Annotated in this window: 50 protein-coding genes, 4 tRNA genes and 1 other RNA gene (2 of these 55 cut by a window edge); 23 read left to right on the forward strand and 32 right to left on the reverse strand. The window is 33.7% G+C overall.

Annotated features, from left to right (window positions below):
• The 13 genes from JC605_RS12250 to JC605_RS12310 all read right to left on the reverse strand — a co-directional run.
• Positions 1–3,505, reverse strand: partial view of a DUF4132 domain-containing protein gene (locus JC605_RS12250; RefSeq protein WP_198856464.1) — the 5' portion only. 1,562 nt of this gene lie to the left of the window's left edge; the window shows 3,505 of its 5,067 coding nt (coding positions 1–3,505); its start codon is at positions 3,503–3,505; its stop codon lies beyond the left edge, outside the window.
• A 160-nt stretch (positions 3,506–3,665) separates the two neighbouring features.
• A complete protein-coding gene (locus JC605_RS12255) occupies positions 3,666–4,100 on the reverse strand; it encodes a hypothetical protein (protein ID WP_198856465.1) in 435 nt (144 codons plus the stop codon).
• A gap of 417 nt (positions 4,101–4,517) precedes the next feature.
• Positions 4,518–4,799 carry a hypothetical protein gene (locus JC605_RS12260; protein ID WP_198856466.1) on the reverse strand — a complete coding sequence of 94 codons (282 nt, stop codon included), beginning with the start codon at positions 4,797–4,799 and terminating at the stop codon, positions 4,518–4,520.
• A 328-nt stretch (positions 4,800–5,127) separates the two neighbouring features.
• Positions 5,128–5,199, reverse strand: a tRNA-Gly gene (locus JC605_RS12265).
• A gap of 76 nt (positions 5,200–5,275) precedes the next feature.
• Positions 5,276–5,349 (reverse strand) — tRNA-Ser (locus tag JC605_RS12270).
• Position 5,350: 1 nt separating this feature from the next.
• Positions 5,351–5,421 (reverse strand) — tRNA-Trp (locus JC605_RS12275).
• A gap of 5 nt (positions 5,422–5,426) precedes the next feature.
• Positions 5,427–6,797 (reverse strand): SDR family NAD(P)-dependent oxidoreductase, encoded by a 1,371-nt coding sequence (locus JC605_RS12280; protein WP_198856467.1) that lies wholly within the window; start codon positions 6,795–6,797, stop codon positions 5,427–5,429.
• Between the two features lie 3 nt (positions 6,798–6,800).
• Positions 6,801–7,487 carry a hypothetical protein gene (locus JC605_RS12285; RefSeq protein ID WP_233074094.1) on the reverse strand — a complete coding sequence of 229 codons (687 nt, stop codon included), beginning with the start codon at positions 7,485–7,487 and terminating at the stop codon, positions 6,801–6,803.
• Between the two features lies 1 nt (position 7,488).
• Positions 7,489–8,205 (reverse strand): DUF434 domain-containing protein, encoded by a 717-nt coding sequence (locus tag JC605_RS12290; RefSeq protein WP_198856468.1) that lies wholly within the window; start codon positions 8,203–8,205, stop codon positions 7,489–7,491.
• 59 nt (positions 8,206–8,264) lie between these two features.
• The gene (locus JC605_RS12295; RefSeq protein ID WP_198856469.1) at positions 8,265–9,062 is read right to left on the reverse strand and encodes a TatD family hydrolase; all 798 of its coding nucleotides are present in this window, start codon (positions 9,060–9,062) and stop codon (positions 8,265–8,267) included.
• A 269-nt stretch (positions 9,063–9,331) separates the two neighbouring features.
• Positions 9,332–10,753 (reverse strand): RtcB family protein, encoded by a 1,422-nt coding sequence (locus JC605_RS12300; RefSeq protein ID WP_198856470.1) that lies wholly within the window; start codon positions 10,751–10,753, stop codon positions 9,332–9,334.
• Between the two features lie 204 nt (positions 10,754–10,957).
• The gene (locus JC605_RS12305; protein ID WP_198856471.1) at positions 10,958–13,198 is read right to left on the reverse strand and encodes a hypothetical protein; all 2,241 of its coding nucleotides are present in this window, start codon (positions 13,196–13,198) and stop codon (positions 10,958–10,960) included.
• 252 nt (positions 13,199–13,450) lie between these two features.
• Positions 13,451–13,568, reverse strand: a tRNA-OTHER gene (locus JC605_RS12310).
• 289 nt (positions 13,569–13,857) lie between these two features.
• Between JC605_RS12310 and JC605_RS12315 the strand changes: the two genes are divergently transcribed.
• The 7 genes from JC605_RS12315 to JC605_RS12345 all read left to right on the forward strand — a co-directional run bounded on the left by JC605_RS12315 (position 13,858) and on the right by JC605_RS12345 (position 23,474).
• Entirely contained in the window at positions 13,858–14,472 is a 615-nt protein-coding gene (locus tag JC605_RS12315) for a hypothetical protein (protein WP_198856472.1), read from the forward strand.
• A 361-nt stretch (positions 14,473–14,833) separates the two neighbouring features.
• A complete protein-coding gene (locus JC605_RS12320) occupies positions 14,834–15,871 on the forward strand; it encodes a YafY family protein (RefSeq protein WP_198856473.1) in 1,038 nt (345 codons plus the stop codon).
• 221 nt (positions 15,872–16,092) lie between these two features.
• The gene (locus JC605_RS12325) at positions 16,093–16,551 is read left to right on the forward strand and encodes a MarR family winged helix-turn-helix transcriptional regulator (RefSeq protein WP_111288579.1); all 459 of its coding nucleotides are present in this window, start codon (positions 16,093–16,095) and stop codon (positions 16,549–16,551) included.
• 36 nt (positions 16,552–16,587) lie between these two features.
• Complete coding sequence (locus JC605_RS12330) at positions 16,588–18,978, forward strand: 3-hydroxyacyl-CoA dehydrogenase/enoyl-CoA hydratase family protein (RefSeq protein ID WP_198856474.1); 2,391 nt, start codon at positions 16,588–16,590, stop codon at positions 18,976–18,978.
• Between the two features lie 4 nt (positions 18,979–18,982).
• Positions 18,983–20,164, forward strand: a complete 1,182-nt coding sequence (locus JC605_RS12335; protein ID WP_198856475.1) for an acetyl-CoA C-acyltransferase — start codon at positions 18,983–18,985, stop codon at positions 20,162–20,164.
• Positions 20,165–20,343: 179 nt separating this feature from the next.
• Positions 20,344–22,149: an acyl-CoA dehydrogenase family protein gene (locus JC605_RS12340; protein ID WP_198856476.1), complete on the forward strand. Its 1,806-nt coding sequence runs from the start codon at positions 20,344–20,346 to the stop codon at positions 22,147–22,149.
• A gap of 308 nt (positions 22,150–22,457) precedes the next feature.
• Positions 22,458–23,474, forward strand: coding sequence for a glycoside hydrolase family 18 protein (locus JC605_RS12345; protein ID WP_233074095.1), 1,017 nt, complete (start codon positions 22,458–22,460; stop codon positions 23,472–23,474).
• A gap of 50 nt (positions 23,475–23,524) precedes the next feature.
• Here JC605_RS12345 and JC605_RS12350 read toward each other — a convergent pair whose 3' ends face one another.
• The 4 genes from JC605_RS12350 to JC605_RS12365 all read right to left on the reverse strand — a co-directional run bounded on the left by JC605_RS12350 (position 23,525) and on the right by JC605_RS12365 (position 26,004).
• On the reverse strand, positions 23,525–24,016 hold the full coding sequence (locus JC605_RS12350; RefSeq protein WP_198856478.1) for a hypothetical protein: 492 nt from the start codon (positions 24,014–24,016) through the stop codon (positions 23,525–23,527).
• A gap of 83 nt (positions 24,017–24,099) precedes the next feature.
• Entirely contained in the window at positions 24,100–25,014 is a 915-nt protein-coding gene (locus JC605_RS12355; RefSeq protein WP_198856479.1) for a transporter, read from the reverse strand.
• Positions 25,015–25,055: 41 nt separating this feature from the next.
• Positions 25,056–25,571, reverse strand: a complete 516-nt coding sequence (locus JC605_RS12360; RefSeq protein ID WP_198856480.1) for a DUF4251 domain-containing protein — start codon at positions 25,569–25,571, stop codon at positions 25,056–25,058.
• A gap of 4 nt (positions 25,572–25,575) precedes the next feature.
• Positions 25,576–26,004, reverse strand: a complete 429-nt coding sequence (locus tag JC605_RS12365; RefSeq protein ID WP_198856481.1) for an META domain-containing protein — start codon at positions 26,002–26,004, stop codon at positions 25,576–25,578.
• Positions 26,005–26,217: 213 nt separating this feature from the next.
• Between JC605_RS12365 and JC605_RS12370 the strand changes: the two genes are divergently transcribed.
• Together JC605_RS12370 and JC605_RS12375 are read left to right on the forward strand one after the other, a co-directional pair.
• Entirely contained in the window at positions 26,218–26,745 is a 528-nt protein-coding gene (locus tag JC605_RS12370; protein ID WP_111289248.1) for a superoxide dismutase family protein, read from the forward strand.
• Positions 26,746–26,855: 110 nt separating this feature from the next.
• Positions 26,856–28,058: an LETM1-related biofilm-associated protein gene (locus JC605_RS12375; RefSeq protein WP_198856482.1), complete on the forward strand. Its 1,203-nt coding sequence runs from the start codon at positions 26,856–26,858 to the stop codon at positions 28,056–28,058.
• Positions 28,059–28,096: 38 nt separating this feature from the next.
• Here JC605_RS12375 and can read toward each other — a convergent pair whose 3' ends face one another.
• The 4 genes from can to JC605_RS12395 form a co-directional block, all read right to left on the reverse strand.
• The gene (gene can, locus JC605_RS12380; protein WP_198856483.1) at positions 28,097–28,732 is read right to left on the reverse strand and encodes a carbonate dehydratase; all 636 of its coding nucleotides are present in this window, start codon (positions 28,730–28,732) and stop codon (positions 28,097–28,099) included.
• A gap of 114 nt (positions 28,733–28,846) precedes the next feature.
• On the reverse strand, positions 28,847–30,493 hold the full coding sequence (locus JC605_RS12385) for a SulP family inorganic anion transporter (RefSeq protein WP_198856484.1): 1,647 nt from the start codon (positions 30,491–30,493) through the stop codon (positions 28,847–28,849).
• 83 nt (positions 30,494–30,576) lie between these two features.
• Positions 30,577–30,858: a hypothetical protein gene (locus tag JC605_RS12390; protein ID WP_233074096.1), complete on the reverse strand. Its 282-nt coding sequence runs from the start codon at positions 30,856–30,858 to the stop codon at positions 30,577–30,579.
• A gap of 122 nt (positions 30,859–30,980) precedes the next feature.
• Entirely contained in the window at positions 30,981–31,460 is a 480-nt protein-coding gene (locus JC605_RS12395; protein ID WP_198856486.1) for a Dps family protein, read from the reverse strand.
• Between the two features lie 107 nt (positions 31,461–31,567).
• On the opposite strand from JC605_RS12395, the gene JC605_RS12400 reads away from it, so the two are divergent.
• The gene (locus tag JC605_RS12400) at positions 31,568–32,515 is read left to right on the forward strand and encodes a LysR substrate-binding domain-containing protein (RefSeq protein WP_198856487.1); all 948 of its coding nucleotides are present in this window, start codon (positions 31,568–31,570) and stop codon (positions 32,513–32,515) included.
• Between the two features lie 28 nt (positions 32,516–32,543).
• Here JC605_RS12400 and JC605_RS23710 read toward each other — a convergent pair whose 3' ends face one another.
• Both JC605_RS23710 and mnmD read right to left on the reverse strand, forming a co-directional pair.
• A complete protein-coding gene (locus tag JC605_RS23710) occupies positions 32,544–32,741 on the reverse strand; it encodes a hypothetical protein (protein ID WP_202003427.1) in 198 nt (65 codons plus the stop codon).
• Between the two features lie 166 nt (positions 32,742–32,907).
• On the reverse strand, positions 32,908–33,570 hold the full coding sequence (mnmD, locus tag JC605_RS12405) for a tRNA (5-methylaminomethyl-2-thiouridine)(34)-methyltransferase MnmD (RefSeq protein ID WP_198856488.1): 663 nt from the start codon (positions 33,568–33,570) through the stop codon (positions 32,908–32,910).
• Positions 33,571–33,879: 309 nt separating this feature from the next.
• Here mnmD and JC605_RS12410 point away from each other — a divergent pair, with 309 nt between their 5' ends.
• Complete coding sequence (locus JC605_RS12410) at positions 33,880–34,950, forward strand: branched-chain amino acid aminotransferase (protein ID WP_198856489.1); 1,071 nt, start codon at positions 33,880–33,882, stop codon at positions 34,948–34,950.
• A gap of 57 nt (positions 34,951–35,007) precedes the next feature.
• Here JC605_RS12410 and JC605_RS12415 read toward each other — a convergent pair whose 3' ends face one another.
• Positions 35,008–35,388 (reverse strand): nucleoside triphosphate pyrophosphohydrolase family protein, encoded by a 381-nt coding sequence (locus tag JC605_RS12415; protein WP_198856490.1) that lies wholly within the window; start codon positions 35,386–35,388, stop codon positions 35,008–35,010.
• A gap of 416 nt (positions 35,389–35,804) precedes the next feature.
• On the opposite strand from JC605_RS12415, the gene JC605_RS12420 reads away from it, so the two are divergent.
• The 4 genes from JC605_RS12420 to JC605_RS12435 all read left to right on the forward strand — a co-directional run bounded on the left by JC605_RS12420 (position 35,805) and on the right by JC605_RS12435 (position 38,557).
• The gene (locus tag JC605_RS12420; RefSeq protein ID WP_198856491.1) at positions 35,805–36,992 is read left to right on the forward strand and encodes an SRPBCC family protein; all 1,188 of its coding nucleotides are present in this window, start codon (positions 35,805–35,807) and stop codon (positions 36,990–36,992) included.
• A gap of 79 nt (positions 36,993–37,071) precedes the next feature.
• Positions 37,072–37,614 (forward strand): RNA polymerase sigma factor, encoded by a 543-nt coding sequence (locus JC605_RS12425; RefSeq protein WP_198856492.1) that lies wholly within the window; start codon positions 37,072–37,074, stop codon positions 37,612–37,614.
• 33 nt (positions 37,615–37,647) lie between these two features.
• Entirely contained in the window at positions 37,648–38,067 is a 420-nt protein-coding gene (locus JC605_RS12430; protein WP_198856493.1) for a hypothetical protein, read from the forward strand.
• Between the two features lie 31 nt (positions 38,068–38,098).
• Positions 38,099–38,557, forward strand: a complete 459-nt coding sequence (locus tag JC605_RS12435) for a sensor of ECF-type sigma factor (RefSeq protein WP_198856494.1) — start codon at positions 38,099–38,101, stop codon at positions 38,555–38,557.
• A 71-nt stretch (positions 38,558–38,628) separates the two neighbouring features.
• Here the strand turns inward: JC605_RS12435 and JC605_RS12440 are convergent, their stop codons facing one another.
• The gene (locus tag JC605_RS12440; protein WP_198856495.1) at positions 38,629–39,690 is read right to left on the reverse strand and encodes an oxidoreductase; all 1,062 of its coding nucleotides are present in this window, start codon (positions 39,688–39,690) and stop codon (positions 38,629–38,631) included.
• A gap of 250 nt (positions 39,691–39,940) precedes the next feature.
• Here JC605_RS12440 and JC605_RS12445 point away from each other — a divergent pair, with 250 nt between their 5' ends.
• The 3 genes from JC605_RS12445 to JC605_RS12455 all read left to right on the forward strand — a co-directional run bounded on the left by JC605_RS12445 (position 39,941) and on the right by JC605_RS12455 (position 44,699).
• Positions 39,941–41,233: a hypothetical protein gene (locus JC605_RS12445; RefSeq protein ID WP_198856496.1), complete on the forward strand. Its 1,293-nt coding sequence runs from the start codon at positions 39,941–39,943 to the stop codon at positions 41,231–41,233.
• Positions 41,234–41,364: 131 nt separating this feature from the next.
• Entirely contained in the window at positions 41,365–43,344 is a 1,980-nt protein-coding gene (locus JC605_RS12450) for a KUP/HAK/KT family potassium transporter (protein WP_198856497.1), read from the forward strand.
• A gap of 140 nt (positions 43,345–43,484) precedes the next feature.
• Positions 43,485–44,699, forward strand: coding sequence for an RsmB/NOP family class I SAM-dependent RNA methyltransferase (locus JC605_RS12455; RefSeq protein ID WP_198856498.1), 1,215 nt, complete (start codon positions 43,485–43,487; stop codon positions 44,697–44,699).
• A gap of 229 nt (positions 44,700–44,928) precedes the next feature.
• On the opposite strand, the gene JC605_RS12460 is transcribed toward JC605_RS12455, so the two are convergent.
• Positions 44,929–45,972, reverse strand: a complete 1,044-nt coding sequence (locus JC605_RS12460) for an AMP-binding protein (RefSeq protein ID WP_198856499.1) — start codon at positions 45,970–45,972, stop codon at positions 44,929–44,931.
• A gap of 4 nt (positions 45,973–45,976) precedes the next feature.
• Entirely contained in the window at positions 45,977–46,909 is a 933-nt protein-coding gene (locus tag JC605_RS12465) for a CPBP family intramembrane glutamic endopeptidase (RefSeq protein ID WP_198856500.1), read from the reverse strand.
• Positions 46,910–47,025: 116 nt separating this feature from the next.
• Between JC605_RS12465 and arsC the strand changes: the two genes are divergently transcribed.
• Entirely contained in the window at positions 47,026–47,370 is a 345-nt protein-coding gene (gene arsC, locus JC605_RS12470; protein ID WP_198856501.1) for an arsenate reductase (glutaredoxin), read from the forward strand.
• A gap of 92 nt (positions 47,371–47,462) precedes the next feature.
• Positions 47,463–49,961, forward strand: coding sequence for an outer membrane beta-barrel family protein (locus JC605_RS12475; RefSeq protein WP_198856502.1), 2,499 nt, complete (start codon positions 47,463–47,465; stop codon positions 49,959–49,961).
• A 176-nt stretch (positions 49,962–50,137) separates the two neighbouring features.
• Here the strand turns inward: JC605_RS12475 and JC605_RS12480 are convergent, their stop codons facing one another.
• Positions 50,138–50,311, reverse strand: coding sequence for a hypothetical protein (locus JC605_RS12480; RefSeq protein ID WP_111288649.1), 174 nt, complete (start codon positions 50,309–50,311; stop codon positions 50,138–50,140).
• Between the two features lie 127 nt (positions 50,312–50,438).
• Complete coding sequence (locus JC605_RS12485) at positions 50,439–50,603, reverse strand: hypothetical protein (protein ID WP_198856503.1); 165 nt, start codon at positions 50,601–50,603, stop codon at positions 50,439–50,441.
• 70 nt (positions 50,604–50,673) lie between these two features.
• Here JC605_RS12485 and fumC point away from each other — a divergent pair, with 70 nt between their 5' ends.
• Positions 50,674–52,059 carry a class II fumarate hydratase gene (gene fumC, locus JC605_RS12490; RefSeq protein ID WP_198856504.1) on the forward strand — a complete coding sequence of 462 codons (1,386 nt, stop codon included), beginning with the start codon at positions 50,674–50,676 and terminating at the stop codon, positions 52,057–52,059.
• Positions 52,060–52,235: 176 nt separating this feature from the next.
• Here the strand turns inward: fumC and JC605_RS12495 are convergent, their stop codons facing one another.
• Positions 52,236–53,444, reverse strand: a complete 1,209-nt coding sequence (locus tag JC605_RS12495) for an NAD(P)-dependent oxidoreductase (protein ID WP_198856505.1) — start codon at positions 53,442–53,444, stop codon at positions 52,236–52,238.
• Positions 53,445–53,684: 240 nt separating this feature from the next.
• On the opposite strand from JC605_RS12495, the gene JC605_RS12500 reads away from it, so the two are divergent.
• Both JC605_RS12500 and ssrA read left to right on the forward strand, forming a co-directional pair.
• Entirely contained in the window at positions 53,685–54,887 is a 1,203-nt protein-coding gene (locus JC605_RS12500; RefSeq protein WP_198856506.1) for a serine hydrolase, read from the forward strand.
• Between the two features lie 155 nt (positions 54,888–55,042).
• Positions 55,043–55,440, forward strand: a transfer-messenger RNA (tmRNA) gene (gene ssrA / locus JC605_RS12505).
• Positions 55,441–55,517: 77 nt separating this feature from the next.
• Here the strand turns inward: ssrA and JC605_RS12510 are convergent.
• Positions 55,518–56,708 carry a porin gene (locus tag JC605_RS12510; RefSeq protein ID WP_198856507.1) on the reverse strand — a complete coding sequence of 397 codons (1,191 nt, stop codon included), beginning with the start codon at positions 56,706–56,708 and terminating at the stop codon, positions 55,518–55,520.
• 49 nt (positions 56,709–56,757) lie between these two features.
• On the reverse strand, positions 56,758–57,671 hold the 3' portion of the coding sequence (locus JC605_RS12515; RefSeq protein ID WP_198856508.1) for a type II asparaginase. 136 nt of this gene lie beyond the right edge of the window; 914 of the gene's 1,050 nt are visible here — the last part of the coding sequence; its start codon lies off the right edge, out of view — the gene reads right to left on this strand; the stop codon is at positions 56,758–56,760.

Consider the following 57,671-nt stretch of genomic DNA (forward strand, 5'->3'; position numbering starts at 1 on the left):
TGGCAGATTCGTATAAAAGTTCCCATTTGGCTTTTCCTAATTTCTTGTAGGCCGATGTAAACCAATCTTTATCTACAGCACCATCTTTAAAATCTTGCAAATCTAAAGTCGAAAATCTCGCCGCCTCACTTTCTAATTCTGAATTTGTCGCGCTATAAGACGCTGTTTTGGTATGCGCATGAAACCACCAAATTCCTTCATCCAGACCATTCCAATCCAAATAAGTGCTGATAAACTTTTGCCATTGAGGCGCATAAATAGCTGTCTGAATCAGTCTTTCTTCAGAGATTTTAGCTTTTTTAATTAAAGCATTAAAACTTTCCTGCGTATCAGTTTCTAACGGATAACATCTTTTCAATAAGAAACTAAATAATTTCTGTTTCGTTAAATCGGTGTAACTCCATGAATAAATATACCCTTTGTACAAACTTGCTTTTCCAAGCGCAGTAATCAATTCGACTAAGCGGTTGGCTCCAAAAATCTTCTGGAAACTCTGAACTAAATGTGTTACCGCAGTATTAGAATCGCCTCTTTTAACCTCAACATCCAAAAATGTTTCACGAATTTTATCTATCATCGAAACTAAGAATGGAAATCTAACCAATAAGTCTTCGCTTCCTTGATTTCTGTAATTTCTATTTCCGCCTGTTAAAAATGAAATTCTTTCTGGATCCAAAATACCTTCATACAATTCACCTTCGGTAATTAACTTTTGTTCAAATGCAGCGCTATATAACTGAACAAAAGGTTTGCAGTACGAAATATTTTTTTCCAGTCCATTTAACTGTCTCCATCTGTACAGATTCCATATCTTAATTTCTTGTTCTGCAGTTACGTTTCCTAAGTCAATTCTGTTTAGATAAACATCAAAAAAGTTCTGATTTTGCCAGCCGTTTCCCTTATTGTTATTGTAATAATATTCATTTTTACCAGGCACATATTCAAACTCTTTTACAGATTCTGGAAGATCTGCATACAAAATGGCACAAGCGTCAATTAAGAAATCTGTTTTTTCTTCAAAAGCATATTTTACTTGCAGCGCATTCAAAATATTCAGAATCGCATTGTCCCAATCGTAACCTCTTTTGTTTGGATGAGGCAGTAATTCTTTATAATAAAAAACATGTTTTTCGAGGAAATCACGCCAAATTTTACGGTCACAATTGCTTACAAATGTCAGTAAAAACAAATCTCGTTCTACTAAACCTGAATTTTTAAACCATTCTTCCCAAACTCCATACAACGGATAATTGGTTGCTGCCAATTCGGAATTCTTTTCGTCTTTTAGATTTTTTAATGGTCTAAAAGAATTCCCCAATAAAACCGTCGATTTGCTATTATCGTAGTTTTCAATTTCGTATTCGTAATTTCTGTTTTCTTCAAACAATTTATAAAGCTTCGCTATTTCGTCTTTAATATGCGACATCGATTTGGAGAAACCGTACTGATGTTCTTTTACCGCTTTTGCATACAAAGAATCTGCTCCTACCTTAGGAAGTTCATAAGTAGAAATTTCGTTTGGCGTAAAAAATCCGTAACCGTTTTCTGCGCTTAAAAGATCTTGTTTTTTTGAAGGTTCTAACTGCTCAATAAATTTGGTTTCTTTCTCGGTAATTTTTGGTCTTTGAAGATAGTCTTTTACCCAATCGTTAACCTTATCCGTCAGTTTATTGTTTTTCTGAAGCTGAAGCATAACGTCTAGCATAGACATACGTTGTTCTAAATCTCCTTTTTCTACGGTCTGATCTACAAAATTGATTACTTTTTGATCATCTTGTTTAATCAGAATCGACGTTAGATTTTTCTTTAAGTTAGAATTTTTACGTTTAAATAATTCCTGAAAAATAGCTAATTCATCTTCTGTTAAACTCAAATCTTTTAAAACATTAACCGCCGAAGCCACAAGAGATTCTCCTCTGTCTTTTAAAATTCGTAGGGCAAAATTTCTTTGAAATTCAGTTGGTTCTGTTTTGGTTTGATTGTTTTGATTGTTATAGTAAGAATAGCTGTAAAAACTTCCCAATAAATTTCTCGTCAGTTTCTCCCTTAAGTTGATCGAGAAGCCTTCAAAATGTTGTAAAACCGCTTCTAATCTTTCGTTGTTATCGCCAACCAAATTAATCGCCGCGGCATAAAGCGTATCTCTTTCAAACTTTACATTTAACCACGAAAACACTTTCCCTTCAAAAGTTTTTTCTTTTTCAGTAATACTTTGTGCAAGATTGTAAACTTTATCAAAAAAGTTCGGATAATCTGCATTTTCGATATAGAATTTCGATTTTGTATTGGCTTCCAACAAAGCATTCATTCTCGGAACTGCAAAGGCTAAAATCTGCAGATTTTCATCTTCTAACGCTTTAAAATAAAGAGGCATTTCGATATAAGGATCGTTGGTTTCTCCAGCAAATTTTAATGCCAGCGATTTCTTTTCGACCGAACCTTTTTCTAATAATTCGTGCAGGTACGGAACCGTTTTCTCGACATCCAAAACACCTTGAACCCAAAGCGCCATATAGACTTCATTATTATTTTTGCTTTTTACGCCAGTCGGAATCGTTTCTGGTTTGGTAAAATAACCTGAAGCCAACTCGATAATATTTCGAACCGTAGTTTCTTTTTCAGAATCCCAACCCAAACCTGTCCACGTATCGATGGCTCTTACAACCGATGAAAAACGAGTCAGTTTATTATCAATAAGCACTTTGATCATGTATTGCAAAGCGCCGATACTCGTTTCGTCTAAAGCCTCCAGAATCGTCTGGCGCAAACCTTCCTGACGCTGAGCCGCCAAAAGCAGTTTTTCTACCAACTCCCAATGCTGTTGTTTTTCGCTATTTAAAAGAGCTTTGATGATATTTCTCGAAACTTTTCCGTGTGTATCTTTATTAAAAATAATGTCTTCAAACAATTGAAAAAGTCCTTCTTTGCCAGCATCCAGTGCCGAAGACCACACCATAAATTTATTGATAGAATTTGAAATCTCGGTATCGTGACGAATTTCATCTTCAATACTCAAATCATAATAAAAAGTACTGCTGTCCTGATAATTGTATTTGTAAGGTCCGTTTAACAAAGAACGCAGAAAATTGATCTGATTGACCAACAGATAACTTTTATGATTTGGTGCTCTAAAAGCTCTTCGCGTATACCCGTTCTGATACATTTTTTGAGGCAATCTGTTCCAAGCTTCTTTTACGTATGCGGCTTTTTCTTCACCAAAAAAGTAAAGCAGCAAGTCGTAATAGTTTTTATCTTCCCAGATATTCTCTTTTACCAAAGTGGCAAACTTTTCGGCTTCTTTAGAACCAAGAGAAATATAATTGCTGTAATAATTGTCCTGAAGTTTCAAGAGTTCCAGACCAAACTCCGCCGCTTCTTTTTTCAGTTTTTTTCCAGAAAGTAATTTAGAAAGCAGATTACTGTTTACAATTTCTTCCAATTCTTTTTTAAATCTCTTAATTGGATTTTCAATTACTTTACTTTTTAAAAGATCTTCTATCGTCATGATTATTTTAGATTTTAGATTGCAGATTTTAGATTTTTATTGAGAAGTGAAAGGCTAGATGGAAATCGTAAAAGTTCTTCCATTCCAGATTTTACAATTCACCATTAACAATTCACCATTAACAATTCACCATTAACAATTCACCATTAACAATTATAAATTACCAATAGCTTCCCGCCAAGAACGTAAGCCTGATAAAAGTGAGGTTTTTATTTTGAGATAAATCGACTTGTTCGGTTAGCGTTTCTAACTGATCGTCTCCGTAGAAAACAGCGTACAAACCATCTTCGAAAGCTACAATGGCATTTTCTTGCGCTTTGGTCAAATCTACTTGATTGTGATTGTACAGCGCGCCAAAACCAACTTTTCCGGTATCGGTAAGAATGGGTAAATAATTTTCTTTTGGAAGATGGATTTTGTCTTCGTCTTCAAACTCAAAGGATGAAGAACGGAACAATTGTGCCTGATGATCAACAATCGATTCTATGAGTTTTTGTGTACTAATGACAGGATTTTCTATATCGAGAGCGATACTTTTTTCCTGAAGGAGCGGATGTTTTTTTCCTAATTGTTTAACTGAGATGCTTATATTCATCTTTACGGGCTTTTATTTTGAAGCCGTAATGTAAGATTTTTAAAGCGATTTTTGCTTAAAATAATGTCTTTTTAATGTTAAAAAAAATATTAAAAATAAACTCTTGAGCATAATTATTTTAAACACATAGAAACATGGTCTTTCCTTATATTTAAAGGCGTTTCACTAATTTAAATGCACATATTTTAGCTATTTTCAAAGTTTTTTTCGTCGAGTTTGTCATTTCGACGGAGGAGAAATCTTCGCGAGTAGCTCTACAAAGATTGGCACTATACGTTGCGGAGTTACTCGCGAAGATTTCTCCCTTCGGTCGAAATGACAAGATTATGGAAACTATCGTCTATAATCTCTTTTATAAAATTACAAACCAATACTAAAAAAATATCCCGACAAATAGACATTGTCGGGATTTGAGTTTTATTGAGATAATTTACGATTGCTACTACAAGCCTTATAAATCTGTTTCTCTGAAAATGGCGATAACGTTTCTGCCAGATTACGGCTGGTTCTTAAACAGCTCAGTATTTTTTGCCTTAAATTGATATCGTCGCCAAACTCTGTATGCATTAAGAGCTCGAAGATTTCCTGCAAATACAGGGGCTGTTCTTTGTAATCTCCCTCAAACAATTCGTCTGAAAGGAAATTAATTACGGATGGCACTACATCACGATGTGTTGGTTTTTGATTTTCTTTTGACATTTTCGAAAATATTTAAACGCACGAAGCCCTCATCTTCGGTTGTGTCAAAACACTACAAGGAGTGGAATTAGGGCTATCACTAGCTCCAGCAACGTGAATGAGGGCTCGTTATGTTAACTTAAAATTTAAGTTTCGGATTTCTCCTTGTATAGTATTTTGACTTTACAAAGATATGTTTTTATTTAAAAAAGAAAGAAATAACTTACTTTTTTATTTGTTTTTAAAATTATAATGAACAAGGTTGAAAACAAAGATAGAAATTATTATTAGCGGTATAACTGTTCACTAACTTCAATCAAACTTTTGAATTCAAATTGATTTGAATTTGTTAGGTGTACGGGACTCGAACCCGTAACCTCTTGCGTGGTGGGCAAGCGTTCTTCCAATTGAACTAACACCTCTTTTGGCCATGCTGAAATAAGACATAAGCCTTGGACTTTTAGCCCATATATTTTTTCGGTTTATTATTGAGAAAAAAGGGTGTGCCTGGACTCGAACCTGCATCCTCCAGTTTAGCAAACTGTCGCTCTTCCAATTGAGCTAACACCCTAGCGGATAGTTGGGACTCGAACCCAAAACTTTTCCTTTGGCGGGAATATTTTTCCAATTAAACTACTATCCTAACTTTTACCAGTTGGTAACTTTATAATTTTTTAGCAGAACGCCAAAGATACTTTTTCCGTTGATTCCTTGAAATATTGGATCAAAAATTCTACTTGCTCCATCTACAGAATCTAGTGGAGGTATATATCCTTCTTCAAACTGTTTTTTTCTAAGGCTTTCTTTTGCACCAGTCGAAATCCATCCCACATCTACACTCGTCATATAAATCGAATCTTCTGCAAATTCTTTAGCCGAAGTCAGTGTCATCATATTTAGAGCCGCTTTTGTCATATTGGTATGCGGATGAAAAATCGTTTTATTAGTATAACTAAAAATCCCTTCAGACGATGTCACATTGACAATAAATCGTTCATTAAATTCAGAATTAAAAAACAATGGCTTTAGTTCTTTAATCAAGAAGTAAGGCGCAATCTGATTGATAAGATTAACCTCAACCAATTCGTACATGCTAATTTCTTCTAAAGTCGAATTCCAGCTTGTTTTTTCACGATTATCAATTGGCTGTCCAAAACGTGAAAGTGCTATTTCTGTCTTTTCTTCAAAACCATATTCCAATGCTTTTATTTCTGCCGCAACAGGAGTTTTATTGGCTATCAATTTTATATCAGATTTAAATTCGTCTAACAGATTTTCTTCTTTTCGAATTAAAGGCTGATAATATTCATCTGTATATTTAATGGTTTGTGCAGCATTATTAACTAAAATATCTAAGCTTTCAAATTTGGATTTATAAAACGATATAAACTCATTTATAGCATTCAAATTCCGCAAATCCAAGCCATAAATTATCAAATTGTCTTTCCAATTCTCAAAATCATTCTCTTGCATAAACTGTTCTAAAGCAAGTGCAGGGAAACGAGTTGTAAGGACAACATTGGCATTATTTCGTAAAAGTTTCAAAGCAGTAGCAAAACCTACTTTTACGCGTCCACCTGTAAGAATTACATTTCGACCTTTTAAATCAATATTTTGGAACCGTTTTTCATAATTTTCTTCTGCACATTCTGGACAAAGTCTTGTGTAAAAACTATGGGCTAATTTATAAGAACGATTACAGGCATAACAATTTTTAGGCATATTTAATTCGGTAAACTGTTGTTCATCGGGATTTTCTTTTTCAGCAAACAGAGTTTCCCCATTTAATGCTTTTGAAACTATTGTTGAACTCAGACTAACATGAAGATCTTCTTGCTTTTTAGAAAAATAACTCACACTACGCAGATTCTTTTTGGCATTTTTATGAATCTTTGTAATCAAACCTCCAAACAAATCATTATCAGGATTTTCAAACGGATCGTCTTTCAGTGCTTGTAAAACTTTAATACAAGTCTGCCATTCTTCTTTACTAAAAATATATTTCTTTTCTGTTTCCATTTACTATTCTTCTAAAAAGTCTTCTAAAAATCCTATAAACTTTTTTCCATTAGCAGACCATCTTAAACCTTGTCCGTTTTCAACTCTTATTTCGTAAACCAAACCGTGTTTATAATGATAAAAAATATTCCACCATGTTTTATGATTTATAATGTAATGAATAAGCTTTTCTACTTTTTCTTTTTTCTGGATTGTATTTCCTTTTATTTCTCCAAAAATACTGTCTTTTTTTCTGCCAACATGTTTCTCCCAAGCTCTAGATGCAATCGAAATATCTTTGTTATAAGATTGAAAACAACTTTCCAAAAGAATTTCTTTTGCTGGTGGAATTCCATTTTCATCACGCTGACTTGCCGAAGTTAAACGCTGTCCTAAAATAAGTAGTAAGTTTTCAAATGGAGTTTCTTCAAATCTCTGAATCAAACTCTCCCTTAATCCTTCTGCATCGTTTTTAAAATTTTCTAAAATGTCTTTAAAATAAAATATCGAATCATCCAAAGAAATTATTATTTCATCTTTGAAATAAGGAAGTCTCAAAATTTCAGTTTTCTGACTATGAAAAAAGATCAAGTTTTCTGAAAATAGCTCGAGATTCTCATCTATTAAAAACAAAGCATATTTTTCTTTCCATGCTTCATTTAGGTCTGGAATCATAGCTTTTATTTCATTAAAAAGAATATTAGATTTCATTTTATCCAAAACAGATTATATTTTCATTTACATTCATTTGTGACAAAACATATTTCATGAGATTAAAATTAGCCGACGCATTATCCAAAATCCAAGCATCAGAAGTCACAGCAATCCAATTGCTTTCTGCAATTACTTTATCGGGATTATAAACCAATTCCACTTGCCAATCATATTGATTTTCTAAAGCTATTTCTTCAATCATCTTTTTCAATCTTCCGCTATTTGAAACAGGTTTATCAAAAAACCAATAAATTGTTTTTATCTTTTCTTTTTTGTAGAAGTCAGCAATTATTTCTATTGCCTGTGATGTCTGTTTCACTCTTTTATAAGTTCCGTGTACACTTGACAAATCACGAATGAATCCATCTTGTCCTCTAAAAACATAAGCGTTTGATAAAATACTTTCTAATAAAATCAAAGCGTTAAAACCATCTATAGCAATTTCTTTTCCTTCTAAATTCTGACTTTGAATTTCTTTAGATTTTCGATCTTCAATTTGACTTTGAGAAGCACTCATTCCGCGAACTGCTTGCTGTTGTCTTGAATTTAAACGATATCGGTTTCCGACTAAAGCTAACGTTGCTTTTTCGCCATAACCTCTGCTCAGGAAATAAGACAAATCTGTTACAGCTTCTTTTAGTTTAAACTGTATTTTCTCTGTTCCGAATAAATCATCGTCGCTTGCTTCTTTTCCTCTGTTTTTAAGACTAGTCATTTTACAAAAATATAAAAATTAACCTACAATTAATATGTCATTTTGAAAATCAGTGAACTTTAAATTCCAAAAAAGCTTTTAGAATTCCTCGTCGTTTCCTCTGCTACTTTAGCTAAAGTAATCCCTTTAAACTGTGCAATTGTTCCGGCAACATACGGCAGAAAAGCAGGTTCGCAACGGCGTTCGTGGTATTTCTTCAAGAGGCTGTTCGGGACATTTTTAGGAAGCATAAACGGCGCATCGGTTTCAATCATCATTCGGTCGAGCGGTACGTACTGAATGACTTCTTTTAAATGGCTAAAACGCTTGGCATCTGAAATCGCTCCCGTAAAACCCAGATAAAATCCGTTATCGAGATAGGTTTTTGCTTCCTGCAACGTTCCCGTAAAACAATGCACAACGGCTTTTGGCAATTGTGGTAAATAGTTTTTGGTAATATTTATAAACGAATTAAAAGCGCTTCTTTCGTGCAAAAACAAAGGTTTCTGTACTTCAATCGCCAATTCTAATTGGGCTTTATAACATTCTTCCTGTTTGTTTCGGGGCGAAAAGTCACGATCAAAATCAAGTCCGCATTCGCCAACAGAGACTACGTGTTTCAGTTCTAATAATTTCCTAAGTTTCGAAATACTCTGCACATCAAAACTCTTCGCATCATGCGGATGTATTCCCGCCGTAGCGTACAACACGCCCGGATATTGCCTCGCAATCTTTGCAGATTCTTCGCTATTTCGTACGCTGGTGCCTGTGAGTATCATTTGTGATACATCGGCATCGAGCGCGTCTTGTACGACATCGTCTATGTCGTTTTGGAATTGTTTGTTGGTCAAATTAATTCCGATATCTATATAATTCATTTTTTTTAAAGTTGCTAAGGTTCTGAGAGGCTAAGGTGCTAAGGTTTTTTCCTCTCTGAACCTTTAATTATTTTTTATTTTTTAAACGTAATATTTGTCATTTCGACGAAGGAGAAATCTTCGCGAGAAACTCTACAAAGATTGGACTCACGTTGCGGAGCTACTTGTGGAGATTTCTCCTTCGTCGAAATGACATAAAATGCGGATAATCGTTGTTGATGAGAAACCTTAGAATCTTAGCATCTTAGAACCTTAGTATCTCAAAAAAACTAATCTTCTCGACTTCCATCATCTGCCATTCTAACTAATTTCGGTGTAAACTTCGCTACAACATCTACCAAATCTTTCTGCGCCTCCATCACCTGATTGATATCTTTATAGGCCATTGGAGCTTCGTCTAGACCCGCTCCGATAAGCGTAACACCATGATCTCTCAGAATCGATTTCATTTCAGATTGTGTGATGTTTTTTATGGCTTGGGTTCTGCTCATTTGTCTTCCTGCTCCATGCGAAGCGGAATTGATGGCGTTCTCCTCGCCCTTTCCTCTCACCAAAAATCCCGGTGCGGTCATACTTCCAGGAATGATTCCCATAACGCCTTTTCCGGCTGGAGTTGCTCCTTTTCTATGTACGATCACTTCTTCGCCGTTCCAGATTTCTTTCCAGGCGAAATTATGGTGGTTTTCGACTTTTGCTAAAATCGTCGCACCCAAAGCGCGTTCCATTTTGTTATGGATAATCTCGTGACAAGCCGAAGCGTAATCTCCCGCCAAATTCATTGCCATCCAGTATTCCTGTCCCAATTGCGAATTCATATCCAAGTACGCTAAGTTTTTTGCCACTTCTGGAAGTCTGCACTCATCTTTGGCGATTTTAGTATAATGTCCGGCGATGGTTGCTCCCATTCCGCGTGAACCAGAATGCGTTAACAAAGCGACGTATTTTCCTTTTGGGATATTTAAAACCGCATCGTCTTGCGCAAATTCCATGATTCCGAATTCCACAAAGTGATTTCCACCACCCGAAGATCCTAATTGCGACCAAGCTTTATCTTTCAAATTCTTCACAAACGGATTCATATTGAAAGTTTCGTTCTCCAAAACCGCATGATCTGATTTGTACTGACCGTGAAATCCGTGACCTGCTCCAAAAATAGAATTCGCAATTAATTCCTTTTTGAATTTAGCTTCGTTTTCAAAGTAAAAAGCTTCTGGAATATCATAAACCGACAACGCCATTCTACACCCAATATCAACTCCAACACCATACGGAATAATGGCATTTTTCGTTGCTAAAACTCCGCCAATCGGCAATCCGTAACCTTGGTGCGCGTCTGGCATTAAAGCTCCGGCAACCGTAACAGGCAGTTTCATGGCGACTTCCATTTGCTTTCTGGCTCCGTCTTCGATATGATCCAATCCGTAAGCCGAATACGCATTCGGATTCTGATTTAAAGCAATGAAATCTTCTGGTTTTTCATTCGATTTTTCGATTAAAGCAACAGCCAGTTTGCTGAAGATTTTATCGTCGATATAATTCTCTGGAGTTTCTAAGACGTTTTTGAAATTTGTGATCATTTCGTCTCTTGTGAATCCATTTCTCTTGCTGTTTATTTTTAAGGCAATCCCAATTATTTTTCCTTCTGGGAATCCTAATTCTAATATATCTGTACCGTTTATTTGTGTACTCATGATTTCTATTTTTTTGATAGTACAAAGGTTAATTACTACTGCGCAGTTATTTTGCGTAGATTTTATTTCACGCAGATTTTGCAGATTTAAGCAGATCTAAAAGGATTTTTTTTGATAAATAATCTGTGCTTATCTGCTAAAATCTTTTTAAATCTGCGTGAAATATTAAAACCTTTGTCACTTTGTTACTATGAACCTTTGCCACTAATCTACCAATAATTGTGTAACAACCGCTGGGTTCATCGCCCATTGTGCTGTGTAAACTTCATCAGCAATTTCATTTTCGGTGATTGTTAAACCTTGGGCTTCCGCTTTAAGCTGTAACAAACTACCAATATTCAATTTGCTGTTTAGTTTTGACAACAACGCCTGAACGCCTTTGAAATCCAATCCACCAACAACCTGACCTCCGAAAGTCATCTCTAACCAAACGATTTCTCTTTTGGCTACATCCAACACTCCAAAAACCAAACCTTTGGCAACATTTTGCGTCACACAAACCTGATGATCAACACACGACGGATCGTATGCTACACCTGTTTTCTCCGAAATTTTCATCGGGTGTTTGCTATTCATCCAACCTACAACCAAATTTGGCGTAATACTTCCGTTACTGTACGCGTTGCAAGTAAAAGTTACAAATTTAGCTTTAGCTTTCGCTAATTCATCGATATTGATGTTGATATATTCGGCTGTTCCAATTTTATTCGGAATGCTTCGGATATCACCACTATGCTGACAACCTGTAGTTGTCAATCGGCTGAAAGAACAAATATCTAAGCGATCTTCGTATGCAATCTGACAGCTCAAATCCATATCTAAATGTTGTGCTGGCAAATCTTTTCCCCATTGCATGAACAATCTAACTTCGTTTCCTTCAACTGTGAAACGTGTTCCCATTAAAGCAACTGGTAAATCCTGAACGGTTTCGCTTCGATCTCCTATAGAAACTGGAATATTAAACAATTGCGGATCTATATAGATTGTTTTGTTGGTGTTCGCAATTTTTGCAAATCGTTTTTTCATGGCCAAAAGACACAATTCTTCGATTTGGTTTTTCATTGCTTCCAACTGAAAATCTTCGTATAATCCTAATAACTGATTTGCTTCAATTCGTTTGTTTGTTCCACCCAAAGGTTTCACACTTCTCTGCATGTTTTTATCAAAATAATTTTGAGCATACATGTTCAAAGTAAACACCAATCGAGCCGGAACTTTATCGATGATTTCTTCAAAATGAGCAATAGTTTCCTCTGCTCCAAACCAAAGCATGTTTGAGAATAACGAACGTGCAAATAATCCTGGACGCTGTTTTAATAAAGCAAATGTTTTATCGGCATCAAATTTTAATCTTGACGTGTTTACTTTGCTTTGCCAAACATCGTACACTTGGTTGTAGAATACATCCATTAAAAAATTCAATTTCTCAAATCCTTTTCTTTTGCTGTATTCTGCCAAACGAAGCGCGCGGATAAAACGAACCCACATTCCTCTTTTTGGATGCATGGTTTCGCACATCGCTTCAACATCCATATTCATATTGTTTAACCAATTTGCGACCATTAAACACTCTTTTCGAGAATATTTAAGTTTCAAATCTTTTTGAGATGCAATTCTTGTCTGAACACTTGTATCTAAAACATTATGAAAATGCTGTGCATTTTTTGATGTTCTTTTGATAATCGTTTTTGGCTCAATAATCTGAAGCATTCCTGTGTTTTTATACCACAAATATCGTAAGATATCGGTTGGCGTTTTCAAAAACTGAGACGCTTCTTCTTCTTTACCGTTTTCAATCAAAAGATCGATCACAAGCATTAAAGTTTCCTTCATTGCAACATCCGTTTTTGGTAAAGGCAAGTATTGCATTGCCATTTTTAAACTATCTACCTGAGTAGCGTCTAAAGCGGTTTTAGATTGCAATAACGATATATAGAAATTATTTAAATCTTTTTCTGTCCATAATTCCAACATTTTTAACTTGCTTCCTTGTCCGATATTTTCCAATTTCCCAAATTCAAACGGAGTTCCGCAGAACGGACAACCGTTGTATCTTTCTAATGGGAAAGTATTATCCAGAATAATATGACCGCATTGTAAAGTTGTTCCGTTTTTAGTTTTAAAAACGTTTCCGAAATAGGTAATAATATGATCTAAAACAGATTCTCCTGTTGGAACATTCCATTCTTTTACCAATGGCGTCCAATTTTTATCTGTTCCTAAAACTTCTCTCAAAACTTCTAAAACCTCAACTTTATAATTCGGGTTGATATTGTTTAAAGCATGTAATAATGATTCAGAAAATGTAAATCCAAGTTTTGAAACATTGGCTAACAAAACTGAAGTTGTTCCAGATAAATTTTTAACGTCATTCGCAATCATTTTTGAAGGAATGAAAATAGCATTTTGACGTAAACTGATTTTTAATAATTCTTTTGTTTTCATTTTTTTTTAATTTTTAAAATTTAGATAATTGCGTTTCTGAGTTCTACCTAAAAGATTTTTGAAGTAAGAAACACTTGACCTGAAATTGGAGTGTAATAAATTAGCTGATTCAAATTGGAAGTTTGCGGGTTTCCCCAAGAAGTAAGCTAATTTTGACCCTCGTTTTTTTATTAATGATGATTTTAAAACTATGTTCGGATTCGAACCGAAAGTAGCCGTTGTCTGAAGTAAGTTTTAATTGACCATTAATTGTGAAGCAGATGGGATTCGAACCCATGACCCGGACATTAAAAGTGTACGAAGTAAGTTTTGATTGACCTTTGATGGATAATTTCAAAACTACCTGCTCTAACCGCTGAGCTACTGCCTCAATTATCATTATAAAATAAAAAGGTAATGGTGTAAGTGTGTACATTGGAAAGTGTTTTCGAAGTAACTCAAACTTGACCTATTTTATTCTTTTTTTATTTCTATGAACGTTTGTTTTTATTTCCTGAACAAAGATTTTTAAACTAGTGCGCAGTTATTTTGCGTAGTAAAATTTTTGTTTCATTTTTTAGAAATACTTTTTGTTTTATTTCTTGAGCAAAGATTTTAAAACTACTACGCAATTATTTTGCGCAGTAAAAAAAGAATTTTAAATTTGAGTAAAAAACAACATGAATTTAGAGAAAATCTATTCTGAATTGCTTTCGAATATTGGCTTTTCAGCAAATGAAATTCAGCAAAACTGGTTGGATTTAGAAAAGGCATATTCGAAAAAATCAAGACATTATCATAATCTCACGCATTTAAAAGAAATGATTGCCAGTTTTGAAGCGTATCGAAACAAACTTCAAAATCCAAACGAAATATTATTTTCAATTTTCTACCATGACTTTGTGTATTCCGCTTCCAAAAAAGATAACGAACTTAAAAGTGCTGAATATGCTTTGGCAATTTTACCTGAAAATATCAATCTAAATAAACAATTGGTTTTTGATGCAATCTGTGCAACACAACAACATCAGCAAAACGCGATTGAAGATATAAACTGGTTAATCGATTTTGATTTGAAAATCCTCGTTAAAGATTGGGAAGATTATAAAATCTATTTTGAACAAATTAGAAAAGAATACCGCATCTATCCTGATTTTCTATACAAACCCGGACGTGCTAAAGCGTTGAAGCATTTTCTGGAGAATGAGTTTATTTTTCAGACTGAGGAGTTTAGGAGTTTGTATGAAGAGAAAGCAAGAGCGAATATTGAAAAAGAGATTGCATTATTAACGTAAATGCGTAAGGGATTGAGGCGGTATCCTTTTGTGAAATGAAATGGAACAAAAGATTTAGCCGAAAGCCCGACCTGGAGGGACACGCCCAAAATATACAACGCAAAATTAATCTCGCAAAGACGCTAAGTCGCAAAATTTTTATTTAAAGTATTAATTAAACTCACCGTTTGTCATTTCGACGAAGGAGAAATCTTCGCAAGAAGCTCTACAAAGATTGGCTTCTCGATGTGGAGTTACTTGTGGAGATTTCTCCTTCGTCGAAATGACATAAAATGGGGAAAAATCATTTTAATCCTCATAATCTGTGGCTTAAAAACAAAAACTTTGTGCCCTAGCGTCTTTGTGGCAAAACATCATAAAAATGTCACAAAACAAAAACGCCTTAATTCGATACAAAACCATCGATAAATGCCTTCAGAATAAATACCGGCAATGGACACTCGAAGATTTAATCGAAGAATGTTCAGAGGCTTTATTTGAATATGAAGGACGACAAAATCCAATAAGTAAACGAACGATCCAAATGGATATTCAGCTGATGCGAAGTGAAAAACTCGGTTATAATGCACCAATCGTAGTTTACGATAAAAAGTATTATAAATATGAAGACGAAGATTTTTCGATAACCGATATTCCGCTTACGGAAACAGATATGAACGTTTTGACAGAAACCGTTTCGATGTTAAAACAGTTTAAAGATTTCTCTCTTTTTAATGATGTATCAGATATTCTACAGCGATTAGAGGATAAAATCTATGCTGAGAAATCGCACACTAAACCCGTTATTTATCTGGATAAAAATGAGAAGCTAAAAGGACTGCATTATTTGGACGAAATATATCAGGCGATTATCAAGAAAATGGTTCTGATTATTACTTATAAATCTTTTAAATCTGCCGAAGAAACGAAATTCCACTTTCATCCTTTTATATTAAAGGAATTCAATAACCGCTGGTTTTTAATCGGAAAGAAAAAAGACTCACAACCGATTACCAATTTGGCATTAGACAGAATTATTTCTATTGATTACGATTTTAATCATCCTTACCTAGAAGAAGATTTTGATGCTGATAATTTTTATAAAGATGTAATTGGCGTAACAGTAAATTCAGGATTAAACGCAAGACGAATTGAATTATGGGTTGATGCTTCAAATGCGCCTTATGTACTTACAAAACCTCTGCATACTTCTCAGCGGCTAATTAAACAAAACGAAGACGGAAGTGTCATTATACACATATATGTAATCCCAAATTACGAGATGGAACGACTTTTATTAGGTTTTGGAAGCTGTTTGGAGATTTTAAGACCAGAAGGTCTGAGAAATCGTATGAAAAAGATACTTCTAGACGCTATTTCGCGTTACGATTCTGAAAAACCAACTGAAATAAATGCATAATTTTTTACAGAATATAGAATTAAATGCGTTTTAAAAACCAAAAAGAGATTTTTACAGCATCAAAAATGTTAAAATCTAAAAAAAGAATAGTATATTTCACTTAAAATAAACAACCAAAACCCTCTAAATCAGGGATATTTTATAACTAACCAAAAATTTATTAAAAAATTATATGCATGCATAGTATTTTTTAATTATATTTGAAATCGATATAGTTACCTATGAAAGACAAAACGATAGATTATATTTTAAGAGCGACATGGCAAGCTGTTTCAAGAATGTATAATGAAGAGGCTGCAAAGTATGATGCAACAATGGCAACAGGGTTTGCTCTTTTAAGTATGGACAAGGAAGAAGGAACTCCATCAACCGCTTTAGGTCCGAGAATGGGTATGGAAGCAACCAGCTTAACAAGAACACTTAAATCTATGGAAGAAAAAGGTTTAATTGTTCGCAAAAAAAACCCAAGCGACGGTCGAGGTGTTTTAATCTACCTTACCGATTTTGGAAAAGAAAAAAGAGATTTATCTAAAAATACAGTTCTAAAGTTTAATGAAACCGTTAGAAAACATGTTTCAGAAGAAAAGCTGAATCATTTTATCGAAGTTTCTGAAATTATCAACGAACTGATTCACGATAAAAACATATTTAATCAAACAGAAAACACAGAAAAAGAATAACATTCTTTTCCTCCTACAAACAAATAGTAACAAATTATGAAACGCACAATTAAAAAAGTTGCTGTAATTGGATCCGGAATTATGGGTTCAGGTATAGCTTGTCATTTTGCTAACATTGGTGTCGAAGTTTTACTTCTTGACATTGTACCGCGTGAATTGACCGAAGCTGAAGCTAAAAAAGGATTAACACTTGAAAGTAAAGCCGTTCGCAACCGAGTGGTAAACGAGCACTTGGCGAATTCATTAAAATCGAAACCATCTCCTATTTACAGTCAAAAATTCGCAAACAGAATCACGACTGGAAATACGACAGATGATATGGCTAAAATTGCTAATGTTGACTGGATTATCGAGGTTGTTGTAGAGCGTTTAGACATTAAGAAATTAGTTTTTGAACAAATCGAGAAATTCCGTAAACCGGGAACTTTGGTTACTTCAAATACTTCTGGCATTCCAATTCATTTTATGAGTGAAGGAAGAAGCGAAGATTTTCAACAACACTTCTGCGGAACACACTTTTTTAACCCTGCGCGTTACTTAAAATTATTTGAAATTATTCCTGGTCCAAAAACTTCAACTGAAGTATTGGATTTCTTAAACGAATACGGATCTAAATTCTTAGGAAAAACTTCGGTTGTTGCTAAAGATACTCCGGCGTTTATCGGAAACAGAATTGGTATTTACGGAATCCAAAGTTTATTCCACTTGGTAAAAGAAATGGGATTAACAATTGAGGAAGTTGATAAATTGACTGGACCAGTAATTGGTCGTCCAAAATCAGCTACTTTCCGTACGGTTGACGTTGTTGGTTTGGATACTTTGGTACACGTTGCCAATGGTATTTATGAAAACTGCCCGAACGACGAACAACACGAATTGTTCAAACTTCCTGATTTCATCAACAAAATGATGGAAAATAATTGGTTAGGAAGCAAAACTGGACAAGGTTTTTATAAAAAAGTAGATAAAGATATTCTTTCTTTAGACTTAAATACACTAGAATACCGCGCTGCGAAAAAAGCAAATTTTGCTACTCTTGAACTAACAAAAACTATTGATAAACCAATCAATCGTTTTAAAGTTTTAGTTAAAGGAACAGACAAAGCGGGAGAATTCTACCGTAAGAGTTTCGCTGGAATGTTTGCTTATGTGTCAAACAGAGTTCCTGAAATCTCAGACGAATTATATAAAATTGACGATGCCATGAAAGCTGGTTTTGGATGGGAAAATGGTCCATTCGAAATCTGGGATGCTATTGGTGTTGAAAAAGGAATTGAAATCATGAAAGCAGAAGGTTTAGCGCCTGCTGCATGGGTTACTGAAATGTTGGCTTCTGGAAGCGACAGTTTCTATACTGTAAAAGAAGGAGCGACTTATTTCTATAACATTCCGACAAAATCACAAGTAAAAGTTCCTGGACAAGATTCATTCATTATCCTAAACAATATTCGCGAAAGCAAAAAAGTTTGGAGCAATAGTGGTGCAATCATTCAGGATTTAGGAGACGGAATTTTGAACTTAGAATTCCAATCTAAAATGAATACAATTGGTGGCGATGTACTTCAAGCTATCAATAAAGCAATCGACTTATCTGAAAAAGAATATCAAGGTTTAGTTATTGGAAACCAAGCAGCGAATTTTTCTGTTGGAGCTAATATCGGAATGATTTTCATGATGGCAGTTGAGCAAGAATACGACGAATTGAACATGGCAATTAAATTGTTCCAAGACACCATGATGCGCGTTCGTTATTCTTCTATTCCAGTTGTCGTAGCACCTCACGGAATGACTTTTGGCGGTGGATGCGAAATGAGTTTGCACGCTGATAAAGTAGTTGCTGCTGCAGAAACATACATGGGATTAGTTGAATTTGGTGTTGGTGTACTTCCTGGCGGTGGTGGATCTAAAGAAATGGCTTTAAGAGCTTCAGATTTATTCCGTAAAAATGATGTGGAATTGAACGTTCTTCAAGAGTATTTCTTAACAATCGCAATGGCTAAAGTTTCGACTTCTGGTTATGAAGCTTTTGATACTGGACTTCTTCAACATGGAAAAGATATTATCGTAGTAAACAAAGATCGTCAGATTGCTGAAGCTAAAAAACATGCGTTGTTAATGGCAGAAGCTGGTTATACGCAACCAATCAGAAGAACTGATGTGAAAGTATTAGGAAAACAAGCTTTAGGTATGTTCTTAGTTGGAACAGATCAAATGGAAGCTGGAAAATACATTTCTGAGCACGACAAGAAAATTGCTAACAAACTGGCTTATGTAATGGCTGGTGGTGATTTATCTGAAGCAACTTTAGTATCTGAACAATATTTATTAGATATCGAACGTGAAGCTTTCTTATCTCTTTGTACTGAGAGAAAAACTTTAGAAAGAATTCAATACATGTTAACCAAAGGGAAACCTCTTAGAAACTAAGAAAATGAAAACAGCATATATAGTAAAAGCATATAGAACAGCAGTTGGAAAAGCTCCAAAAGGTGTTTTTAGATTTAAAAGACCTGACGAATTAGCTGCAGAAACGATCCAGTTTATGATGGACGAACTGCCTAATTTCGATAAAAAACGTATCGACGACGTTATGGTAGGAAATGCCATGCCGGAAGCAGAACAAGGTCTTAACGTTGGACGTTTGATCTCTTTAATGGGATTAAAAGTGGAAGACGTTCCTGGAGTTACGGTAAACCGTTACTGCGCATCTGGATTAGAAACTATCGGAATGGCGACTGCTAAAATCCAATCAGGAATGGCAGATTGTATCATTGCAGGTGGTGCAGAAAGTATGAGTTATATCCCGATGGGAGGTTACAAACCAACTCCGGATTATAAAGTTGCTGCTGCTGGTCACGAAGATTACTATTGGGGAATGGGTTTAACTGCTGAAGCGGTGGCTAACCAATACAAAATCTCTAGAGAAGATCAGGATGAGTTTGCTTACAACTCTCATATGAAAGCCTTAAAAGCACAAGCAGAAGGAAAATTCGACAAACAAATCGTTCCGATTACTGTTGAGCAGACTTTCATCAATGAAAATGGTAAAAAAGAAACTAAATCATACGTTGTAAACAAAGACGAAGGACCAAGAGCAGGAACTTCTAAAGAAGCTTTAGCAGGTTTAAAACCAGTTTTTGCTGCTGACGGAAGTGTAACTGCGGGTAACTCTTCTCAAATGAGCGACGGTGCTGCATTCGTTTTAATTATGAGCGAAGAAATGGTAAAAGAATTAAACCTTGAGCCAATTGCACGTTTGGTAAACTTTGCTTCTTCTGGTGTTGAGCCAAGAATTATGGGTATCGGTCCGGTAAAAGCAATTCCGAAAGCGTTGAAACAAGCTGGTTTAACATTAAACGATATTGAGTTAATTGAGTTAAACGAAGCTTTTGCTTCACAAGCTTTAGCAGTAACTCGCGAATTAAATATTAACCCAGAAATCGTAAACGTAAACGGAGGAGCAATCGCTTTAGGTCACCCTCTGGGTTGTACAGGAGCTAAACTTTCTGTTCAGTTATTTGATGAGATGAAACGCAGAGGTAATAAATACGGAATCGTTTCGATGTGCGTTGGTACAGGGCAAGGAAGCGCTGGAGTTTACGAAGTATTATAAGTATTATTAAGTAAAGTACACATATAGTTTGTCATTTCGACGAAGGAGAAATCTTCACGAGAAACTCGACAAAGATTGGAATCTCGTTGTAGAGCTACTTGCAAAGATTTCTCCTTCGTCGAAATGACAAGATTGTGTACAAAAACCATAAATAAAAAACATACAAAAAAACATTAGCAATGGCAGATACAATCGAAAAAAACGTGACTCGTGGTGGTCAGTTTTTAGTTAAAGAAACAAAATGCGAGGATATCTTCACACCAGAAGATTTCTCGGAAGAGCAGTTAATGATGCGTGACTCTGTAAAAGAGTTCGTTGATAAAGAATTATGGGCACATAAAGATCGTTTTGAGAAAAAAGATTACGCTTATACAGAATCATCTATGCGTAAAGCTGGAGAACTTGGACTTCTTGGAGTTGCGGTTCCAGAAGAATACGGCGGATTAGGAATGGGATTTGTTTCTACAATGTTAGTTTGTGACTACATTTCTGGAGCAACTGGTTCGTTCTCAACTGCTTTTGGTGCTCATACAGGAATTGGAACTATGCCAATTACACTTTATGGAACTGAAGAACAAAAGAAAAAATACGTTCCGTTATTAGCTTCTGGAGAATGGTTTGGAGCTTATTGCTTAACTGAACCAGGCGCAGGATCTGATGCTAACTCAGGAAAAACAAAAGCAGTTTTATCTGAAGACGGAAAATACTACTCTATTACAGGACAAAAAATGTGGATTTCGAATGCAGGTTTCTGTAGCGTTTTCATCGTTTTTGCTCGTATTGGAGACGATAAAAATATTACAGGTTTCATCGTAGAAAACGATCCTTCAAACGGAATTTCTATGAATGAAGAAGAGCATAAATTAGGAATCCGTGCTTCTTCTACTCGTCAGGTTTTCTTCAACGAAACGAAAGTTCCTGTTGAAAACATGCTGTCTGAAAGAGGAAACGGTTTCAAAATTGCAATGAATGCTTTGAATGTTGGTCGTATTAAATTGGCAGCAGCTTGTTTAGATGCTCAAAGAAGAGTTACTTCTGGAGCTGTAAAATATGCTAACGAAAGAATTCAGTTCAACACTTCTATTTCATCTTTCGGAGCTATCCGTTCTAAATTAGCTGAAATGGCAACTAATGCTTACGCTGGAGAAAGTGCTTCTTATCGTGCTGCAAAAGACATCGAAGACAGAATTGCTGCTCGTGAAGCAGAAGGAACTTCTCACCAAGAAGCAGAATTAAAAGGTGTTGAAGAATACGCTATCGAGTGTTCTATCTTGAAAGTAGCGGTTTCTGAAGACGTTCAATCTTGTTCTGACGAAGGAATTCAGATTTTTGGTGGAATGGGATTCTCTGAAGATACGCCAATGGAAAGTGCTTGGAGAGATGCTCGTATCGCTCGTATCTACGAAGGAACAAACGAAATCAACAGAATGCTTTCTGTTGGTATGTTGATCAAAAAAGCCATGAAAGGACACGTTGATTTACTTGGACCAGCAATGAAAGTTCAAGAAGAATTAATGGGAATTCCATCTTTTGATACTCCAGATTTCTCTGAATTATTTGCAGAAGAAAAAGTAATCGTTGCTAACTTGAAGAAAGTTTTCTTGATGGTTGCAGGAAGCGCTGTTCAAAAATACGGTCCTGAATTAGATGCTCACCAACAATTACTGATGGCAGCTTCTGATATCTTGATCGAAATCTACATGGCTGAAAGTACAATTTTGAGAACTGAAAAATTAGCAAAAGCTCAAGGCGAAGATAAAGTACAAGAGCAAATCGCTATGGCAAAATTATACTTGTACAAAGCGGTAGATATCGTAAACTTAAGAGGAAAAGAAGGAATCGCTTCTTTCGCTGAAGGTGACGAACAACGTATGATGTTAATGGGACTTAAACGTTTCACTAAATATACTAACCTGCCAAATGTTGTGGCACTTAGAGAAAAAATTGCAGCAAAATTAGTAGCAGAAAACACATACTGCTTCTAATATAAAGATAGTTTTTAGCTTTTAATTTGTTATAAACCCGCACAAGTCCGAAACTGTGCGGGTTTATTTTTTTACAATTTTCAGTAAAAGGCATTTCCTACAAGTCGCAATAATTTTGCAGTTATTTGCAAAATATTTGTTAAAATTAGCTTTCCGACTCATAGAGAATAGTCAAACATCAAATGGATTGCATTATATTTAACATTCTAAAAACTATAAAAAACAAAATAATGAAACAAATTAACCTAATTGCATCATTTTTATTGTGCTTTTGCTTCACTGCCGCCTTCGCACAGAAAAATAAAAAAATGGACATTATTGCCTATTACACTGGCGATTCTCAACTTATTGATCAATACGAAGTTGGAAAATTGAACCAGATTATTTTTAGCTTTTGTCATTTAAAAGAAGGCAAACTAAGTGTCGATTCTGCAAAAGATTCTCTTACAATCAAACATTTAGTTTCGCTTAAAGCGAAAAATCCGCAACTTAAAATCGTTCTATCACTTGGTGGCTGGGGAGGTTGCGAACCTTGTTCAGAAGCTTTTTCTACTGCAGAAGGACGCTTAAAATTTGCAAAATCTGTAAAAGAAGTAAGTGACTATTTTAAAGTTGATGGTTTAGATTTAGATTGGGAATATCCATCAATTGAAGGGCTTCCTGGTCATTTATATCAAGCTGCTGACAAACCTAATTTTACAGAACTTCTTAAAATTTTACGTTCAACATTAGGAAAAAAATATGAACTAAGCTTTGCGGCTGGAGGTTTTCAAAAATGTTTAGATGAGTCTATAGACTGGAAAGCTGTTGCTCCTTATGTAAACCGCATTAATATTATGAGCTACGACTTAGTAAACGGATATTCAAAAGTTACAGGTCATCACACACCATTATACAGCACAAATCCGAAAGAAGAATCTACAGATAGAGCTGTTGAGTTTTTACTAAAAGCAGGCGTTCCTGCTGAAAAATTAGTAATTGGAGGTGCATTCTATACTAGACAATGGAAGAACGTAGAAAACATCAATAACGGATTGTATCAAGCTGGAGAGCATTTTCAAGGTGTTGACTTTAAAAACTATGCTACAACATATACAGAAGCAAACGGCTGGAAATATTTTTATGATGAAAAAGCTCAAGCACCATATTGGTACAATGCATCAACTAAAACTTTTGCAACATCAGATAATTTAAAATCTATCAAAGCTAAAGCTGAATACGCAAAAGCAAAAAAATTAGGCGGAATTATGTTTTGGGAACTTACTTTGGATAGTTTCCGCGACGGAATGGTAAATGAGATTTACAAAGTTAAAACTGAAAAATAAAAAAAAACGGGAATCAAATTGATTCCCGTTTTTTTTATAGACGAATATTTTTACATCGTTTTAGTCTTATTTTTATCCATTTCACCAATAAATGGAATAGCTTCTAAAATTTCGCTTCTAATTATAGTTTGAAGATAAACCTCAAGTTGAATAAATTTTGCTGCATTTATTGAACCAATTGCTTTTTTTGCCTGATTATAAGTTTTAGAGTAAAGCTTTTCATAATCAACATGGTTTTTCAAAGTAGCTTTTGCCAATTCATCAGCTTTAGCATCGGTTAAAGTTTCGTAATTAGCCGCATAATCATTTATCAATTGAAACTTTGTCTGCCCTAAAGCCTTTCGCGACGTTTCATAATTATCGTAAACTTTTGCAAAGGCTGCCGCTTGTGCGTCAGATAAATTCATGTACTGTTTTACCAGGTCAGCTTTAGATTTTCCATAAACACTTTGTACTACTTCTAAATCTTCTTTGTAAGAAGACTGCGCATAAGATGAAAATGAGGCTACCGCCATGATAAGAATAAGACTTAATTTTTTCATAGTTTCAATTTTAAATTTGTTTTTAAAAATATATGCATACTCAAATATACTGATTTTAAACACATTAAATCATAATCAAGATTTTAAAAGAAAGAATATTGATAAACTGCTGATAAGGCATAATAATTTAGTCCGTTGTTGGTATAAGCTCCAATATGATATTGAAATCTGACCGACTGCCCTTTGGCAATTGGGGTAGAAAAAGTTCCTCCTACTCTCCAGTTATCAATCTGGCTATCATCTGAAACTCCATCAGTAATAGTTCGTCCTCCAAAAAACCAAGTCGTATTGAAGCCAACCCACATTTGGTTCTTAAAATAATAGCTTGCATGCGCCTGAAGGCTATAGGTTGGTTTTTGCTCTAATTTTTTCCCTAAATAATCATTATTATCGGTATAAAACCACATCCCACCATAGGCTTCGGCATATACATGAGCAAACCGTTTCGACACCCCTATTTCAGGCTTAAAAGCCCAGCGGTTTGTTCCAATGTTTACTTGTTTATCACCATAATATCTTCCTGTTGGAATTGAAGTAACCAAACTGACTCCAAGAATTGTTTTTTGCTCAAAACTTCTAAATTCAGATTTATCAAGTGCAGGAGAACCAAGCAAATTAATTCCGAAACGCACTTTCATATCTGCAAAACCAGTTCTTGACCCAGTAACCAGCTGATCACTAATTACAGCAGATCCATCCATAAACGTAAAAGGTAGCGCTACCTGTATACGAGCCAGTTTATCTGCCATTCCAAATGTTCTGATATAATTTACAGCCATATTGTGGCTTTGAAGTGTAAAATCTTTTATGGGTAGAGAAGGATCTGTCAGCACATTTCCATTCATAAAAACATAACCTGCCGCAATTACATTTAAACCTTTAGGAACATTTGCATACACTCTGGGTTCTAAATCCTGACCAAATACGCTGCACACACCAAAAAAGAAAAACAAAACCGAAAACTGCCACTTTAATAACCAAAAAAAGATTCTTACCATATATTCAGACGAATTTGTGACAAGTTTAGTATTGAATTAAATCATTGTTTCTCTGCTGTTTTTGGAGCATATATTACTCCATCATAATTAATTGGACCTCTATTATTGCTACTCACAGAAAGTGTTGTACTTCCGTTATAGAATATAGAAAACGTTAAATCATAGACATCACTTTTACCTCTTACTGTTGCCTTTAGAATGGTATTATTCTTTTTAGTTTCAACCTTAATATTCTCAGGCTTGCCTTCAAATTTTATTCCGCCATCGCTATTATATCCTAAATTATAAGCACGTCCAAAGAAAGGCAAATCGCAAGTTGTGTTATCCGCATTAAACTTTAAAAAATAAGTATTATAATCGAGCTGAAGCAATCTACCTCCTTGAGGTGTTGCTTTTTGGGCTTCAAAAACAAAATTTTGAGAATCTATAAGAGCTTTGATTTCATTTTGTTTCTTTAACTCTCTTTCTTGTTTAAGTTCTTTTTTTGTTTTCTCCTGTGCAGAAACTGAAAAGTTAATTACAATCAAAAACAGTAAGACAGATAATTTAGTTTTCATAATACTATTTTTTCGTAAAACGCATCATGGCAATATCGCCAGAAATAAAATTCAAAGTCTTACCATCATCAGTTACATCATAAGAAGTTATTTTCTGAAGCGTACTCAAATAAGTTTGTTCACCTTGCAATCCATCCAAACACATCATTTTCGTTACTGCCATTGGCTGAGTAAAATCAATTTTGTTGCCATCAACAACCAATTTCCCTGTATATGAATTACAGCTTGCGTTACCAGAAACTTGATTTGCTTTGGTATCAAATTGTATTGTTGGTTTTTTATTTGGATATAATCCATCAAAAGCAATTCGGGGACCAGAAATATAATTCAGTTCCCAAGTTCCGTCAAGTTTAGAAAGTGTATCCGTTTTTGCGCATTTGCAAGAAAATAAAAACGAACTAAAAAAAACGAGGGTAAAAATCTTTTTCATCATAACATTAAGGATTAAATGTGAGCGAATTAGATAAATGGTTTTCAGAAATTATTCGTTAAATACCTATACGAATTTAAACAATATTTTCGGTTTTTAACTCAATCAATACTAAATTATAAAGTATAGTTTGACTTTTTTTTAACTTTTAGAGTTAATCAATTCCGTTATTTTATGTTAAATTTACTTAATCTTTAACTAAAAATGCCCGTAGATATGAAAAAACTAATTGTTTCTTTCGCTATAATTACAGCCTTAATCGTTGGTTGTAAAACAAATAACAAATCAAATGATGCTAAAACTCTGACTGTTGCATTAGAACCAAAAAGCAACAGCAAAGTAGCCGGAACTGCTACTTTTGTTGAGAAAAATGGCAAAGTAACTTTTACAGCAAAAATCACTGGATTAGAACCTGGAGTTCATGCCATTCACATTCATGAAAAAGCAGATTGTAGTTCTGCAGACGGAAGTTCTGCTGGAGGACACTGGAATCCGACTTTCAAAAAACATGGAAAATGGGGAGTTGGAGAATATCATAAAGGTGATATTGGAAACTTTACCGCTGATGCAAAAGGTAACGGATCTATCACTTTAACTACTGACGAATGGTGCATTGGATGCGGCGACAGTAACAAAGATGTTCTAGGAAAAGGCTTAATTGTACATGCAGGAACAGACGATTTTACAACCCAGCCAACTGGAAATGCAGGAGGAAGAGTTGCTTGTGCAGGAATCATTAAATAAGAAAAAATTTAAATAACCGCTATTTTTAACAAAATGTAGCGGTTATTTCATTTTAAAATGAATTCTAAAACAAGAAAAAGACATAGCTTTGCATCAGCAAAATTAAGTCCATGATTAACCCATCAGCACCAGGCTGGATCGATAAATTTTTTAGTGAACAGAAGTTTTCAGAAGCAATTCCTTTTGAAACAGTGGATTCGTTTTACTATAAAGTGAGAGAAACGGGATTCATTTACGGACATATTATTGCGATAGATTCTCAAATTCCGATTCCGATAAAAGGCTGGTTTAAAACCGAAATTTCAAAAGTTGCTTTACTTAATACACTCTATCATGTTTTTTGTTTAGAGAAAAGAAATTCGGAACCTAAAAATTTTATTTCTGAAGCTTTAAAGTTTTACAAGCAAATGAATCCAGAAGGATTTAATTTGTTTAAAATTTTATTGCCAAAAGATACACCTTCCCTATCTCTGGAAAATATTATTGACCAGAGAGTTCAAACCAATGACAGCATTATTAGTAAAAACTTTTCGCATTTGGTAACCAATGCGCTTTTGTTTATTGATGTTTTGGCTTTCAGACAATATTTGGAGCATGGAGAAATTCCTGAAAAATATTTAAAAAGAATCGAGGAGACGGTTCTCGGAATTGTTGGTTTGGCCTTAAAAACCAAAACAGTAAAATCGCAACACGACGATCTTTTAATAAAACTTTTTGAAGCTTCTATACGTTACTCAAAATTCTCAAAAGTTACAGTTGAAACTTTAGAGACTTTACAGCTTGATTATTTCAAAAACGAATTAGAGCATTATTATTTAATTGATATGGCCGGAATGGCATTATGGAGCGATGGTGTTGTAGAAAATGAAGAATCGTATTTCTTATATGCTTTAGGTTCTACAATGGGAGTTTCAGACGATTTTGTAACCAAAAGTATGGATACAACCAATACTTTCATTACAACACATAAAAAGAAGATTCCATACTTTAATTATTCGAATCCTGTTAAGCATTTCTATGATCAAATGACACATAGCGTTGTTAAACTGATCATTAGAAACAAAAACCGATTGATTAAAGAAATTGTTCAAAGTAAAGAATTGATGGTGCTACTTGCCTATTCTACAACAAGAGATTTGGATGCAAAGGAAAAGAAAAAAGTAAAAAAACAGCTTTTGGACATTTGTAAAACCATTCCGTCGCTAACCATATTTTTACTTCCTGGAGGAAGTTTACTTTTACCGATACTGATTAAGTTTATCCCAACAATGCTTCCATCAGCATTTAATGAGAATTTAGACGAAAACGAATAAAAAAAATCGCCCTCTAAAAGGGCGATTTCTATTTCTTACTAAAAGTCCAGCTTATAAACACTATCAAGCTCTGCATTTGAACTGATTGTAACATTTAAATCCGTTACGAAACCAGAATTCAATCCATAAACCCAACCGTGAAGCATAAGGTCTTGACCGTTTTGCCAAGCATTTTGAACAATTGACGTTTTAGCTAAATTATATACTTGCTCTTTAGCATTTATTTCTACAAAAGCATTGAATCGCTCTGTTTCGTCTTCGATCGAATTCAAGTATTTATCATGCAAACGGTACTCATCTTTAATGTGACGAATCCAGTTATCAATAATTCCAACAGATTGATGCCCCATTGCCGCTTTTACACCTCCGCAACCGTAATGGCCACAAACAATAATATGTTTTATTTTCAAAACATTTACTGCATAATCTAGTACACTTAGCATATTCATGTCAGAGTGAACAACCATATTGGCAATGTTTCTGTGTACAAAAACTTCGCCTGGTTTTGCACCAACAATTTCGTTTGCAGGAACACGGCTGTCAGAACATCCAATCCATAATAGTGGCGGCTGTTGTCCTTTTGCCAAATCAGCAAAATAATTAGGGTCTTTTGCCAATGAAGTTTCAACCCACTTCTTATTATTTTCTAATAACTGCTCATAAAATTTTCTCATTTTTTTATTTTTTGTGTGGTAATTTCTAATTCTAGGAATGTCTCAAAAAAGAACTTAAATGTAAAGTTACCTAAAATTTGACATTTCTAGAGCCTTAAAAACACCATTTTTTAATTATTCTTCTCTAACAACTTCTTTTTTAACCAGTTCTCTTTTTGCTACATCATAATAGTGTTCTATTGTAACATGATTGTGATTTTCGGGTGTATTTTCTAATTCGTATGCTTCTTTAAACCCTTTAAGCTTTACTTTGATGTTTTCATCGATGGCTCTGGTTTCCTTAAATTCACGAATTAAATCTAAAACGTCATGAGCAATATACTCTGTATCATGAGCATTGATGATTACTTTAGAATTTTCTGGAATTTCTGCCAACGTTTGTTTGATTGCCGCTTTATTTAAAAATGAAACTTCTTGAGCTAAATCAATATGAATAAGGTCTCCATCTTCATATTCTTCTTTCTTGAAAACATAAGCTCTTTTCAAATTTCCTCTCAAAACAAAAACAATACTGATAATAATTCCCAGCGCAACACCTTTTAGCAAATCTGTCGCAACAACAAAGACCAAAGTTGCAATGAAAGGTACAAACTGGTATTTCCCCTTTTCCCAGAAATGCATAAAGGTTGCTGGTTTTGCTAGTTTATATCCAACCAAAATCAAAACAGTCGCCAATGTTGCCAGTGGAATCTTGTTTAAAATTGCTGGTATAGACAATACACTTATTAATAAAAGCACACCATGAATAATGGCAGACATTTTAGATTTTGCTCCTGCATTATTATTCGCAGAAGATCTTACAACTACAGATGTCATTGGCAAACCTCCTAAAAGAGAGCTCACAATGTTACCAACTCCTTGCGCTCTAAGCTCAACATTAGTATTGGTATAACGTTTTTGAACGTCCATTCTATCAGAAGCCTCAATACATAAGAGCGTTTCAATAGAAGCGACAATGGCAATTGTAATAGCAACTACCCAAACTTGCGGATTTGTAATAGCAGTAAAGTCTGGGGTAATTATAATTGATTTAAAGTCATCAAAAGATTTTGGAACTGGCAAAGAAACCAAATGTTCTTTTGCAATTGCCAAAGTGCTTCCTGTAGATACAAATATTTCGTTTAAAACAACTCCAGCAATTACAGCAACCAAAGCTCCTGGAACTAGTTTTATTCTTTTTAAGAAAGGAACTTTGTCCCAAGCTAATAAAATCACCAATGAAACCGCAGAAATTACTACAGCTCCTAAGTGAATATGATTTAAAACATCAAATAAAAATGAAAACGAATTGCTTCCATCATTTTGAACAAAAGCCTGATCTCCTTCGAAATCTGCATCATAACCAAAAGCGTGTGGTATTTGCTTTAAGATGATAATGATCCCGATACCCGCTAACATTCCTTCAATTACGTTTGTCGGAAAATAGTTTGATATACTTCCTGCCTTTAAAAATCCTAATGCTAATTGAATTAATCCAGCAATAAAAACAGACATTAAAAATACATCGAAAGCTCCTAAATCGGTAATTGCGGTTAAAATGATAGCTGTTAACCCAGCAGCTGGACCCGATACACTAATATGCGACTGGCTTAAATATCCAACAACGATACCACCCACAACACCAGCAATAATTCCAGAAAATAACGGCGCTCCAGAAGCCATTGCAATACCTAAGCACAACGGAAGAGCCACCAAGAAAACCACTAAACCTGAGGCAAAATCAGATTTAAGGTTGGCAAAAAGATTGATTTTTTTTGTCATAATATAATACTAAAAAAATTATTCATTAAAGATTTACCCCATCTCGATAGAAATGCGGCTAAAGTTCGAAATAATCGGAAGTATTATGCTACGTTAGGTGGTGGAGCAAAAATGCTCGGAGAGATGTTGTCTAGTTTGACAATGTTTTCAGAAATGATTGTTTTTTTCTCGATATAAACCGGAATCAAAACTTCGTGCTCAAGAATAGTTGGATGAACTACATTTTTAAGTTCTTTATGCACTTCTTCTTCAGCAATACTAAAAGATATAGCCGTATTATTTCCTTTCTTAATCGCCTGAACAATTGTCGGGGTCGATAAGAAGGCAATAAATATGAATAATAATATGCGAGCTATAAATTTCATTGAAGCAAAAATAGCGTTAAACAAATAAAATCAAAGAGATTTTTATAGAAATTTAACATAAACAAAAAAGCAGAATGCAATTTTCATTCCATTCTGCTTCTATTTTATTAAAAACCAATATTTTACAATGATTCTTCTAACCAAGCATTCATCATCCAAATTGTTTTTTCTTGCTCTGCAATAAAGTCGCTCATCATAGAATTGGTACCTTCATCATTAATTTCGTCAGATTTGTTCAAGATTTCTCTTTCAATTTTTAATAAATCTGATAAAGAGTGAACAATAAGCTGAACCGCTTTTTCATCGTTAGAAATATTTTTTCCAATCGTCAATTTATTGTTTTTAATATAATCTTCAAAAGTATGCAGAGGCGTTCCTCCTATTGTCAAAACTCTTTCTGCGATCATATCTATTTTTAATTGTGCATCTGTATATAATTCTTCAAATTTTACATGTAAATCAAAGAAACGTTTTCCGCGAATATTCCAGTGAATTCCTCTCAAGTTTTGATAATAGACTTGAAAATTTGACAATAATACATTCAATTCTTTTACTAATAATTCTGATTCTTTTACTGGTAACCCTAAAATATTTGTCTTCATAATCTTATTTTTTACACTAATTTACTACAAATTTAGAGTAACTTTACTAAAATAAACATAAATAAAAATTATATTTTCTTATTTTTGCATCACAAATTACTATCAACATGACTATAACTCAATTGCAATATGTGTTAGCGGTTGCTGAGCATAAAAATTTCACTCTTGCTGCTGAAAAATGCTTCGTAACACAGCCAACCTTAAGTATGCAAATACAAAAAATCGAAGAAGAACTTAATATTTTAATTTTCGATAGAAGTAAAAAACCGATCCAACTTACTGATATTGGACAAAAAATCGTAAATCAGGCAAAAAATATTGTAAACGAGGCTGATCGTATAAAAGATATAGTAGAACAACAGAAAGGTTTTATTGGCGGAGAATTTCGTTTAGGAATTATTCCAACGATTATGCCAACGTTGCTTCCTATGTTTTTGAATAACTTCATTAAAAAATATCCAAAAGTTAAACTCTTAATTGAAGAGTTGAATACCGAGGAAATTATTCTGAAACTAAAAAACGGACATTTGGATGCTGCAATTGCTGCAACACCGCTTGAAGACGAAAAAATTAAAGAAATTGTTTTGTATTTTGAACCTTTCGTAGCGTATATTCCTGAACATCATGCAAGTTTTCAGAAAGAAGAAATTGAAGTTTCCGATTTAAATCTGAATGAAATTCTGTTATTACAAGACGGACATTGCTTTAGAGATGGTATTTTAAATTTGTGCAAAAATGTCTCAGACGCCGATCAAACTAATTTCCAGATTCAAAGCGGAAGTTTTGAAACCTTAATTAAATTGGCAGACGAAGGCCTTGGTACAACGTTACTTCCGTACTTGCACACTTTAGACTTAAAAGAATCCGACAAACTGAAGCTCCGTAATTTTAAGGAGCCAAAACCTGCTCGAGAAGTAAGTTTAATTTACCCAAAGAGCGAATTAAAGATGCAAATCATTGATGCATTAAGATCTACAATTGCTGGCGTTGTAAAAGGCGCAATTGTTTTTCAGAATGTTCAAATCATTAGTCCGTTACAAAAGAAAGCGCAATAAAAAAGGAGCCAATTTGGCTCCTTTCTTTTTATACTTTAATTAGCTGTAGACTTGGCTTTAATTCTGGTTTTCCAACAACGAAATTAAGTAACCACTCTTGCAATTGTTCCATTTCGTAAGGTAACAGTGTTTTGATAGCTTTTTCTAACTCTTTGCAGAAAAGTATCGGATCGAAACTAACTCTCTCAAGTATTGATTTCGTGTAATCAAACATCATTTTTGACATAATAAAATAAGATTTTCGGGGGTTATCTATTTTTTTAAACTCGAGCCAAATTTAAACAATTAACTAACATAAATTCTACTTTTAACTTATTTTTTTAAAAACTTTAGCAACGAATACGTTTTCTTAAAACACATAAATCAATGTAGAATTATTCTAAATAACTCGTTTAAACCTTTTTAAAAGCTCGAAACATTTCTCTTTTCCCTGGAGGCCCTGCTAATTTTTCTACAGTAAATCCAACTTCAATCATGCTTCTTTTAACAACTCCTCGAGCTGCGTATGTAACAAGAACTCCGTTTGGCTTTAAACTGTTGTACATTTTCTGAAAAATTTCGGTACTCCAAAGTTCCGGTTGCACTCGGTAACCAAAGGCGTCAAAATAAATCAAATCAAAAATTTCAAAATCGTTTATTTCGTGAAAAAATTGTTTTCTTTTGGTTAACGAGAACAGGTCGCAAATTTCTATTTTTTCATTCCATTGCGATTTATGCATTTTTTCAAAAATGTTATAAAATTCCGATGCATCCAACTCGTCAGCATAATTCATTTCCAAAATCTCGTCTGCATCTACAGGATACGCTTCTACTCCAACATAATCAATAGTCTGTTTCTTTCTAACAGATTCCAAAAAAGTAATAAAAGCATTTAACCCTGTACCAAAACCAATTTCTAATATACTTATAGGATTATCAAATAATGAAAGACCGTTTTTAATAAAAACGTGCTTTGCTTCCTGAATTGCGCCATGTTTAGAATGATAGCATTCATCCCACTCTGGCAAACGAATTGTAGTTGAGCCATCTAGCGTTTTAATTATTTCTCTTTTCACTTTTTTCAGAATTTTACAATGGCTTTTTATTGGTTTTCAAGCCATTTTAATAATCAAATTTAATCAAAACTAATGCGTAAAGCCTTAAAAAACCATACTTTTTTCATAAAATCTTTATAAAAACCAATCAAATATTTGAGTTTATTATAGGATAAATAAATCTCAATCAAAACCATTAAATAATGAATTTTCGCTAAGCATTTTACAGATTTTTACGTAATTTTGCATTCAATAAATTCCATTTTACACGATATTATCACTTTAGTATTTCTGACAGTGAAGAATATCTCACAAAAAACTTACATAACTATGAGTACAACTCAAACAAGCAAAATTGAAATCATTAAAGCTACTTCTACAAAAATCAACGAAGTAGATTTTGACAACTTAAGTTTTGGTGCTGTATTTACAGACCATTTATTCGAATGCGATTTTAAAAATGGGCAATGGCAAAATCCTGTCATTAAGCCTTATGCTCCTATTTTAATGGACCCGTCATCAAAAGTCTTCCATTACGGACAAGCAATTTTTGAAGGAATGAAAGCTTATAAAGATGACAATAATGATGTTTGGTTGTTTAGACCAGATGAAAACTTCAACCGTTTCAATAAATCGGCTGTAAGAATGGCAATGCCAGAAGTTCCTGAAGCTATTTTTATGGATGGTTTAAATGAATTATTGAAATTAGATAAAGATTGGATCCAAAGAGGAAACGGAGCTAGTATGTACATTCGTCCATTTATGATTGCTACAGGTCCTGGAGTTATTGCAAATCCTTCTGACGAATATAAATTTATGATTTTACTTTCTCCTGCAAAAGCATATTATGGAGGTGAAGTAAAAGTTATCATTGCTGAGCATTTCAGTAGAGCTGCAAATGGTGGTATCGGTGCTGCAAAAGCTGCAGGAAACTACGCAGCTCAATTTTACCCAACTAACTTGGCAAACAAAGATGGTTTCCAACAAGTTATCTGGACAGATGATGCAACGCACACAAAATTAGAAGAGGCAGGAACAATGAACGTTTTCTTCAGAATTAACGATACTTTATTAACTGCTCCAACAAGCGAAAGAATTTTAGATGGTGTTACCAGAAAAAGTTTAATTGCAATGGCAGAAAAAGAAGGATTAAAAGTTGAAGTTCGCCCAGTAATTGTTTCAGAATTGGTTGAAGCTGCTAAAAACGGATCTTTGAAAGAAATCTTCGGAGCAGGAACTGCTGCAGTTATTAGCGTTATCAAAGGATTCTCTTACAAAGACGAATACTTTGAAATGGCTCCAATCGAGAATTCTTATGCTTCTTTCTTAAAAGAAAAATTAACTAATCTTCAAAACAAACTTTCTGAAGACACTTACGGATGGACAGTTAAAGTTCAATAATTCCAAAACCATTATAAAAAGAAACCCGATAAATTTACTTTTATCGGGTTTTGTTTTTTAGAATAATTTAGAAAAATCTGGTTTAAAATAATTTGGACCTTTCATCACTTTTCCATCTTCGCGGTAAATTGGCTGACCATCTTCTCCTAATTTACTCATATTACTGCGCTGGATTTCATCAAAAACTGCTTCAATTTTATCTTGAAGTCCGTGTTCTATAATTGTTCCGCACAAAATATACATCATATCTCCAAGAGCGTCTGCAATTTCAACTAAATCATTATTCTGAACCGCTTCATAATATTCCTCATTTTCTTCCTTCATTAAATTATAACGAAGTAATTTCTTTTCTGCTCCTACATCAGCCTTTGGTGTTGTGCTGTGGCCAATTCTAAAAGCAGTGTGAAATTCTGTTACGGCATCAAGTTGTTTTTTCATATAGTAGTTTTCTTTTTTTTGCTAATTTAAGTCACTTTCTTATAAATCTGAAAATTTATTGAATGAAATGAAAAGGCAATTTAGCAGCAAATCGTTTACAAATCTCTAAATTTGCTAAAAATTTTTATAACTATGTTCAGTCAAGGTCAAATACTATTTGGAGTATGTTTTTTTATCGCTTTTGTAATCATCATGATATTTGCTTATCGAAAAGATTTGAAATTACATAAAGTCTTTTATAAAGGGAATTACAAAGTACTCCTAGCCTTTCTGCTTTTTATTGTCCTTTTGTTCGTAATTAAAATATTTTTAAAAAGATAAATTATTCTGGTTACCATAAAATAAACCTAATCATTATGGGTTATTAGTAAGACTCATGATAAATTTATAACTTTACCGAAACCAAACAATCTACCATGAAAATTCTAAAGTATTTATTTCTTTTTGCACTTTTAAGCTTTGTTGCTCTTACTGTTTTTGTTGCTACTCAGAAAGGAGATTTTTCTGTAGAAAGAAGTAAAGTTATCAATTCGCCTCGCGCAACGGTTTATAACTACTTAAACGACTTTAGAAATTACGAAGATTTTGAATCATGGTCGGTTGAAGATCCTTCTATCAAAATGACTTATGCTAATAAAACAAGCGGAAATGGCGCTACATTTTATTGGGATGGTGTTGATGGAAAAGGAAATTCTATTATTCTTAAAACAAAAGACGGCGAAAGCATTGACCAAAAAATGCAATTTGATGGTACAGAAGCTAATGTAAACTGGACTTTAAAAGATACTTTGAACGGAAAAACAAAAGTTACTTGGAAAGGAAAAGGAACAATGAGCTTTTTGTTTAAAATATATACCGCTTTACATGGAGGTTCAGATAGAGTTATTGGAACTATCTACGAAAAAAGCTTAGCCAATATTGATAAAAACCTAGACTACGAAACCAAAACTTTTGCCGTTACAGTAGACGGAGTGGTAAAGAAAACCGAAACTCCTTATATCAAGCAGACTTTTACTAGCGAAATTTCTAAAATAAGTAAAAATGCTAGAATTGTAATTCCGAAGCTTATTCACTTTAGTGAAACGAATGGTTTGTCTGAGGCAGGAAAACCTTTTATCATTTATCATACTTACGATACTAAAACTGGTTTGGCAAAGATTTCAATCTGTTTGCCTATTAACAAAGAAATTTCAACAAGTTCAGGAAGCGATATTTTAGCTGGAAAATTAAATGGTTTCGACGCTGTAAAAACAACTCTTACTGGAGATTACTCTCATAGAAATGAAGCAATAGCTAAAACAACTGCCTACATTAATAACCAAAAAATTATTCCAGATTTAAGCTGGTCGCATCTTGAAATCTTGACTCTAAGCAAATTGGATGTAAAAGCTTCATCCAAATTGGTAACTGAGATTTATTTCCCTATAAAACCTAAAGTAGTTCCTGTTACTGCTGAGCCTGTTTACGCTCCAGAAAACACTAGTGAAACTCCAAGCGAGCCACGCACAGAACAACCACGTACAGAGCCTGTAAAACGTAAACCTGCTGCGCCAGCACCAGCTCCTACGCAAACACCTACACAAGAAGAAGACTCAGAATTTTAAATAATTTCGAAGGTACATTAAACCTTTTCCTTTAAATTCTGTCTAACTTCTATTAAAGAAAGTTTACAAAACAAAAAGTTTGATAGACGAGAAAGAATTTATAAAAGAATTATTAAACCCTGAAACGCAAAATATTGCGTTTCAAAAACTCTTGTCTGATTATCAGAAACCTTTGTATTCTCATATTCGAAACATTGTTTTGAATCATGACGATGCTGATGATGTTTTACAGAATACTTTTGTAAAAGTCTTTCAAAATCTTAAAAACTTTAAAGGAGAAAGCAAACTTTTTTCTTGGATGTATCGCATTGCTACCAACGAAGCTTTGACTTTTTTATCGCAAAAAGCGAAATTAAGCGGCATTTCGTCTGAAGATCTGCAAAACAAAACGATTGATAATTTAAAAGCGGATCTTTATTTTGATGGAGATGAAATTCAAATCAAACTTCAAAAAGCAATTGTAACACTTCCAGAAAAACAACAATTAGTTTTCAAAATGAAATATTTTGAAGAATTGAAATATGAAGAAATCGCAGATATTTTAGGAACATCTGTTGGAGCCTTAAAAGCATCTTATCATCACGCAGTAAAAAAAATTGAATTATATGTTACATCAAATTAAACCTTTTGTAACTAAAACTATCTTATAAGTATTATGAAAACATTTAAATTAGAAAACGAACCCAAAATAAAATCCGGCTTTAAAGCTCCGGACAATTATTTTGATGATTTTTCAGAGAAGGTTTTACAACAATTAAACGAAAAAGAAGTTAAGGTAATTCCTTTTTACAAACGCAAAAAAACAATTTCTCTGGCTGCTGCTGCATTAATTGCTTTTGCATTACTAATACCAATTGCAAACAATTATAAAGCTAGCGTAAACGATCTTGACGAAGCTACTTTAGAAAACTATTTATCTTATCACTCCAATATAAGCCAATACGATTTAATTCAAACATTAGACGACAGTGACATAGAAAAATTAGGTAACAATGTTACTCTAGAAGACGAAACACTAGAAGATATCTTAGCTGCAAGTCCAAACATAGAACACTTAATTTCAGAACAAAATTAAATCAAACTTAACTCAACAACTTAACTTAGCAATGAAAATAAAAAACATTTTACCGCTACTGCTATTTCTGACAAGTATTTCATTTTTTGCACAAAATGGAAAAATTGATGAAAAGCGAGAAAAAATCAAAGCTTTTAAAGTGTCATTTTTAACAACAGAATTAGAATTAACTTCAACCGAAGCCGAAAAATTCTGGCCAATTTATAATGCTTACGATGACAAGCAATATGAATTAAAGTATCTGAAAATGAAAACTTATATTAAACAGCTTAAAGATGAGAATCTAAAAAATCTTTCCGATAAAGAAGCAGCGACATTATTATCTCAAATAGAGAGTACTGATAAAGAAATATATCAGCTTCGAGACAAATATATGAGCAGCCTTAAAAAAGTACTCCCAGCAAAGAAAATATTATTGCTTAAAAAATCAGAAGACGATTTTAATAGAAAGTTACTGCAACAATACCGAGACAAAGGCAATAAAGATTAAACTTAACGATACAACAGCGATAAGAACCCTATATAATAATACTTACTTTATTATTTAGGGTTCTTATTTTTTTATTTAAAATTAAGTCGAACCACTTTATTATGTCCTGCTGCGATTGCAGTGTTCCTATTCACAAAACGAATGGTAAAAAATCCTTTATCAGTAGAAAGCTGCATCCAGTTTTCTCCTCCATTTTGAGAATATTGTATTCCTTCAGAGCCTACACAAACAATTTCTTTTCCATTACCTCCTGGAACATATTGCACACATGATGCATAGCCAAATCCCATATTCTGACCAATTAATTGCCAAGTCTTGCCACCATCTTTTGTAAAAGCTTTATTATTGGCTTTATTATTAGGAAGATCGTAATCTCCTCCTGCAACGAAACCTTGTTTAGAATCATAAAAATCGGCAGTAAAAATTCCTGTCATTTGCTTTCCTTGCACAATAGGAGTTTCTACAACTTTCCATGTTTTTGCTTTGTCGGGAGAATAAAAAACACGTGCTTTTTTTCCACCTGAAACTAACCATGTATCATTTCCTTTTATAACGATGTTAGTGTTACTTGCCGCAAAAGCTGCTTCTCCTGTGCTATTTGTTGGCAATTTATCAGACAGTAATTTTGTCCACGTTTCTCCACCGTCACGTGTAACTATAATCGAAAAAGTATCCTCTGTTGGATCGCCAATTGCAATTCCTTCCTTATCATTCCAAAACTGCATGCTATCGTAAAACACTTTCGGATTAACTTCTTTATAAACCAATTTAACTTTGCGGTCTTTCTTTGAAACGGAATAAAGAAGTGCTGGATTTGCCACACTCAGCAAAAAAATATCTTTTGAAGTTTGTGCTATACTTCTAAATTCTAATTTAAGTGTATCGCGGTAAATATGTTCTTCAAATTTTTCTTTTTTATCCAAATCATAATAACCAAAACGAGAATTATCAGCCCCGTACCAAACTTTATTTTTGTCAATTAGAATTGCTCTAATACTAATTCTGTCTTTAAATAATGTATCTATTGTCATTGAAGTAAAGCCATTATTGTAAACAACGTCAGTTTTATAATTAAATGTCCTAAAAGACATCAATAAAATAAAAATAACACAAAATAAAGAGAGTTTTTTCATAGGAAACTTAAAATTTGGTTAACGCTAAAATACAATTAATTCCAACATAGAAAATTAATTTTCTCATTTTTTTTGACAAGAATATTTGTTATTTCATTTACAGATCTTTATCTAAAAAAAACTCAAAGACATTTCAACAAAAACACAAAAACCTATTAATCAATACTTTAAAAGCAATATTTTAGTACATAAATTTTATGGCACAGTAATTGAATATCTCATAACACAAATAATTTAATACAAATTAGCCATGAAAGCGAATTTACTTTTAATAGCGATATCAGCCTTAGTTTTTGGTTCTTGTGCTGCACAAGGTCAAACTACTGTTTATGCAAAAAACTCAGATATAAGCGATAACTTAGATTTAAGAGCTGTTGCTTCGATGTTTGGAGAATCAGCTAACCTTCAAGATTTTGAAAGACGTTTAAATGACCCTAAATATCAAATATCAAATTTAGACCTTAATGGCGATAACGAAGTAGATTATCTTCGTGTTATTGAGAGCGTTGAAAACAGAACGCACGTTGTAATTATTCAAGCTGTTTTAGATCGTGATGTTTATCAAGACATTGCAACTATTGATGTTGAGAGAGACAATTACAACAAAGTAAGTGTTCAGGTTGTAGGTAACACCTATTTATACGGAGCAAATTACATTTATGAGCCTGTTTATAGTGTGGTTCCTGTTATCTATTCTTCTTTCTGGGTGACAAATTACAGACCGTACTGCTCAACTTGGTATTGGGGTTATTACCCAACCTATTATAGAGCATGGAATCCGTATCCAGTTTACAGATATAGAAATAATGTAAATATTTATATCAACGTAAACAACCATTACAACTATGTAAATGTTAGAAGAAGCTATTCAGCTCCTGCGATTTATGAAACAAGACGTAGTTATGGTTACGAAAGAATGCGTCCGAACTATAGCTTTGCAGAAAGACATGCTAACACAACCAACAGATATGATTTAGATCAAAGACGTGTTGCGAGCAGAGAAACTAGCAGAAATACATATAATACAAACAGAAATTATACAGGTAGAACTTCTGATAACGGAATTTCTAACAGATCATACGCTGACAATAAAAACACAACAAGCAGACCTACTGTAGACAGAAGCAACAATAGTAACGGTAATAGCAATAGTAATAGAGGTTACAACTCTACTGGCAGAAATCCTGAAAATGTAAACATCGAAAGAAACACAACTGGCCGCGGTTATTCTAATAACGCAAATAATACTCCAAGAGTAGAAAGCACTCCAAGAGTTCAGAATACGCAAAGAGCAGATTACGGAAGCACCAATTCTTCTAATACATCAAGAGGATATTCTAATCGAGAAGCATCTGCTCCAAGAGTAGAAAGAAGCTCAAGAAGTTATTCTGAAAACCAATCTGGTAATTCAAATAGAGACTATTCTGCTAGAACACAACAAAGTCAGCGTTCAGAGTCTCCAAGAATAAGCCAAGAATCTAGAGGCGGACAAAGCCAAAGAGAAAGCGGTTCTAGTTCTAGAGGAAATGGAAGAAGAGGTTAATTTTAGAATAAATAATATTTAAAAAGAGAAGCACAATTTTACGATTGTGCTTTTTTTTATCTTTTTAATTTTAAATGCCTCTAATTTGTTTTAAAACAGTAAATTTGCAACCGTCTTTTTATAAAATTAACATGAGCGCATCGCATAAAAACTTACATAGTAAGTTGTCTATTGGGGGTTTATTAATTACTTTAGGGATTATATATGGAGATATTGGAACCTCTCCATTGTATGTAATGAAGGCTATATTAGGCGATCACACGATAAATGCTGATATTGTTTTAGGAGGTATCTCTTGTGTGTTCTGGACCTTAACATTACAAACTACAATTAAATATGTACTTATTACTTTAAGTGCAGACAACCACGGTGAAGGAGGAATTTTTGCATTATATGCATTAGTCAAAAAAACAAAAATTCAATGGCTCATAGTACCCGCCATTATTGGAGGTAGTGCCCTTCTCGCTGACGGAATTATAACTCCGCCTATTTCGATTTCATCTGCTGTAGAAGGAATTAGAGCATTCTACCCAACGATGGAAACACAAACCATTGTGTATATCGTAATTACAATTCTATTCGTTTTATTCACCATTCAGCAGTTCGGAACTAAATTGGTTGGTAAATTCTTTGCCCCAATGATGTTAATCTGGTTTGCAATGTTAGGAACCTTAGGAGCAATTCAGGTATCGAATTATCCAGAAGTAATTAAAGCAATTAATCCATACTACGCTTATCATTTATTATCGATACACCCTGATGGTTTCTTCGTTCTAGGTTTCGTATTCTTATGTACAACTGGAGCAGAAGCATTGTATTCTGACATGGGACACTGTGGAAGAAAAAACATTAGAATCAGTTGGATGTTTGTAAAAACGACTTTAGTTTTAAACTATTTCGGACAAGCAGCTTATTTAATTCACCATGAAGGAAGCACCTTACAGCAATTAGGAGGCGAAAACGGAAACCCGTTTTACTTAATTATGCCACATTGGTTTTTACCATTCGGAATTGTAGTTGCAACTCTTGCAGCTGTAATTGCATCTCAAGCACTTATATCTGGTTCGTTTACTTTAATTAACGAAGCAATGCGATTGAACTTCTGGCCAAAAGTAAAAATCAAATATCCAACAGAAGTAAAAGGTCAATTATACATTCCATCAATCAACTGGTTATTGTTTTTTGGTTGTGTTGGAATCGTTTTACATTTCGAAAAATCAGGAAACATGGAACACGCATATGGTCTTGCTATCATTTTGTGTATGATCATGACTACTATACTATTAAATTACTACTTAATCATGAAACGTGTAAAACTGTACTTCATGGTACCGTTGATTACTATTTATTTATTGATTGAGTTTAGTTTCCTTTTCGCTAATATTACCAAATTTGCAGAAGGTGGTTATGTAACACTAATCATTGCCAGTATGCTAATTTCTGTAATGACAATTTGGTATTTGGCTAAGAAAATCAACAAAAACTACACGAAAGTGGTTAAGGTTGACGATTACAAACAAGTTCTTGTTGAGTTAAGCCAAGATTTATCAATTCCGAAATATGCTACGCATTTGGTTTATATGACCAACGCTAATCGTGTAGATGAACTAGAGGAAAAAATCATTTATTCTATCCTTCAAAAACGCCCAAAAAGAGCTGACATCTATTGGTTTGTTCATGTGAATATTTTGACTGAACCTTATAAAACGCAATATAAAGTAACAGAAATTGCGAAAGATGATATTTATAGAATTGATTTCAACTTAGGTTTTAGAGAACCAACCAAAATCAATTTGATGTTTAGAGAAGTTATCAAAGACATGGTAAAACGTGGCGAGGTAGATATTACCAGCCGTTACGAGTCTTTAAACAAAAACAATATTATTGGAGACTTTAAATTTGTATTGTCTGAGAAATTCTTATCAAACGACAATGATTTAAGATGGCATGAAAACATTATTATGAATTCTTATTTCTTCATCAAAAAACTGAGTTTGTCTGAAGAAAGAGCTTTTGGTCTAGACAGCAGCTCTGTTAAAATAGAGAAATTCCCAATGGTGCTTCATGCTCCTGAAAATATTGGATTAACGAGAATTATTTCTAAAGAGTAAAACTCAAAAAAAGATATTTCTAAAAAAACACTCTAAATCAGAGTGTTTTTTTTTCTTTTAGTAGCAGTCTGAGCAAGATTCGGTATTAAAAATTTAACTTTCAACCAATTAATACTACCTTTGCACTTCAAATAAATAAAATGAGATTACACAGAAATTTAGTTTATACTACCATTGACTCTTTAAATGCAATTTTCAACGAAGGAGAATATGCAGATAAAGTGGTAGCAAGAGCATTAAAAAAAGACAAACGTTGGGGAAGTTCTGACAGGAAGTTTGTTGCTGAAACCATATACGAAATTGTTCGCTGGAAACGATTATATGCTGAAATTGCAGAAGTAAAAGAACCTTATGACAGAGACAATCTATGGAGAATGTTTGCTGTTTGGGCTGTTTTACGCGGTTATCCAATTCCAGATTGGAGACAATTGGAAGGAACACCTGAAAGAAAGATAAAAGGCCGTTTTGACGAATTATCTAAGACTAGAGCTATCAAAGAATCTATTCCTGATTGGATGGATGAATTGGGCGTGAAAGAACTTGGAGAAAAAGTTTGGGCAAAAGAAATTGCCGCACAAAATCAACCTGCAAAAGTTATCTTGAGAACCAATACTTTAAAAGGTACTAAAGAGAGTCTTAGAAATACTTTAATGGACTTAAATATTGAAACAGAATATTTAAAAGACCAACCAGAAGCTCTTGTTTTAAAAGAAAGAGCAAATGTATTCTTGACAGATGCTTTCAAACAAGGTTTATTCGAAGTTCAAGATGCCAACTCACAATTGGTTGCAGGTTTTCTAGATGTAAAACCAGGAATGCGAGTTGTAGATACTTGTGCAGGAGCAGGTGGAAAAACATTGCATATGGCTTCTTTAATGGAAAATAAAGGGCAATTGATTGCAATGGACTTGTACGAAAGCAAATTGAAGCAATTGAAATTAAGAGCGAAAAGAAATGGTGCTTTTAACATTGAATACAGAATCATCGATAGCACAAAAGTGATCAAAAAATTACACGAAAAAGCTGATCGTGTTTTGATCGATGCGCCTTGTAGCGGATTAGGTGTTTTGAAAAGAAACCCAGATTCTAAATGGAAATTACAACCTGAGTTTATTGATAACATCCGTAAAGTTCAGAGTGAAGTTTTAGAAAACTATTCTAAAATTGTAAAACCAGGCGGAAAATTAGTTTATGCAACTTGTTCAGTTCTTCCTTCAGAAAACCAAGAGCAAGTAGAGAAGTTCTTGAAAACAGAAATCGGACAGCAATTTACTTTTATTGAAGATCGTAAAATGTTAGCTTCTGAATCTGGTTTTGATGGATTCTATATGGCTTTACTGGAACGCAAAAAATAAATTCCAAATTATTTCGGAATATTTAAAATTAAAAAATCCAAATTCCAATCTTAAAACTTGGAGTTTGGATTTTTTTTAATTCCATATAGCTTTGTCATTTCGACGTAAGGAGAAATCTTCGTTAGAAATTCCACAAAGATTTGTCTATTGGAGCGGAGTTACTTGCGAAGATTTCTCCTTACGTCGAAATGACAAGATTACGAAAACTTGAGATTTAAAAGATTGGAATTTAATCTTGTAAAGTAGGTTTTCGCAACAACTTTCCGTTTTCGTTTTCTTTGAATTTAGAAACAAAAACTATTTCTTTTGGTTTTTCATATTTCCCTAATACGTCAAAGAAATCAGGAGCAAATTCTTGTTTTTCTCCTTCAATAACCAAAACCAATTTTTCACCTAAAGTAGTGTCTGGAAGTCCTGTTACAAAAAACCTGTTGTTTATTTTTCCGATCAATTTCGCTTCAATCTGTTCTGGAATCAGCTTCACTCCTCCACTATTAATTACATTATCTATTCTTCCTAAAAATTTAAATTGTTGTTCATTCAATAATTCAACCAAATCGTTTGTAACAATTGGTTCATCTGAAATTGTTGCCACATGAATAACCAAACATTGACGATCGTCTTGAGATATTTTTACGTTTGGAAGAATCGAAAAAACTGAATCGCCTAAACGTTTTGCCGCGATATGCGTAATCGTTTCTGTCATTCCATACGTTTCGTAGATTTCTGTTTTAAGGGGTAATAATTTTTCTTCGAGAGCCGAATCTAATTTTGCTCCACCAATAATCAACTTTCGCACTTTAGAAAGTCCTTCAATAGAATTCTGAACTTGGAGTGGCACCATCGCAACAAAATCGTAAGTAGTACTATTTAAAGCCAACGGATGGAGACTCGGTGAAACAACATCCAATTCTAATCCCAAAATTAAACTTCTCACTAGCATCATCTTTCCAGCAATAAATTGAGTTGGAAGACACAATAACGCTTTATCTCCTGGCTTTAAATCAAAAAAATCGCCAGTTGCCAATGCCGATTGTATCATTGCTTGTTTCTGTAATCTGACTAATTTCGGAAGTCCTGTTGTTCCAGAAGTAGTCATTTCGATGTAATCTTTTTTATCAAACCAATCCAAAAAGAACTCTCCAATAGATTGTTCGTAAGCATCTCCTTCTTTGATAAAACTATAAGCAACACGACACAAATCTTTTGCATTTAAATGATACCCATTTAGTTTGAAATAATTGTGAACGTTATTTTGAGTTAAATTTTGCATATTCTTAAGCTTTTAATTCGACATTATTAATGTTTCCTGTCAATCTTTCTTTCCAATTTGTCCATCCGTATTTTTTACTAAAAATAAAAAGTAAAATAGGATAAATAACTACAACAGGAAGAATTACATCTATTCCCGCTGAAGGTTCTGAAAGATCTTTAAATATAGAATTGGTTTGAAAAACAGTCCAATCTGAGGTAACCAATAATGCACCTACAAGATTATTTGCGGCATGAAAACCGAGTGCCAATTCCATTCCTTCATCCATTAATGTTATAATACCCAGAAACAATCCAGTTCCTATATAATAAATCATGATAATATTTCCCATTTTGCCAACTTCTGGATTTGTCCAGTGCATTGAACCAAATATAACAGAAGTCATTAAGAGCGGAAACCATCTGTTCTGAGCCAAATTGGCAAATCCCTGCATTAAGTATCCTCTAAAAACATATTCTTCCGTACTCGTTTGAATCGGAATTAAAATAAATCCTAAAATGACTAATATTAAAAAAGGCACTAACTTAAATTGCAATACAAATTGCTCTGGAGACCTTAAATAGACAAACAAAAAACTAAGCAATGAAAAAAATGCCCATAAAAAGAAAGAAAACCAGATTCGTTTCCAATCTACTTTAGATCTTGAAGTGGTAATCGACAATAAGGTTTGATGATGAATAAATTTTACAACAAAATAAATCCCTGCAAAAGCAAAAACAAAAGAAATCATAACCAAAAAAAGCGTGGTATTTGAATCGAACATGGTCATAATGCCCTCGTTGGTAGTCGGAAAAGCAATATGCTCTGTAAACGTTTTATAAAATACAGCTGCCGAAATTGGAATTTGCCCAACAAAAGATGCCGAAATAATAAATACAGATCCTAAAAGATATTTCCAAAATTTATTTTCAGGTTTAATCCCTTGCTCTAAAAACATAAATTTAAAATTTTAAAAAATGAGAATTCAAATTCGATAAGTTAATCTTACTTTTGATATTGCAAAAATATCTCTTTTTTATTTTAAGAATATTTGAAACATCTAAATATAACAAAATGATACAAATTTACCATAATCCGAGATGCGGAAAATCAAGAAACTGCCTTGCTTTTATTGAAAAATCGAATCAAGATTTTGAAATCATACCTTACTTAAGTGAAACTCCAACTTTTGAACAGCTTAAAACATTATTGGGACAACTAAACCTTGAACCAATTCAGCTTATTAGAACCAAAGAAAAAATCTGGATCGAGAATTTTAAAGGCAAAACTTTGAGCAATGATGAGATTATAAATGCAATGGTAGAAAATCCTATTTTAATTGAACGTCCGATTGTCGTAAAAGACGGAAAAGCCATAATTGGCCGTGATCCTGATTTAGTTGCTTCTTTTTTAGATTGATTCTAAAATATCTTATTAACATTTTTTTGTGATTTCTCTCTTTAAACCAAAAACTACATTTGCCGTCTAAAGGATTAAAGAAAAACCAGAAAATGAAAAAAATCAAATTTGCAGTATTACTTGTATTCTTATTTACAAGTTTTTACAATTACTCTCAGCAAGGAAGCCCTGGAGGCAAAAACAAAGTTAAAGTCACCGGAAAAGTTTTCGAGAAAGTAAGCAAACAACCGTTAGAATACGCTACCGTTTCGATTACTGCACCTAATGACACAAAAGTAATTGCAGGAGGTATTACCAATCCAAAAGGAGAATTTGAGGTTGCTGTTGCGCCTGGAACTTACGATATTAAAGTTGAGTTTATTTCGTTTAAAGCAACTGAAATTAAAGGAAGAAGCATTAAAGACGACACTAATTTAGGCGTAGTAAATTTGTCGGAAGACGCTGCACAACTAAATGAAGTTGTTGTTCGTGCCGAAAAATCAACTGTTGAGATTAAACTAGACAAAAAAGTTTACAACGTTGGTCAAGATATGATTGTAAAAGGCGGAAGTGTAAGCGATGTTTTAGACAACGTTCCATCTGTCTCTGTTGATACTGAAGGAAATGTAAGTTTAAGAGGAAGCGACAATATTCGTATTTTAATTGATGGAAGACCTTCGCAAGCTATAAATATGGCAGAAGCATTAAGACAGCTTCCTGCAGATGCAATTGACAAAGTTGAAGTAATCACTAATCCATCAGCACGTTATGATGCCGAAGGTGGTTCTGGAATCATCAATATCATTCTAAAAAAAGGTAAAAATCAAGGTTTCAACGGAACCTTTATTGCTTCAACAGGTCTACCAGAAACTTATGGTTTAAGTGCCAATTTGAACTATAAAACTAAAAAATTAAACTATTTTACAACTGCTGGATACAACTACAGAACTACAGAAGGAGCTGGTAAAACAAATTCTGAATATTTTAATCCAGACGAAACAATAAAAAATTACTTAGATGAAGACCGTGACACAAAACGTGTTAGAAAAGGTTTTAACGGAAGAGCTGGTGTTGAATGGACGATAACTCCATCTACATTTTGGACAAACGCTATCAACTATCAAAAAAATTCAGGAGACGATAGAGATTTAATTAATTACTACAACTACGATGCTGCACATAATTATACAGGAACATCTTATCGTTTAAACAATGCAGATACTGGAAGCGAAAACTTTGAGTATACTTCTAATTTAATTAAAAACTTTAACGACAAAGGACACAAACTTACTGCAGATCTTTCTATTTCAAGAAACACAGACGACAGCTTTAGTGAAATTACTGCTTCACCAAATTTCAATAATACATTAAATGATCAAATCCAAAAACAAGTTTTGTTTCAAGCTGATTATGTATTGCCTTTAGGAAAAGCTGGACAATTTGAAGCGGGTTATAAAGGAAGTTTTGGCGATTTGAATAACGAATATTATGTAACAGATAATGATGGAGCAAAAAATCCAAATTTATCAAATACATTAGAGTATAAAGAAAACATTAATGCTCTTTATACACAATATGGTTTTAAAGTAAATAAATTCTCTTATTTATTTGGTTTAAGATGGGAAGACACAGATATTCATGTGAATTTATTAGACAATAGCGTTTTCAATACTAAAAAATACAACAACTTATTCCCAAGTGCTTTTATTAGTTATGAAATCTCAGATCAAAGCAACTTCACTGCAAGTTACAGCAAACGTTTGACTAGACCTAGAGGACGTTTCATGAATCCTGCTGTGAACTACTCAAGCAACATCAATATCTTTCAAGGAAATCCAGACCTAGACCCTTCTTTAACAGATAAATATGATATTGGTTATATCAAGAAATGGAATAAAGTAACATTCAATACATCTGCCTATTTTGAAGATACAAAAGACGTTTTCAGTTTTGTGAGATCTCCTACTGGTGATGTTGTAACTCCTGATGGTGATGTAGTAACTCCAGCACCAGGTCAAACGGTTGAAGGTACGCCTGTTATTAAAAGTATGCCTATTAACTTAGGACAAGAGCAAAAATTTGGTTTCGAATTTACATTAAATTACACACCATTCAAATGGTGGAGATTAAACAGTAACTTCAACTTTTTTAACGTAAAAACAACTGGAGAACACAGCTATACAGATACGCAAGGAAATGAGATTGTTCAAAATTTAGATAATCAGGCTAATTCTTGGTTTGCAAGATTAAACTCTAAAGTAACGCTTCCTTACAAAATTGACTGGCAGTTAACTGCAATGTACAACGGAGAACAAAAAACAGCTCAAGGTAAAAACTTAGGCCAATTTGGAATGAATACTGCTTTCAGTAAAGATGTAATGAAAGATAAAGGAACGATTGCTTTCAATATTAGCGACGTTTTCAATTCAAGAAAAATGAGATCTTATACTTATTTAGATGATGTAACTTCATATAGTGAATTCCAGTTCCGTAAACGTCAATTTAATTTATCGTTTACTTACCGTTTCAATAAACCGAAAAGCGAAAGAGATAAAAACGCACAGCCTAAAAATGATGGCGGCGGAGAAGGTGGCGGAGATTTCCCTGGGTAATCTCTGTTAAATTTCAATACTAAAAATCCTAATTCCAAGTTTTAAAATTGGAATTAGGATTTTTGGTTTTTACCATATTCCAATTTGGAGCTACGCTATTCAATATTTCCTTACTTTCAAGCATAAAAAAAAAGGACTCGTAAAACGGGTCCTTTTTTTATGACATCAATCTAAAATTAAATAGATTGTTCTTCTTGTCTTTTTCTGGCTCTTTTTTCTTTGATCATTTCCCAGCTAGCTCCCGTAACCCAATAAGATACGAAACCAACCAAGAAAAACATTAACCAAAACCCTATAGTTAGTATGGTTAAGAAAAGTAAAAAGCCTAAGTACTGTGAAAATTCAAACATGTTTTCCGGAATTTTTGAATGTTACGACAAATGTAGGGTATATATTTTTTCTCAGCAATAAAATCTAAATCAATTTTCGTTAAATAACATTTATCCGTATATTTATACTCATTTTAAATAAGCTTTTTTAGAACTTGAAATCCTTTAAAATAAAGAGCTCAGGCAAATTACAATAATTTTCAGGAGCTATTTCCTGCTGTCCGCTATATTCCCTATAAACAAAAACTACGGCTAAAAAGCCTTGTTTTTCTAAATCGGGAGATGCCGCTACCATCAGGGCTAAAAGACTCATTTTCAAAAGAAGTTTTCGTTTTAAAACAAAACATTTCACATTTTACGAATAACATTTTACATACAACATAATGAAATATAGAATAGAAAAAGACACCATGGGCGAAGTTAAAGTCCCAGCCGATAAATATTGGGGTGCACAAACAGAACGTTCCAGAAACAATTTCAAAATCGGACCAGCAGCATCAATGCCAAAAGAAATCATTGAAGGTTTTGCCTATCTAAAAAAGGCAGCAGCTTATGCCAATTATGATTTAGGAGTTCTGCCAATCGAAAAGAGAGATGCAATTGCCGCAGTTTGCGATGAAATTCTAGAAGGTAAACTAAATGATCAATTTCCACTTGTAATCTGGCAAACGGGTTCTGGAACACAAAGTAACATGAATGTGAATGAAGTAATCGCCAACCGCGCTCAAGTTCTTAAAGGTTTTGAAATAGGCGAAGGCGAACAATTCATTAAAGCCAATGATGACGTAAACAAATCACAATCATCAAATGACACTTTTCCAACAGGAATGCATATCGCGGCTTATAAAATGGTTGTAGAAACTACAATTCCAGGTGTAGAAAAACTTCACGCTACTTTAGCAAAAAAAGCCATAGAATATAAAGACGTTGTCAAAATCGGACGCACGCACTTAATGGATGCAACGCCTTTAACTCTTGGACAAGAAATTTCAGGTTATGCGGCTCAACTAGCATTCGGATTAAAGGCTTTAAAAAACACTTTAGCCCACTTATCTGAAATTGCTTTAGGAGGAACAGCAGTTGGAACCGGACTAAATACTCCAAAAGGTTATGATATAAAAGTAGCCGAATATATTGCCAAATTTACCAATCATCCTTTTATAACGGCAGAAAACAAATTTGAAGCTCTTGCAGCACACGATGCGATTGTAGAAACACACGGAGCTTTAAAACAATTAGCCGTTTCCTTAAATAAAATTGCTAATGACGTAAGAATGTTAGCTTCTGGTCCGCGTTCTGGAATTGGAGAAATCCACATTCCTGAAAACGAGCCTGGTTCTTCTATCATGCCAGGAAAAGTGAATCCGACGCAATGCGAAGCTTTAACAATGGTTTGTGCACAAGTTATCGGAAACGATATGGCAATTGCAGTTGGAGGAATGCAAGGTCATTATGAATTGAATGTTTTTAAACCTGTTATGGCGGCCAACTTTTTACAATCGGCACAATTATTAGGAGATGCTTGTATTTCTTTTGATGAACATTGCGCACAAGGAATCGAACCAAATCACAAAAGAATCAAAGAATTGGTAGATAATTCATTAATGCTAGTTACAGCCTTAAATACTAAAATTGGATATTACAAAGCAGCAGAAATTGCCCAAACTGCACACAAAAACGGAACAACATTAAAAGAAGAAGCTGTTCGTCTTGGTTATGTAACTCCAGAAGATTTTGATGCTTGGGTAAAACCTGAGGATATGGTTTAATTTAATTGTGAATTATTAATGGGGAATTGTTAATTATCCTCATTCAGAAAAAATGATACGTTGTCAGACTGAGTGAGGTCTTCTTATGCCTGAAGCCCTTCGACTTCGCTCAAGGTAACAAATAAAAAGAAAGCCTGAAATATTAATTTCAGGCTTTTCAATTTATAATTCACAATTTACAATTCACCATTATCAACATAGTCTTGTAAATAGCTAAATCTTTCCGTTAGTTTTCCGTTTTCGGTTATTTTGGCGCGTTTTAAGATTCCATCTTTATCTCCGTTGAAGAAAGCAGGAATTACATGTTCCATAAATTGTTCTCCAAAACCTTCGCTCGCATCTTTCGGAATTTCGCACGGCAAATTATCTACCGCCATAACAGCAACTGCTGCAGGGTGAAAGAAATCTACTTCTCTATCTTCTAAAGGAAAATAACCATACAAAGGCTCTTCGATTGTCGAAGAACGAATTGTACAAGCAATTGGCCCGTTAACATCACAAGAAATATCGGCTACAACTTTCAATTTGCAATCACTTGCATTCAGCATTTCTTTCGTTAAAATCATTGGAGCATTGCTCGCATAAAAATGTCCCGCAAAATAAATATCAGACACTTTAGTAAATCTCTCAAAATCAGATTCGTATTCTTCTGGATGATGAACAAAATCCACAAAATCTAAAACCTGTCCATCTTTTCTTTTATTATATTCTAAAACATCAAGCTGTACGTAAACCGCTTGAGCATATTTTTTAGTCAAATAATTATCTATTGTAATCTCCTTTATTTTTATTGCATCCAAAATCTCTTTTGCTCCGCTCCCAACCTTTCCAGTTCCTGTAACTACAAACTTAAGAGCTGGCATTGTGATACGTTTTAAATGCTTGATCAAATCTTCTTTTCCAGAAAGTGTTTCCGCTTTTGGAAGCTTGAACAATTCGAATTTAATTCCGAAAGCTCTAATTCCGTTATAAACACCAACCATTCCAGCATATCTTCCGAAACCAATTAAACGACGATCATGCTCGTCTACAATTGTTTCGTGATCGTATAAATCAATGTTTTTTTCTAAAACTGCCTGAAGTAATTTTCTATTATGAGGCTGTTTTTTAATTGTATGAGAAAAAAAGAAATACGCTTTGTTTGGAATCAAATCTGTCACTGGAACTTCTTTTACGCCAAATAAAACATCACAATCAGAAACATCATCAGCAACTGTGATTCCCATATTTTTATAATCATCATCAGAAAAAATTCTAATATCTGAACTTTCAACTTTTACAGAAGCATCATGATATAACTGTTTTAATTTTGTCAATTCATTAGGTGAAAATACAACTCTTCTATCCGGTGGATTTTTTCTTTCTTTTATGATTCCAAATTTCATCTAAACTGATTTTTTAATATTTAAAATATAACTTTTTACACTGTATTTGTTTCAAATATAACAATTTTAGTTAAATTTTTGTTTTAAAAATTCTATTTAGAATGTTTCAAAACCGTTAAAAGCTGAAAAACAAACAAATAAATTTAACAATACTTAAAATTATGTTAAAATAGATAATTATAAGCCTCAGAATTGAGAAAACAACAAAATTGAATTCGATATATTTGTTTTTAAAGAACGATGCAAATGATTTTCCTTAAAAAAACAAAGATACCACAAATACTTTTTTCTATACTAGTTTTAAGTTCTTGTGGTCAAAACAAAAAAACAGCAACAGATACAACTCAGACAGTCGAAGACACATTGCCAAAAATGAAGCCGTTAGGAGCTGAAAAACCAGTTTCGCAAGCTTATAAAAATTCGGTTGTCGGTAGAATAAATCACTTTTATAATAAAAATTGGCCTAATAACACCATGAACGGAAGCTTCTTGGTTGCCAAAAATGGACAAATTTTATTTGAAAGATATAATGGCTTTGCCAATAAAAATGAAGGCAGTAAAATAACACCAGAAACACCTGTTCAAATTGCTTCTGTAAGTAAAGTTTTGACCGCTACAGCTGTTTTAAAACTAGTTAATGCTGGAAAAATTGATTTAGATCAAAAGGTCAATACTATTTTAAAAACTTTTCCATACGAAGACTGTACCATAAGAATGCTTTTAAGCCACCGCACAGGAATGCGCAATTATGCTTATTTTACAGATCGCGACAAATCTATTTGGGACAGACACAATCAATTGACCAATAAAGACATTTTAAATATTCTGGCAACAAAAGATATTGGTTTGGAATCTAAAACTGGAACCCGTTTTAGCTACTGCAATACCAACTATGCAATGCTAGCGCTTATTATCGAAAAAATTACAGGTTTAAGCTATAAAGAAGCAATGTCTGAAATGATTTTCAAACCTCTTGGAATGAAAAATACTTACGTTTTTGATGATGATAAGGATAGAAAAAAGATTGTTCCTTCTTATAAAGGCAATGGCGTAGAAATTGGTTTTGATTATTTGGATAATGTTTACGGAGATAAAAATGTTTTCTCTACCGCTAGAGATCTTCTAAAATTTGATAGAGCAAGACAATCTCCAGATTTCTTGAAACCAGAACTATTGAAACAAGTTTACACAGGCTACAGTAATGAGCGTAAAGGAACTAAAAATTATGGTTTAGGAATAAGAATGATTAATTGGGAAACAGGGCAAAACTTCTATTTTCATAATGGTTGGTGGCACGGAAACACCTCATCTTATATTACTTTGATGAATGAAGGCGTAACAATTATTGCACTATCTAATAAGATGACTAGAAACACTTATGCAGTTCGTAAATTAGCTCCAATCTTTGGAGATTATCCTTTTAATTTTAAAGACGAAGAATAAAATTATAGTCGTAAAGCCGAAAGTCAAAAGTCGTAAAGTCTTAAAAAACATTTGCTAATGCTGACTTTGGACTTTCGACTTTGGACTTTATGACTTTTTTTTAAAATTTTAGTAGAAAGTAATTTCAAATACTCTAAATTTGCAGACTCATTTTTGGGGTCGACTGGTTTTGACAGCGAGTCGAATTGAACAGTAAGCACGTCGAGCATTGAGACCTTGCTCGTAAATATAAGATCTTAAACTTTTACACGGCGAAAATAATTACGCTTTAGCTGCATAATCCGAATCATAGTACGATTGCGCCACGTCTCTACAAGGTAGAGAAGCTGGATTCTCCTGGAAAGCCTTGGTTTGTGGCGTTCCGTTCAGGGGAACCGTAAAAATAAACCTAGATTTCTATGAGCTTCGGGTAGATTTCGAAAATTAAGAAGATAAGTGTTGGGTGGTTGTTTCTGGCCTAGCTCAACATCGAAAATTCAATCAGGAAATAAGCGTGTAGAAAGCTCTTTAGTTGCTCGTTTGGACCCGGGTTCGATTCCCGGCGACTCCACAAAAAAAGGAAGATGTTCTACATCTTCCTTTTTTTTATTTTATTTTTAATGAAAACTCATTTTAAAAAAATAATAGCAACTATAAAACTAATAGTGGCGATATTACACCGATCATTATTCGTCCTGTATTATTATTTTCTTGTCCTAAAACTGTTTTTGAATAATCGCTATAACGGTAATATCTTCCGACATAAGTAGCAAAAAACTTTAAATTAAAGTTTTTTATAGGATAAAACTCAACAGTCGGAATTACTCCCCAAGCTGTTCTTACCCTATCTGACTTTTCTAGTGATGATATATCCTTCCAATAAGACGTGCTTATCATGCCTATTAAGGAAATTTTCCATTGTTCATTAATCGAGTAGACAGTTCTGAGCCAATGTTCTATATAATAAACATTTTCTGCTGCATGATCTAAAACTGTCTCAGGAATAAGAGAACTTACAACACCAGTGCGATCCAAATCTTCGATGCTCCATTTAAAATCATATTGGAAGAGCCATTTTTTTGTCCGAAATTGATTTCCTAACGCGGTATAGTACATGTTTACTGGTCTGCCATTTTTTAATGCTTCTTGAAAGACACTAAAGCTGTAGATTGTTTTAAATTTTCCATCTAGAAAACTTCCATTCCAATTTCCAATGTATGCAGCAGGGAATTTTGCTTCCTCAACATCGGGTACATTCTCGTATAGTTCTGTGAAACTTTTCGTTCTTGAATTTAATATCTGACCCGATAAAACATGGTTTTTTGATAGTGTCCAATTAAATTGAACCCCAGTTAAAAAATTATCTGAATTATCTACAATGTCGTTGTACTGATAAATATCAATTGGATTCATATCAAATTCATATCCTCCCCAATTTGCTGTCATTTTTCCGATAGCAATACTTGTACGATCAGATATTTTATACCCAATAAATGCTAAATCTGTTGAATGGCTAATGTTATCTACCGATTGCGTTTCTGGATCTCTTGTGTATCTGTCTCTAAATCTAAAAAAAACTTTGTCTTTATAGACTTTTCCTTTTACTTCAAATCTAAACTGGTTAATTTCAAAGCTGCTTCCTGTGTAATTTCCATCCTCAAAATTATTATTTAGTCCAATTTGAGTATTAAAAATAACATCAATGTTATTCAACAGATCGGCTTTATTAGCTTTTATTAATGGTACAGTATGATTTACCGTTGTATCGGCCTGCTTTTCTTGTTGGGAATAAACATTAGACACCAATAAACTAAATGATAGTATTAAAAATAGTATACGCATATTTTTATTTTTTAGAATACTGTTATTTTATCTCCTTTTCCCTTCTGCATCAATACTCGAAAAAGTACTCCTGCAGTTTTTTTGTGTCGTTTGTTTGTGTAAGTCCAAGCATTAGCAAAATTCTAGCTTTCTGAGGGACTAAATCATCCGCTACAATTGTTCCTAATTTTTGATCATCCGTTTCATCCAAAAGCGTAACTCTACCAGTTGCTACTCTTGAGGCTCTTACTACAACTACCCCTTTCTTCACTGCAGCTGCGACTGCATCTGAATTGACCTTGTTAAGATTTCCATTTCCTAAACCACCTGTTACAATTCCTTTTACTCCAGAATTAACATACGCATTTATAGCTGTTGCAGGAGCATCTGCATATAATTCTACTACTGCAACTTCTGGAAGTGTTTTTAATCCTGTGATATCAAAAGGCGTATCCTTGTTCGTTTTACGGAGTATTTTTTCATACATCACAACTTTTCCATCATAAACCTGTCCAATAGGTCCGCTGTTTGGAGCTGTAAAAGCATTTAAATGGGTTGTGCTTGTTTTTAAAGCAGCCCGACCGGAAAATATGTATTCATTAAATACCAACAATACTCCGCTATTTGCTGCTTGTTTTGAAGCTGCCAAAGTCACCGCATCAAAAAGGTTTTTTGGTCCATCGGCGCTTATAGCAGTTGCAGGACGCATAGAACCTGTTATTATTACAGGTTTATCATAACGAGAGGTTAGAGATAAAAAATAGGCCGTTTCTTCCTGAGTATCTGTTCCATGTGTTATGACAATGCCATCTGCTTCATTATTTTTGTAGATTTCATTAATTCTATTATTGAGCTTAATCCAAATATCAACGCTCATATCTTGGCTGCCTACATTTGCAATTTGTTCTCCTGTGATATTGGCAATTTTTTCTATACCTGGAACAGCGCCAATCAGATCTTTAATAGGGAGTTCTCCCGCTTTAT

This window comes from Flavobacterium sp. IB48 (assembly GCF_016405855.1).
Classification (GTDB): domain Bacteria; phylum Bacteroidota; class Bacteroidia; order Flavobacteriales; family Flavobacteriaceae; genus Flavobacterium; species Flavobacterium ginsengisoli.

Coding starts and splice junctions, on each gene's coding strand:
- JC605_RS12255 (WP_198856465.1), bottom strand. CDS start 4,100: ATGAATATAAGCATCTCAGTTAAACAATTAGGAAAAAAACATCCGCTC.
- JC605_RS12260 (WP_198856466.1), bottom strand. CDS start 4,799: ATGTCAAAAGAAAATCAAAAACCAACACATCGTGATGTAGTGCCATCC.
- JC605_RS12280 (WP_198856467.1), bottom strand. CDS start 6,797: ATGGAAACAGAAAAGAAATATATTTTTAGTAAAGAAGAATGGCAGACT.
- JC605_RS12285 (WP_233074094.1), bottom strand. CDS start 7,487: ATGAAATCTAATATTCTTTTTAATGAAATAAAAGCTATGATTCCAGAC.
- JC605_RS12290 (WP_198856468.1), bottom strand. CDS start 8,205: ATGACTAGTCTTAAAAACAGAGGAAAAGAAGCAAGCGACGATGATTTA.
- JC605_RS12295 (WP_198856469.1), bottom strand. CDS start 9,062: ATGAATTATATAGATATCGGAATTAATTTGACCAACAAACAATTCCAA.
- JC605_RS12300 (WP_198856470.1), bottom strand. CDS start 10,753: ATGAGTACACAAATAAACGGTACAGATATATTAGAATTAGGATTCCCA.
- JC605_RS12305 (WP_198856471.1), bottom strand. CDS start 13,198: ATGAAAACAAAAGAATTATTAAAAATCAGTTTACGTCAAAATGCTATT.
- JC605_RS12315 (WP_198856472.1), top strand. CDS start 13,858: ATGAATTTAGAGAAAATCTATTCTGAATTGCTTTCGAATATTGGCTTT.
- JC605_RS12320 (WP_198856473.1), top strand. CDS start 14,834: ATGTCACAAAACAAAAACGCCTTAATTCGATACAAAACCATCGATAAA.
- JC605_RS12325 (WP_111288579.1), top strand. CDS start 16,093: ATGAAAGACAAAACGATAGATTATATTTTAAGAGCGACATGGCAAGCT.
- JC605_RS12330 (WP_198856474.1), top strand. CDS start 16,588: ATGAAACGCACAATTAAAAAAGTTGCTGTAATTGGATCCGGAATTATG.
- JC605_RS12335 (WP_198856475.1), top strand. CDS start 18,983: ATGAAAACAGCATATATAGTAAAAGCATATAGAACAGCAGTTGGAAAA.
- JC605_RS12340 (WP_198856476.1), top strand. CDS start 20,344: ATGGCAGATACAATCGAAAAAAACGTGACTCGTGGTGGTCAGTTTTTA.
- JC605_RS12345 (WP_233074095.1), top strand. CDS start 22,458: ATGGACATTATTGCCTATTACACTGGCGATTCTCAACTTATTGATCAA.
- JC605_RS12350 (WP_198856478.1), bottom strand. CDS start 24,016: ATGAAAAAATTAAGTCTTATTCTTATCATGGCGGTAGCCTCATTTTCA.
- JC605_RS12355 (WP_198856479.1), bottom strand. CDS start 25,014: ATGGTAAGAATCTTTTTTTGGTTATTAAAGTGGCAGTTTTCGGTTTTG.
- JC605_RS12360 (WP_198856480.1), bottom strand. CDS start 25,571: ATGAAAACTAAATTATCTGTCTTACTGTTTTTGATTGTAATTAACTTT.
- JC605_RS12365 (WP_198856481.1), bottom strand. CDS start 26,004: ATGATGAAAAAGATTTTTACCCTCGTTTTTTTTAGTTCGTTTTTATTT.
- JC605_RS12370 (WP_111289248.1), top strand. CDS start 26,218: ATGAAAAAACTAATTGTTTCTTTCGCTATAATTACAGCCTTAATCGTT.
- JC605_RS12375 (WP_198856482.1), top strand. CDS start 26,856: ATGATTAACCCATCAGCACCAGGCTGGATCGATAAATTTTTTAGTGAA.
- can (WP_198856483.1), bottom strand. CDS start 28,732: ATGAGAAAATTTTATGAGCAGTTATTAGAAAATAATAAGAAGTGGGTT.
- JC605_RS12385 (WP_198856484.1), bottom strand. CDS start 30,493: ATGACAAAAAAAATCAATCTTTTTGCCAACCTTAAATCTGATTTTGCC.
- JC605_RS12390 (WP_233074096.1), bottom strand. CDS start 30,858: ATGAAATTTATAGCTCGCATATTATTATTCATATTTATTGCCTTCTTA.
- JC605_RS12395 (WP_198856486.1), bottom strand. CDS start 31,460: ATGAAGACAAATATTTTAGGGTTACCAGTAAAAGAATCAGAATTATTA.
- JC605_RS12400 (WP_198856487.1), top strand. CDS start 31,568: ATGACTATAACTCAATTGCAATATGTGTTAGCGGTTGCTGAGCATAAA.
- JC605_RS23710 (WP_202003427.1), bottom strand. CDS start 32,741: ATGTCAAAAATGATGTTTGATTACACGAAATCAATACTTGAGAGAGTT.
- JC605_RS12410 (WP_198856489.1), top strand. CDS start 33,880: ATGAGTACAACTCAAACAAGCAAAATTGAAATCATTAAAGCTACTTCT.
- JC605_RS12415 (WP_198856490.1), bottom strand. CDS start 35,388: ATGAAAAAACAACTTGATGCCGTAACAGAATTTCACACTGCTTTTAGA.
- JC605_RS12420 (WP_198856491.1), top strand. CDS start 35,805: ATGAAAATTCTAAAGTATTTATTTCTTTTTGCACTTTTAAGCTTTGTT.
- JC605_RS12430 (WP_198856493.1), top strand. CDS start 37,648: ATGAAAACATTTAAATTAGAAAACGAACCCAAAATAAAATCCGGCTTT.
- JC605_RS12435 (WP_198856494.1), top strand. CDS start 38,099: ATGAAAATAAAAAACATTTTACCGCTACTGCTATTTCTGACAAGTATT.
- JC605_RS12440 (WP_198856495.1), bottom strand. CDS start 39,690: ATGAAAAAACTCTCTTTATTTTGTGTTATTTTTATTTTATTGATGTCT.
- JC605_RS12445 (WP_198856496.1), top strand. CDS start 39,941: ATGAAAGCGAATTTACTTTTAATAGCGATATCAGCCTTAGTTTTTGGT.
- JC605_RS12450 (WP_198856497.1), top strand. CDS start 41,365: ATGAGCGCATCGCATAAAAACTTACATAGTAAGTTGTCTATTGGGGGT.
- JC605_RS12455 (WP_198856498.1), top strand. CDS start 43,485: ATGAGATTACACAGAAATTTAGTTTATACTACCATTGACTCTTTAAAT.
- JC605_RS12460 (WP_198856499.1), bottom strand. CDS start 45,972: ATGCAAAATTTAACTCAAAATAACGTTCACAATTATTTCAAACTAAAT.
- JC605_RS12465 (WP_198856500.1), bottom strand. CDS start 46,909: ATGTTTTTAGAGCAAGGGATTAAACCTGAAAATAAATTTTGGAAATAT.
- arsC (WP_198856501.1), top strand. CDS start 47,026: ATGATACAAATTTACCATAATCCGAGATGCGGAAAATCAAGAAACTGC.
- JC605_RS12475 (WP_198856502.1), top strand. CDS start 47,463: ATGAAAAAAATCAAATTTGCAGTATTACTTGTATTCTTATTTACAAGT.
- JC605_RS12480 (WP_111288649.1), bottom strand. CDS start 50,311: ATGTTTGAATTTTCACAGTACTTAGGCTTTTTACTTTTCTTAACCATA.
- JC605_RS12485 (WP_198856503.1), bottom strand. CDS start 50,603: ATGAGTCTTTTAGCCCTGATGGTAGCGGCATCTCCCGATTTAGAAAAA.
- fumC (WP_198856504.1), top strand. CDS start 50,674: ATGAAATATAGAATAGAAAAAGACACCATGGGCGAAGTTAAAGTCCCA.
- JC605_RS12495 (WP_198856505.1), bottom strand. CDS start 53,444: ATGAAATTTGGAATCATAAAAGAAAGAAAAAATCCACCGGATAGAAGA.
- JC605_RS12500 (WP_198856506.1), top strand. CDS start 53,685: ATGCAAATGATTTTCCTTAAAAAAACAAAGATACCACAAATACTTTTT.
- JC605_RS12510 (WP_198856507.1), bottom strand. CDS start 56,708: ATGCGTATACTATTTTTAATACTATCATTTAGTTTATTGGTGTCTAAT.